Annotated in this window: 62 protein-coding genes and 1 tRNA gene (2 of these 63 running past the window's edge); 35 read left to right on the top strand and 28 right to left on the bottom strand. The window is 67.5% G+C overall.

The window, feature by feature from the left end; all coding sequences use genetic code 11:
- The 6 genes from MFF01_RS06185 to MFF01_RS06160 all read left to right on the top strand — a co-directional run.
- Positions 1–133, top strand: partial view of a glycoside hydrolase family 108 protein gene (locus MFF01_RS06185; protein WP_238223007.1) — the end only. 566 nt of this gene lie to the left of the window's left edge; 133 of the gene's 699 nt are visible here — the last part of the coding sequence; the start codon falls outside the window, past its left edge; it ends in the stop codon at positions 131–133.
- 4 nt (positions 134–137) lie between these two features.
- Complete coding sequence (locus MFF01_RS06180; RefSeq protein ID WP_238223005.1) at positions 138–650, top strand: 3TM-type holin; 513 nt, start codon at positions 138–140, stop codon at positions 648–650.
- A 47-nt stretch (positions 651–697) separates the two neighbouring features.
- Positions 698–1180 carry a hypothetical protein gene (locus tag MFF01_RS06175; protein WP_238223111.1) on the top strand — a complete coding sequence of 161 codons (483 nt, stop codon included), beginning with the start codon at positions 698–700 and terminating at the stop codon, positions 1178–1180.
- Positions 1180–1548: a hypothetical protein gene (locus MFF01_RS06170; RefSeq protein WP_238223003.1), complete on the top strand. Its 369-nt coding sequence runs from the start codon at positions 1180–1182 to the stop codon at positions 1546–1548. The genes MFF01_RS06175 and MFF01_RS06170 overlap by 1 nt, the downstream gene beginning before the upstream one ends.
- Positions 1549–1927: 379 nt before the next feature.
- A complete protein-coding gene (locus MFF01_RS06165) occupies positions 1928–2329 on the top strand; it encodes a type II toxin-antitoxin system RelE/ParE family toxin (protein WP_238223001.1) in 402 nt (133 codons plus the stop codon).
- A gap of 30 nt (positions 2330–2359) precedes the next feature.
- Positions 2360–2656: a helix-turn-helix domain-containing protein gene (locus MFF01_RS06160; protein ID WP_238222999.1), complete on the top strand. Its 297-nt coding sequence runs from the start codon at positions 2360–2362 to the stop codon at positions 2654–2656.
- Between the two features lie 476 nt (positions 2657–3132).
- Here the strand turns inward: MFF01_RS06160 and MFF01_RS06155 are convergent, their stop codons facing one another.
- The 4 genes from MFF01_RS06155 to MFF01_RS06140 all read right to left on the bottom strand — a co-directional run bounded on the left by MFF01_RS06155 (position 3133) and on the right by MFF01_RS06140 (position 4666).
- A complete protein-coding gene (locus MFF01_RS06155) occupies positions 3133–3309 on the bottom strand; it encodes a hypothetical protein (RefSeq protein ID WP_238222998.1) in 177 nt (58 codons plus the stop codon).
- Positions 3309–3683 carry a hypothetical protein gene (locus tag MFF01_RS06150; RefSeq protein WP_238222997.1) on the bottom strand — a complete coding sequence of 125 codons (375 nt, stop codon included), beginning with the start codon at positions 3681–3683 and terminating at the stop codon, positions 3309–3311. The genes MFF01_RS06155 and MFF01_RS06150 overlap by 1 nt, the downstream gene beginning before the upstream one ends.
- Positions 3684–3931: 248 nt before the next feature.
- Positions 3932–4222, bottom strand: a complete 291-nt coding sequence (locus tag MFF01_RS06145) for a hypothetical protein (RefSeq protein ID WP_238222996.1) — start codon at positions 4220–4222, stop codon at positions 3932–3934.
- Between the two features lie 189 nt (positions 4223–4411).
- Positions 4412–4666 (bottom strand): hypothetical protein, encoded by a 255-nt coding sequence (locus MFF01_RS06140; protein ID WP_238222995.1) that lies wholly within the window; start codon positions 4664–4666, stop codon positions 4412–4414.
- 129 nt (positions 4667–4795) lie between these two features.
- On the opposite strand from MFF01_RS06140, the gene MFF01_RS06135 reads away from it, so the two are divergent.
- The 3 genes from MFF01_RS06135 (at position 4796) to MFF01_RS06125 (ending at position 7338) form a co-directional block, all read left to right on the top strand.
- Entirely contained in the window at positions 4796–5251 is a 456-nt protein-coding gene (locus tag MFF01_RS06135; protein WP_238222994.1) for a LexA family protein, read from the top strand.
- On the top strand, positions 5248–6540 hold the full coding sequence (locus MFF01_RS06130; RefSeq protein WP_238222993.1) for a Y-family DNA polymerase: 1293 nt from the start codon (positions 5248–5250) through the stop codon (positions 6538–6540). The genes MFF01_RS06135 and MFF01_RS06130 overlap by 4 nt, the downstream gene beginning before the upstream one ends.
- 198 nt (positions 6541–6738) lie before the next feature.
- Positions 6739–7338, top strand: coding sequence for a cysteine hydrolase family protein (locus tag MFF01_RS06125; RefSeq protein ID WP_238222992.1), 600 nt, complete (start codon positions 6739–6741; stop codon positions 7336–7338).
- 129 nt (positions 7339–7467) lie between these two features.
- On the opposite strand, the gene MFF01_RS06120 is transcribed toward MFF01_RS06125, so the two are convergent.
- Complete coding sequence (locus tag MFF01_RS06120) at positions 7468–7695, bottom strand: hypothetical protein (RefSeq protein ID WP_238222991.1); 228 nt, start codon at positions 7693–7695, stop codon at positions 7468–7470.
- Positions 7696–7838: 143 nt separating this feature from the next.
- On the opposite strand from MFF01_RS06120, the gene MFF01_RS22225 reads away from it, so the two are divergent.
- Together MFF01_RS22225 and MFF01_RS06115 are read left to right on the top strand one after the other, a co-directional pair.
- Positions 7839–8021, top strand: coding sequence for a YdcA family protein (locus MFF01_RS22225; protein WP_494337861.1), 183 nt, complete (start codon positions 7839–7841; stop codon positions 8019–8021).
- A complete protein-coding gene (locus tag MFF01_RS06115) occupies positions 7952–8731 on the top strand; it encodes a thermonuclease family protein (RefSeq protein ID WP_238222988.1) in 780 nt (259 codons plus the stop codon). The genes MFF01_RS22225 and MFF01_RS06115 overlap by 70 nt, the downstream gene beginning before the upstream one ends.
- A gap of 55 nt (positions 8732–8786) precedes the next feature.
- Here the strand turns inward: MFF01_RS06115 and MFF01_RS06110 are convergent, their stop codons facing one another.
- Entirely contained in the window at positions 8787–9917 is a 1131-nt protein-coding gene (locus MFF01_RS06110; protein WP_238222986.1) for an FAD-binding domain-containing protein, read from the bottom strand.
- Between the two features lie 195 nt (positions 9918–10112).
- Positions 10113–10187, bottom strand: a tRNA-Gln gene (locus tag MFF01_RS06105).
- A 180-nt stretch (positions 10188–10367) separates the two neighbouring features.
- Between MFF01_RS06105 and MFF01_RS06100 the strand changes: the two genes are divergently transcribed.
- Positions 10368–11120, top strand: coding sequence for an SDR family oxidoreductase (locus MFF01_RS06100; RefSeq protein WP_238222984.1), 753 nt, complete (start codon positions 10368–10370; stop codon positions 11118–11120).
- 119 nt (positions 11121–11239) lie between these two features.
- Complete coding sequence (locus MFF01_RS06095; RefSeq protein ID WP_238222983.1) at positions 11240–12859, top strand: peptide chain release factor 3; 1620 nt, start codon at positions 11240–11242, stop codon at positions 12857–12859.
- Positions 12860–12901: 42 nt separating this feature from the next.
- On the opposite strand, the gene MFF01_RS06090 is transcribed toward MFF01_RS06095, so the two are convergent.
- The 11 genes from MFF01_RS06090 to MFF01_RS06040 form a co-directional block, all read right to left on the bottom strand.
- Positions 12902–13726, bottom strand: a complete 825-nt coding sequence (locus MFF01_RS06090; RefSeq protein WP_238222981.1) for an SGNH/GDSL hydrolase family protein — start codon at positions 13724–13726, stop codon at positions 12902–12904.
- Positions 13713–14021: a hypothetical protein gene (locus MFF01_RS06085; protein ID WP_238222979.1), complete on the bottom strand. Its 309-nt coding sequence runs from the start codon at positions 14019–14021 to the stop codon at positions 13713–13715. Before MFF01_RS06085 ends, MFF01_RS06090 begins: the two co-directional genes overlap by 14 nt.
- Before the next feature lie 244 nt (positions 14022–14265).
- The gene (locus MFF01_RS06080; RefSeq protein WP_238222977.1) at positions 14266–14961 is read right to left on the bottom strand and encodes a response regulator transcription factor; all 696 of its coding nucleotides are present in this window, start codon (positions 14959–14961) and stop codon (positions 14266–14268) included.
- Positions 14958–17705, bottom strand: a complete 2748-nt coding sequence (locus MFF01_RS06075; RefSeq protein ID WP_238222976.1) for a DUF4118 domain-containing protein — start codon at positions 17703–17705, stop codon at positions 14958–14960. The genes MFF01_RS06080 and MFF01_RS06075 overlap by 4 nt, the downstream gene beginning before the upstream one ends.
- A gap of 18 nt (positions 17706–17723) precedes the next feature.
- The gene (locus MFF01_RS06070) at positions 17724–18329 is read right to left on the bottom strand and encodes a K(+)-transporting ATPase subunit C (protein ID WP_238222974.1); all 606 of its coding nucleotides are present in this window, start codon (positions 18327–18329) and stop codon (positions 17724–17726) included.
- A 29-nt stretch (positions 18330–18358) separates the two neighbouring features.
- Positions 18359–20446, bottom strand: a complete 2088-nt coding sequence (gene kdpB, locus MFF01_RS06065) for a potassium-transporting ATPase subunit KdpB (RefSeq protein ID WP_238222970.1) — start codon at positions 20444–20446, stop codon at positions 18359–18361.
- A gap of 58 nt (positions 20447–20504) precedes the next feature.
- Entirely contained in the window at positions 20505–20714 is a 210-nt protein-coding gene (locus MFF01_RS06060; protein ID WP_238222962.1) for a hypothetical protein, read from the bottom strand.
- 1 nt (position 20715) lies between these two features.
- Positions 20716–22431, bottom strand: coding sequence for a potassium-transporting ATPase subunit KdpA (kdpA, locus tag MFF01_RS06055; RefSeq protein WP_238222960.1), 1716 nt, complete (start codon positions 22429–22431; stop codon positions 20716–20718).
- A gap of 22 nt (positions 22432–22453) precedes the next feature.
- On the bottom strand, positions 22454–22543 hold the full coding sequence (locus MFF01_RS06050; RefSeq protein WP_238222958.1) for a K(+)-transporting ATPase subunit F: 90 nt from the start codon (positions 22541–22543) through the stop codon (positions 22454–22456).
- Between the two features lie 10 nt (positions 22544–22553).
- The gene (locus tag MFF01_RS06045; RefSeq protein ID WP_238222956.1) at positions 22554–22691 is read right to left on the bottom strand and encodes a hypothetical protein; all 138 of its coding nucleotides are present in this window, start codon (positions 22689–22691) and stop codon (positions 22554–22556) included.
- Between the two features lie 391 nt (positions 22692–23082).
- Positions 23083–23553: a BLUF domain-containing protein gene (locus tag MFF01_RS06040; RefSeq protein WP_238222954.1), complete on the bottom strand. Its 471-nt coding sequence runs from the start codon at positions 23551–23553 to the stop codon at positions 23083–23085.
- Positions 23554–23683: 130 nt separating this feature from the next.
- On the opposite strand from MFF01_RS06040, the gene MFF01_RS06035 reads away from it, so the two are divergent.
- On the top strand, positions 23684–23986 hold the full coding sequence (locus tag MFF01_RS06035) for a porin (RefSeq protein WP_238222953.1): 303 nt from the start codon (positions 23684–23686) through the stop codon (positions 23984–23986).
- A gap of 79 nt (positions 23987–24065) precedes the next feature.
- Here MFF01_RS06035 and MFF01_RS06030 read toward each other — a convergent pair whose 3' ends face one another.
- The 3 genes from MFF01_RS06030 to MFF01_RS06020 all read right to left on the bottom strand — a co-directional run bounded on the left by MFF01_RS06030 (position 24066) and on the right by MFF01_RS06020 (position 26131).
- Positions 24066–24548, bottom strand: coding sequence for a hypothetical protein (locus tag MFF01_RS06030; protein ID WP_238222952.1), 483 nt, complete (start codon positions 24546–24548; stop codon positions 24066–24068).
- Positions 24532–24978 carry a rod-binding protein gene (locus tag MFF01_RS06025; RefSeq protein WP_238222951.1) on the bottom strand — a complete coding sequence of 149 codons (447 nt, stop codon included), beginning with the start codon at positions 24976–24978 and terminating at the stop codon, positions 24532–24534. Before MFF01_RS06025 ends, MFF01_RS06030 begins: the two co-directional genes overlap by 17 nt.
- 61 nt (positions 24979–25039) lie before the next feature.
- On the bottom strand, positions 25040–26131 hold the full coding sequence (locus tag MFF01_RS06020; RefSeq protein WP_238223110.1) for a flagellar basal body P-ring protein FlgI: 1092 nt from the start codon (positions 26129–26131) through the stop codon (positions 25040–25042).
- A gap of 468 nt (positions 26132–26599) precedes the next feature.
- On the opposite strand from MFF01_RS06020, the gene MFF01_RS06015 reads away from it, so the two are divergent.
- The 4 genes from MFF01_RS06015 to MFF01_RS06000 all read left to right on the top strand — a co-directional run bounded on the left by MFF01_RS06015 (position 26600) and on the right by MFF01_RS06000 (position 29678).
- The gene (locus tag MFF01_RS06015; protein ID WP_238222949.1) at positions 26600–27034 is read left to right on the top strand and encodes a flagellar assembly protein FliX; all 435 of its coding nucleotides are present in this window, start codon (positions 26600–26602) and stop codon (positions 27032–27034) included.
- A gap of 299 nt (positions 27035–27333) precedes the next feature.
- Positions 27334–28698, top strand: a complete 1365-nt coding sequence (locus MFF01_RS06010; RefSeq protein WP_238222947.1) for an MBOAT family O-acyltransferase — start codon at positions 27334–27336, stop codon at positions 28696–28698.
- A gap of 209 nt (positions 28699–28907) precedes the next feature.
- On the top strand, positions 28908–29327 hold the full coding sequence (gene dksA, locus MFF01_RS06005) for an RNA polymerase-binding protein DksA (protein WP_238222945.1): 420 nt from the start codon (positions 28908–28910) through the stop codon (positions 29325–29327).
- A 174-nt stretch (positions 29328–29501) separates the two neighbouring features.
- Entirely contained in the window at positions 29502–29678 is a 177-nt protein-coding gene (locus tag MFF01_RS06000) for a hypothetical protein (protein ID WP_238222943.1), read from the top strand.
- A gap of 283 nt (positions 29679–29961) precedes the next feature.
- On the opposite strand, the gene flgH is transcribed toward MFF01_RS06000, so the two are convergent.
- From flgH to flgF, 4 genes are read right to left on the bottom strand one after another with little or no spacing between them, the layout of a single operon-like run.
- Complete coding sequence (gene flgH, locus MFF01_RS05995) at positions 29962–30708, bottom strand: flagellar basal body L-ring protein FlgH (protein WP_238222942.1); 747 nt, start codon at positions 30706–30708, stop codon at positions 29962–29964.
- A 35-nt stretch (positions 30709–30743) separates the two neighbouring features.
- The gene (flgA, locus tag MFF01_RS05990) at positions 30744–31796 is read right to left on the bottom strand and encodes a flagellar basal body P-ring formation chaperone FlgA (protein WP_238222940.1); all 1053 of its coding nucleotides are present in this window, start codon (positions 31794–31796) and stop codon (positions 30744–30746) included.
- A 17-nt stretch (positions 31797–31813) separates the two neighbouring features.
- Positions 31814–32605, bottom strand: a complete 792-nt coding sequence (gene flgG / locus MFF01_RS05985; protein ID WP_238222939.1) for a flagellar basal-body rod protein FlgG — start codon at positions 32603–32605, stop codon at positions 31814–31816.
- A gap of 12 nt (positions 32606–32617) precedes the next feature.
- Positions 32618–33358 carry a flagellar basal-body rod protein FlgF gene (flgF, locus tag MFF01_RS05980; protein WP_238222937.1) on the bottom strand — a complete coding sequence of 247 codons (741 nt, stop codon included), beginning with the start codon at positions 33356–33358 and terminating at the stop codon, positions 32618–32620.
- A gap of 270 nt (positions 33359–33628) precedes the next feature.
- Between flgF and fliL the strand changes: the two genes are divergently transcribed.
- The 7 genes from fliL to MFF01_RS05945 all read left to right on the top strand — a co-directional run bounded on the left by fliL (position 33629) and on the right by MFF01_RS05945 (position 41551).
- Entirely contained in the window at positions 33629–34117 is a 489-nt protein-coding gene (gene fliL, locus MFF01_RS05975) for a flagellar basal body-associated protein FliL (protein ID WP_238222928.1), read from the top strand.
- A gap of 38 nt (positions 34118–34155) precedes the next feature.
- Positions 34156–35361 carry a flagellar motor switch protein FliM gene (fliM, locus tag MFF01_RS05970; protein ID WP_238222926.1) on the top strand — a complete coding sequence of 402 codons (1206 nt, stop codon included), beginning with the start codon at positions 34156–34158 and terminating at the stop codon, positions 35359–35361.
- A 7-nt stretch (positions 35362–35368) separates the two neighbouring features.
- Complete coding sequence (locus tag MFF01_RS05965; protein ID WP_238222924.1) at positions 35369–35884, top strand: DUF6468 domain-containing protein; 516 nt, start codon at positions 35369–35371, stop codon at positions 35882–35884.
- Entirely contained in the window at positions 35881–36732 is an 852-nt protein-coding gene (locus MFF01_RS05960; RefSeq protein WP_238222922.1) for a MotE family protein, read from the top strand. The genes MFF01_RS05965 and MFF01_RS05960 overlap by 4 nt, the downstream gene beginning before the upstream one ends.
- 153 nt (positions 36733–36885) lie before the next feature.
- The gene (locus MFF01_RS05955; protein ID WP_238222920.1) at positions 36886–37569 is read left to right on the top strand and encodes an invasion associated locus B family protein; all 684 of its coding nucleotides are present in this window, start codon (positions 36886–36888) and stop codon (positions 37567–37569) included.
- Between the two features lie 88 nt (positions 37570–37657).
- On the top strand, positions 37658–38068 hold the full coding sequence (locus tag MFF01_RS05950) for a hypothetical protein (protein ID WP_238222918.1): 411 nt from the start codon (positions 37658–37660) through the stop codon (positions 38066–38068).
- A gap of 120 nt (positions 38069–38188) precedes the next feature.
- A complete protein-coding gene (locus MFF01_RS05945) occupies positions 38189–41551 on the top strand; it encodes a tetratricopeptide repeat protein (protein WP_238222917.1) in 3363 nt (1120 codons plus the stop codon).
- A gap of 75 nt (positions 41552–41626) precedes the next feature.
- On the opposite strand, the gene fliP is transcribed toward MFF01_RS05945, so the two are convergent.
- Both fliP and MFF01_RS05935 read right to left on the bottom strand, forming a co-directional pair.
- Entirely contained in the window at positions 41627–42370 is a 744-nt protein-coding gene (gene fliP, locus MFF01_RS05940; protein WP_238222916.1) for a flagellar type III secretion system pore protein FliP, read from the bottom strand.
- A 125-nt stretch (positions 42371–42495) separates the two neighbouring features.
- Positions 42496–43863 carry a flagellar biosynthetic protein FliO gene (locus MFF01_RS05935; RefSeq protein ID WP_238222909.1) on the bottom strand — a complete coding sequence of 456 codons (1368 nt, stop codon included), beginning with the start codon at positions 43861–43863 and terminating at the stop codon, positions 42496–42498.
- 323 nt (positions 43864–44186) lie between these two features.
- Between MFF01_RS05935 and flgB the strand changes: the two genes are divergently transcribed.
- From flgB to MFF01_RS05885, 10 genes are all read left to right on the top strand, one after another.
- Positions 44187–44630, top strand: coding sequence for a flagellar basal body rod protein FlgB (gene flgB, locus MFF01_RS05930; protein WP_238222907.1), 444 nt, complete (start codon positions 44187–44189; stop codon positions 44628–44630).
- A 30-nt stretch (positions 44631–44660) separates the two neighbouring features.
- Positions 44661–45071, top strand: coding sequence for a flagellar basal body rod protein FlgC (gene flgC / locus MFF01_RS05925; RefSeq protein ID WP_238222906.1), 411 nt, complete (start codon positions 44661–44663; stop codon positions 45069–45071).
- Between the two features lie 56 nt (positions 45072–45127).
- Positions 45128–45448 (top strand): flagellar hook-basal body complex protein FliE, encoded by a 321-nt coding sequence (gene fliE, locus MFF01_RS05920; protein ID WP_238222904.1) that lies wholly within the window; start codon positions 45128–45130, stop codon positions 45446–45448.
- A gap of 183 nt (positions 45449–45631) precedes the next feature.
- Entirely contained in the window at positions 45632–45898 is a 267-nt protein-coding gene (fliQ, locus tag MFF01_RS05915; RefSeq protein WP_238222902.1) for a flagellar biosynthesis protein FliQ, read from the top strand.
- Positions 45899–45992: 94 nt separating this feature from the next.
- Entirely contained in the window at positions 45993–46757 is a 765-nt protein-coding gene (fliR, locus tag MFF01_RS05910; protein ID WP_238222901.1) for a flagellar biosynthetic protein FliR, read from the top strand.
- Between the two features lie 44 nt (positions 46758–46801).
- Positions 46802–47869 (top strand): flagellar biosynthesis protein FlhB, encoded by a 1068-nt coding sequence (gene flhB / locus MFF01_RS05905; RefSeq protein WP_238222899.1) that lies wholly within the window; start codon positions 46802–46804, stop codon positions 47867–47869.
- 202 nt (positions 47870–48071) lie between these two features.
- Complete coding sequence (gene cckA, locus MFF01_RS05900) at positions 48072–50726, top strand: cell cycle histidine kinase CckA (RefSeq protein WP_238222895.1); 2655 nt, start codon at positions 48072–48074, stop codon at positions 50724–50726.
- 140 nt (positions 50727–50866) lie between these two features.
- On the top strand, positions 50867–51958 hold the full coding sequence (gene recA, locus MFF01_RS05895; protein ID WP_238222894.1) for a recombinase RecA: 1092 nt from the start codon (positions 50867–50869) through the stop codon (positions 51956–51958).
- 428 nt (positions 51959–52386) lie between these two features.
- Positions 52387–52593 carry a hypothetical protein gene (locus tag MFF01_RS05890; protein WP_238222893.1) on the top strand — a complete coding sequence of 69 codons (207 nt, stop codon included), beginning with the start codon at positions 52387–52389 and terminating at the stop codon, positions 52591–52593.
- Complete coding sequence (locus MFF01_RS05885; RefSeq protein WP_238222892.1) at positions 52593–53000, top strand: hypothetical protein; 408 nt, start codon at positions 52593–52595, stop codon at positions 52998–53000. The genes MFF01_RS05890 and MFF01_RS05885 overlap by 1 nt, the downstream gene beginning before the upstream one ends.
- A 132-nt stretch (positions 53001–53132) precedes the next feature.
- Here MFF01_RS05885 and MFF01_RS05880 read toward each other — a convergent pair whose 3' ends face one another.
- On the bottom strand, positions 53133–54160 hold the 3' portion of the coding sequence (locus tag MFF01_RS05880) for a methyl-accepting chemotaxis protein (protein WP_238222890.1). Its footprint extends 643 nt past the window's final position; the window shows 1028 of its 1671 coding nt (coding positions 644–1671); the start codon falls outside the window, past its right edge; its stop codon occupies positions 53133–53135.

Genomic DNA, 54160 nt, shown 5'->3' with positions numbered 1-54160 from the left:
CACCCCTGCGCCCCGCAAGAGCGGCGTGCTGCCGCCGGCTCAGGTGCTCCCGCCGCCGACCGTCGTCGCCCAACCCAACTTGCTGGCCCGCATCCTTGGCCGGCTCCGCACCAAATACCCGTTCGAGGGCTGATCCCATGGCTGGCGGCATCTTAGGGGGCATCATCGGCGCCGTGCTCCCCGGCGTTCTTCCGTCCATCACGGACACAGCGAAGATCCTCGTGGATCGGCTGGTGCCGGACCCGGCGGCGCGCGCCCAGGCGCAGAAGGAGCTCGAGGAAGTGATCTCGGCCCGCGAAGCGGCCGTGATGCAGGCGATCTCCGAACAGAACGCGGCTCAGAACGCCGTGAACCTCGCGGAGGCGCAGGGCAACGACCGCTTCTCGTCGCGCTGGCGGCCGGCGGCGGCCTGGGTGTGCGTGGCCGGCTTCGCCTATCAGTTCGTGTTCGCCCCGATCATGACGTGGGCCGCTGCGATCATCGGCACGGCGGCGGGCATCGCCTTTCCCGTGCCGCCGACGCTCTCTACCGGCGACCTGATGCCAGTGTTGCTCGGCTTGCTCGGCCTCGGCGCCCAGCGGTCCTACGAGCGCGTCAACGGCGTGCCTGGGGCGATTCCTGGCGGGCCGCAGACGCCGGGGCGGCGCTGATGCCCTGGCGCTCGGATCCCTCCGTCGCCCGAAGGCCCTTGCTGCCCATGCACCCGGCCGGGCCGTACAGCACCTATCGACTGTTCGAGTGGTGCATGGCGACCATGATGGTGCTGATCGCCTTCACCCTCGCGCTGCCAGGCGACACGATGGAGCGGGCCGCCCTGAAGCCCATTGCCGAGATGGGCTTCAGCGAAGCCAACATGGCGATGGTGTTCGGATCGGTCGGCGCGATCCGCGTCTGTGCCCTCTTCATGAACGGCTTCATCAACAACGCCAGGGTGGGGCCGAAGGGCGCCTACGCCAGGGCTTTCGGCGCGGCGGTGGGCTGCCTCATCATGGGCCAGTTCTCCATGGCCCTGGTCTGGGACGCCTTCACCGTGGCCTACGCTCCGAGCTTCGTCATTCCGGTCTTTGGCACCCTGGCCGCGTTCGAATGCCTCTCCGTCTACATTGCCGTCCTTGACGGCGTCGCGCGCAAGACACGCCTCTCACAGGCCATCGCGCAGCTTGAGAAGGTCGCTGGCTGATGGGGTGGCTGGAATTTCTCAAGGACACAATCGCCCGCCAAGAGACGCTTCAGATCTTCGTCGGCGGGTGCACCATGCTCATCATCGGATGGATGGTGACGCGAGCCAAGGGGGATCGGGATCATCTGCCGGCGCCTGCGGCGGCGACCCTGGCCGACGTGCCCCCGCCCTTCATGCAGGGGCCGCGCGAAACCCTCGACCTGATGCGGGAGATGCGCGACATCGCTCGCCGCTCCGCAGAGGACGGCGCCCATGTCCGCGAGTACGTCTGGGGCATCCTCGAAGAGGCCCGCCGGCAGACGAAGCTCCTGAGCGATATCGAGCGGGAACAGGCCATCGAGAACCGCGCGCACGGGCGGGACGCATGACCTGCCCGCCGACCGAGCCGCAGGATCTCTGCACGGTATACGCGCTACTGCTCGGCCTTGTGTGCCTGATCATCGGAGGGGTGGTGCGGCGGTAGACCGGAACCGCCCGGCCGCTTGGCCGTTCACCCACCATATTCCCCCCGAGGAATCCACCTTCACCCGCCCGGAGCAATCCGAGCGGGTTTTTCGTTTGCTTGCCTAGCATCTTGCACAAAATCAGCCTGGGGATGGTGGCTTCTCCCAGCCCGCACCCGGGAAAGTAGGCCATTGGCCCACTAAGTCATTGACGAGGGTCGGTCATTGGCCTACCTATCACTAATCCCGGCGATTGCCCTGGCTCAAGTCGGGATTGGTGCAGTCCGACCGTGAGAATTTCCAGATGCCGCAAGCAGCCAAGGCCATCCTGTTTAAAGCAGAGGCCCACCCGATTCGGATACTCGCGGCACGCTCGTTCACGAGAGCAGCATCCGCAATATTCTCGCAAGAAGAATTAACCGGATTTGCCAATTTCATAGGCGCGAATCCAGCCTATGGAAAAGTGATCCCTGGAACCTCAGGGCTGCGCAAGGCACGTTGGAAAGCAAAGGGATCTGGCAAAAGAGGCGGAGCTCGGGTGATTTATTTCTTCCGGGATTTGAATATGCCGATCCTACTCTTGGCAGTCTATGCCAAGAACGAGAGAGCCAACCTCTGCAAGAAGCAACTCGACGAAATCGAGAGCAAGATTGAAGGAATAATTGAAGATTATCTCAGCGATCTTGCTCCAGACGACGTCGCCTAACAATAATAACAAGACCCCAGGAGAACCAACATGAGCAGCGGCCAGAAAATCATTGACGGACTAAACGACGTAATTGCCTGGAAACAAGGTGATGCTGCGGCTGCCTCCTTTCATGAATGGCAGGCGCCGACTAGTGTTGATGTTCGTTCTATCAGGAACAAGATGCAAATGACACAAAAGCAGTTCGCAGCGCGTTTTGGCTTCAAGCTCGAAACCTTGCGCAACTGGGAACAGGATAAGCGGGTGCCCGAAACTTCGGCGCGCGTGCTTTTGACCTTGATAGATAGAGACCCAGAGGCAGTTAAAAAGGCTCTAGCTATCGGCTGACGCCTGCATCCTTGCAAGCGTATGGCAAACCAGTCTGACGATACGAGAAAGCCCAGGCTGCAACCTGGGCTTCCCGTAGACCCGCGCACCGGTAGGATGCTGTGCGGGACGCGCTTTGCTTCGCCCGTCCAAGATCGGACAATTGCGAGGGCTCGTCAAGCAGCATCCCCTCACCGAAAAGAAGGGGCCGCTACGGCCAGATGGCACCATGTCAATGGAAATGATCTACTTTCTTATGTGCATTGCGATCATAGTTGGATCTATGTGCGCGTGCTTTTACTTCGCCAAAAAGGACGCTGCTGGGTACGCATTCTGCGCGTTCATCATAGCAGCGCTAACTTTCAGTTCGGCGATTAATATAATCAACTTACACAGAGCAGACCTAAGGGTCAGTCAACTCGACAGCCCTTCCAAATAGCTACTGATTCGCTTAACTCATGCCCGGCCGCCACACAGCGCGCCGGGCTTTTTGCGTCCTACACCCCCGCCGCCCGCATCAACCGTCGCCGCACCTCGGCGGCCTTTTCTTCGCCCGTCCGCACGACGCTATCCGTCCAGACCACCAAGACGATGAGGCGCAGGGCGATCTCGTCCACGCCCAGCCCGGCCGCGAACGGAAGCATGCGGCCCACAACGATGTCGATCTCGCCCATCACCGCCCGAACAGCCAGATCGGCACGGCGCCCGTCGGCCGGCCCGGCGTATCGCGGTAATGTGCCGTATCGCCGAACTCGATGCGGTTGGCCGTGAGCGCGGACAGCTTGTCGCCCGGTATGACGACCCCACCGCAGAAGTCGACGCGGATCAGCCCGACCTGCGGGTGAACGCCAAACAGCTGCAGCGTCGTCCAGCCCAGCGCTGCAGCCTCCTCCGCGTTCCGGTCGAGGAAGTCGATGCAAACCTCGTGGGTGGTGCCCCAGGTCGCCATAGTGAAGCCTGGGCACGGAACTACGCTCGGCCGAAGGTCGAGGAAGCCCTGGCGCCAGAGTTTCGGGTCGGCGGGAATGACGGCTGGTGCGGCTGGCATGGGATCCGGCGTGTGGTGGCCGGACGGGATAGGCGCGCACGGGGCAGGGGGCTAGGGCTCGGGTGTCACAGGTGCCGCGCTCCCTACCAGCGCTCCCGATAGGGATTGTCGCGGGCGGGGTGGTGAGGCGGTAGGCTGGCACGACCTATGCAAAGTCTATCGCTTCTCCCTATCCAAGCCTCTCCTGGACTTGGAACACTTTAACCCGCCCGGCTCCGGCCGTGGCGGGTTTTTCGTTTCAGTTTACCTCAACCTGCCGCGATATCGTCTGGCCCGTCGGGGAGCGGCATTCCGCGCCGCTGACGCTCGGCTATGATCTCGGATGCAAGACGCCCAAGAAATTGTCCAAGATCATCGAACGCGTCGGCGATTGCGATCGGAAGGTCTCCTTTCTGGATCATTTCATCTACCGCATCGCTAAGAGGCGACATCAATACATTCTTCCAATGCGGAACAAGTGGGGTCGCAATGCGGACCATTCCGGCGACAAAAATTTGCTGCGGCACAACTTCAGGTGCCTCGTCTTTTTCAAATTGCATGGCGCGTCTCCAAAAAATTTGCGCCATACAACTAATTATCAATTTCCATGCCATCACAAATAGATATCACCGATATTCACACACCATCAATCTTATATTTATCTAATTTTTAACTTGGGAGCGCCCCAACAATTGAGTTGTAGGCCACTCGGCACACAGCGCGGTGCGCGAACTCCACCAAGCGCCGACCTACCCACCTTGCAGGCTTTCCGCAAAATCTTCCGGCACCTCGCCGAACTGCCCCAAGATCGTCGCGGCCTCGAGCTCGCCCGTCTCGTCATCCGCAACGACCTTCAGCGCAGCCGTGCCCGGCATCCGGCCGGCCATGGCCTCGGCCTTCTTCAGCGCACCACTTTCGGTCGGCGACACCTCGCGATCGCCCGGCACCAGCCGCTTCCGCTTGATCACGAACGTCTGCACCAGAAACGTCGATTTCATCGCCATCGAACCACACTCCATGCACAGGCGCCGAAGGGCGCCGTCCCCGTTATCAACAAGCGGCATCTGCGAGCTTGACCGTGGAACCGAACGCGCGCTTGTTCTCTTTTCGTTCTAACACGAATGGAGCACGCGGTGGGCCTTTTTCGGGTCTCGGAATTGGTTCGGGAGGGCGACAACCTCGTCCGCATCCCCATCATGGGGCAGGCGCTCTGCGCCGGCTTCCCGTCGCCGGCCGACGACTTCCTCGAGGGCGCCCTGGAGCTGCCGCGGTGGCTTGCTCCGAACCCGCCCGCGACCTTCGCCTGGAACATCTCGGGCGATTCCATGCGGGCGGCCGGGATCTTCGACCGCGATCTCGCAGTGGTCGATCGCAGCCTGAAAGCCGGAAACGGCAGTGTGGTGGTGGCCGCGATCGACGGCGAGATGTCGGTGAAGCGCCTGCGCATCGAGGGCAGCGTCGCGCGCCTCGCTTTCGAGAACCCGGATCTTCCGACCTTCGCCGTTCAGGAGGCGGCCGAAGGCGAGATCTGGGGCGTGGTGCGGTTCTCGATCCGCTGGCACATCGCCCGCGCCGGCCTGGTCCGATGAGCCGAGCCATCGCCCTCATCGACGGCAACAGCTTCTATTGCTCGTGCGAGCGGGTGTTCGACCCGAAGCTCGCCCGCGTGCCGGTGATCGTGCTGAGCAATAACGATGGCTGCGCCATCGCCCGCACCGCCGAGGCCAAGGCCCTCGGGATCAAGATGGGTGACCCGTTCTTCAAGATCCGCGAGCAATGCCGGCGCGACGGCGTTCGGGTGTTTTCCTCGAACTATACCCTCTACGGCGACATGAGCTCGCGCGCGAACGCCGTCTACCGGGACTTCTCCCCACGGGTGGAGATCTACTCCATCGACGAATCATTTCTCGACCTGTCTGACGTCCACCCGGATCTGCGCATCGAGCTGGCCCGCGATCTGCGCGCCACGGTGCGGGCCTGGACCGGCATCCCGACCTGCGTCGGCATCGGCCCGACGAAGACGCTCGCCAAGCTCGCCAACCACATCGCCAAGACCCAACCGGCCTTGGACGGGGTGTGCGACCTGACCGACCCCGTGGCCTACGACCACTGGCTCTGCCGGATCACGGCGTCCGAGGTCTGGGGCATCGGGCGCGCCTCGGCGGCGAAGATCGAGGCCATGGGCGTCGACACGGTGGCGGACCTGCGCGACCTCGATCCCCGGCCGGTGCGCAAGGCCATGACGGTGGTGGGCGAGCGCATCATCCACGAACTGCGTGGGCTCTCGTGCCTGCCCCTCGAGCTGGTGCCGGCCCAGCGCAAGGGCTGCGCCGTCACCCGTTCGTTCTCCCGGCGGGTGGAGGACCGCGGCACGCTGGAGCAGGCCGTGGCAGCGCATGCGACGCGCCTGGGCGAGAAGCTCCGGCGCGAGGGGCTCGGCACCGACCAGCTCACGGTCTTCTACCATACCTCGACCCACGACCGCGGTGACCCGATGCGTTCGGTCTCCACCACGGTGACGCTGCCCGAGGCGACAAACGATTCGCTTGTGCTGATCCAGGCGGCGCAGCTCGGCGTTGCCCGGACCTGGCGCGAGGCGCCGGGGGACCGGCCGTGGCGGTACAGCAAGGCTGGGGTCATCACTACGGACCTGATGCCCCTCAATTACAGCCCGAGGGCCCTCATTGGTGGGCTCAACCGAGAGCGAAGCGGCCCGCTCATGGCGGCGATGGACGCGTGCAACAGCCGGTTCGGCCGGGGATCGGTGGTACCGGCGCGCGCAGGGCTCACCGAGAAGCGGACGTGGTCGACGAAGTTCGAGATGCGCTCGCCCCGATACACGACGCAGGTGACCGAGCTGCCGACGGCGCACGCTTGAGAAGTGGCTCTCGTCGACGGGTAGCCTGTTCACCATCTCCACGCCCCAGATGGATCGACACGGGAACGGGAGTTGAAGTGTGCCGAGGTGATGGCACTCCAACTTTCCGCCAAGGTGTCTTGCGGTCTATAAGTGCTAGGGTCCGCACCACGCTCGTATGACACCGCGAAATTCGAGCGGTGCGGGAGGAAAAACACGATGTCAGATCTTTCGACCCTGCGCGGCCTGTCCGGTCTCGACACGCAGCCTCCATCCTTCAAGGGCTCGGCCCTCGTGATGATCGACCTGCAGGAGACCTATCGCCAGGGTGTGATGCGACTCGAAGGTGTCGAGCCCGCCCTTCAGGAAGCTGCCGACCTGCTCGTGCGGGCGCGGGATGCGGGCATCCCAATTATCCACATCCGGCACGATGCCGGACCGGGCTCACCCTACGACGTCACGGCACCGATCGGTCAGATCAGCAGTGAGGTGGCCCCTCAGGGCAGCGAGCCAGTGATCACGAAGGCCTACCCGAATGCGTTCGTCGGAACCGACCTCCAGGCGCAGTTGGAGGCGACGGGGGTGAAGGACATCGTCCTGGCAGGCTTCATGACGCACATGTGCATCAACTCCACGGCGCGCGGCGCCTTCAGCCTTGGGTTCCGGCCGACCGTAGTTGCCTCTTCTACGGCGACTCGCGATCTGCCTGCGCTGGACGGTTCGATTGTCCCAGCCGCGCAGCTTCAAGCGGCGAGCCTAGCCGCGCTCAACGACCTTTTCGCCGTGGTCGTAGGCAAACAGACCGACATCCTTGATTGAGGTTCGAGCTGCATACGAACGCAGTGGCCTGATTCCAGAATTGCGTCGGCATGGCATCATCCGAGCCGACGATTCCTTCTCTTCTGGTGGCTCTCTGCATGGTCAAGCAGATTGGATTTTGACCCGAGATCAGGGATCTGGCCACCGATCCCCACCCTTCACGCCGATCTGATCGGCCCGTCCCTCGCGCCGGGCGATCTCGACCGCGACGCGGCTCCAGAAGCGGCACTCGGTGGAGTGGCCGCCGGCCCTTTCCATTCGGGCCTGCTCGCGGGCGACGCGGTAGGCTAGGCCGCCGTGGACGGAGAGAAGATCGGTGGCCTTGCCCGCGACCTCCCAGCGGAACCGTGTCGGCATGAGGCGGTCACGAAGCCATCGTGGCAGGACCATCGCCAAAGCCTCGATCCTCCATCCACATTCACCATCCAAGATCGCAAACAAACTGCTCGACAACCTTAGGACGAACAAGCCATCCTCCCCGCAAAAGGGGAGGATGCTCAATGATTCGTGCACTGACGCTGGCTCTGATCGGGATCGGCGCTCTGCTCATAGCCCTCGGCACGGCCGATGCTCGCAACACGCCGTGCTCGCAGGGCAAGGGCGGGATCAAGGCATGCCAGAACGGCAAGTTCCTTTGCCAAGATGGCAGCATCAGCGCTTCGAAGAAAAAGTGTTCCCGTTGAGGGCCGCATTCGGAGCAGTCGCCATTCTGCTGCTGTGCACGGCGGCGGAGGCGGAAACGGTTACGGGCCGAGCATCAGTCATCGACGGTGACACGCTCGACATTCGCGGGCAGCGATTCCGCCTTCAGGGTGTCGATACACCGGAGAGCTCGCAGATGTGCGGTGACGCTGCTGGCAGGGACTACCCTTGTGGGCGTAAGGCGGCCTTCGCGCTCGCGGACAAGATCGGCTCGGGAAACGTCGCGTGCGATGTCGTGGACAAGGATCGATATGGTCGCTCGGTCGCGATCTGCCATCTCGGCGCCGAAGATCTGAACGGCTGGCTCGTCGCCCAGGGCTGGGGCATGGCCTACCGCCAATACTCCAAGGCCTATGTCTCGCTGGAAGACGAGGCAAAGGCTGCGAAGCGGGGAATCTGGGCTGGCCCGTTCACGCCACCGTGGGATTGGCGCAAGGGCAAGCGGGAAGGCGATGCACCTGGGGCCGCCGCCATCACGCCGGCGCCTGCCTCTCCAACGACGAAGGCCCCGGCGGCTTCAGCGGCGGGCTGCCAGATCAAGGGCAACATCAACCGAAAGGGCGATCAGATCTATCACGTGCCCGGATCTCGAGACTACGACAAGACCGTGATCGACGTCGGCTCAGGCGAACGCATGTTCTGCTCCGAGGACGAAGCGAAGGCGGCTGGGTGGCGGGCTCCGAGAGGGTGAAGGCCTCTCCCGAGGGCCACGTGATCGCCGGGTGACAGCCCTGGTTTTACTGGGATCAGGCGCCGAGCAGGCTCGGGATCACAGAGCGCAGGCGGGAGTACCCGCGTGTCGCCCTCGGCCAAGCGGCCTCGTCCCACGCCCGTCGCACCCGCAGGCTACCCTGGGGCAGCGCAGCTGCCGATGGCCCGACGGGTGCCCAAGCCGTCACCACGGGAAGCCCCCCGCTCCAGTCGGTTCCAACATCGCCGGCCGGACACCCAAAATGCGCCTCGGCGCGGGCCAGGGCGTCAGCCATGGCGGCCATGTCCGCCGACCTGACGCGCCTGGACGCGCCGTCCGCATGGGCGATCAGGCCGCCGAGCCGAACCACCTTCGCATCCCCCAACGGCAGACTTTCCGGGTGAAGATCGTCGAGGTGGAGGAGCAACGCGATCTCGCCCCTCGGGGCGGCGTCGCCCCGTGGCAGCGGCACCTCGCGCGGCGGCATCGCCTCGTCCAGGGCGTCCGGATATTCGTCGAGCCCTACGGGATCGAAGCGTCCGTCCGTATAGCGCCGGATGTTCTCGGCGCGTGCGACGTAGTGCTTGCCGCGCGTGTGCAGGCCCGCGACCCAGCGCCAGGACAGGGTGTTGCTCGCCGGGTCGCCGTCGAGGAGATGACGCAGGAAGAAGTCGGCCCCGAGCGCCCAGGGGAGGCGCAGGGTGAAGATCCAGATGGAGGCGAACCACATCCTGGCGTGATTGTGGAGCCAGCCCGTGGCGACGAGTTCGCGAGCCCAGTCGTCGAAGCCGTCGATGCCTGTCCGTCCTTCGACCGCCGTTGCATAGGTCCGCCGCAGGCCGGGTTCGGCGGCGAGGCGGTCATGGCCCGCCGCGGCCAGCGTGCGATAATCCGCCCAGGCGGCGGGATGGGTCTCCAGGTGGCCCTTGAAGTAGGTTCGCCAGAACACCTCCGAGACGAACTTCTCCGCCCCGCCATCACCGAAGGCCCGGTCGGCGGTGGCGACCACCTCGGCCTCCGTGATCAGGCGCCGGCGGAGATAAGGCGAGAGGCCCGAGGTGGTCGCCTCGGCTTCCGGCCCCCGGTCGGTGTTGCGGTTGGCGGCATAGGCCGCGCCCGCGCCTGCGAGGAAATCGGAGAGGCTGTCGAGGCCGGCGGCGCGGGTCAGGGGGAAGCTGCGGTCCATGTGCCTGACCTAGGGTCGCCAGGGCGTAAGGCCGATGCGACTCAATCCACCGACGCGGTGGCGGCCGTCCTACCAGCAGGCAGGCGGGACGAGGCGTGAACAGAGTGTGCGGGCCTTTGTGCGGCCGAAAACACCGTCTGTTCTAATTTGTCCGATTTGTCTGCAGGGCTAAGTGCTGATTTCCCTAGGGAAATTTGGCTGGGGCGCCAGGATTCGAACCTGGGAATGGCGGTACCAAAAACCGCTGCCTTACCACTTGGCGACGCCCCATCGCTGCTGAGTGTCTCCCGCGAAACTCCCGCGGCGCCGCTATCTCCAGAACGGGATCCAGCAGCGATCGGGAGTTTGGTGAGGCACTCTCAGGCCGGCTGGTGTCTAGACGCAGCAGCCGATGCTGGCAACAGGGGGGCGGCGGCTTTATCAGCGGCGTGGAGTGCGGGGAGCAGGCGAATGGCGGATCGGATCGCGATGGTGACCGGGGCCGGGTCGGGGATCGGCCGGGCGGTGGCCCTCGGGTTGGCGGAGGCGGGCTACGCCGTGGTGCTGGCGGGGCGCCGGCTGGACCGGCTCGAGGGTGTGGCCGAGGCCGTGCGGGGCAGGGGTGGGGAGGCCCTTGCCGTCGTGACCGATGTCGCCGATCCGGAGGCCGTGGCGCACCTGTTCGACCGGACTCGGGACAGCTATGGTCGCCTCGACGTCCTGTTCAACAACGCCGGCGTGTTCACCCCCGGGGTCCCCGTCGACGAGGTCAGCCTCGCCGATTGGCGCACAAGCGTCGACGTGAACCTCACGGGCGCGTTCCTGTGCACGCAGGGCGCGTTCCGGCTGATGAAGGCGCAGGCCCCCCGGGGCGGGCGCATCATCAACAACGGCTCCATCGCGGCCCAGGTGCCGCGGCCGAACTCCGCGCCGTACACCGCGACGAAGCACGCCATGACCGGGCTCACCCGCGCCACCTCCCTGGACGGCCGGGCCCACGACATCGCCTGCGGCCAGATCGACGTCGGCAACGCCGCGACGGAGATGACGGAAGGCTTCGGCCACGGCGCCCGGCAGGCCGATGGCAGCATCCGGCTGGAGCCGGTGATGGATGCCGCCCACGTGGCGCAGGCCGTGGTCTACATGGCGGGGCTGCCGCTCTCGGCCAACGTCCAGTTCATGACCGTGATGGCGACGAAGATGCCGTATATCGGCCGGGGCTGAGGCCGCCCTGGCGGCTTTGCGCTCAGGGGCGGAAACGCCTACACAGCCTCACCCTGGCCCGCCGCTCCCGGCAAGGCCGTCCGCCTTTCCTCGCGGACACCGGAACGCCGTTGCCCGCCATGCTGATGCAGACAGACACCAAACCCACCGACGCGAAAAGCGACCCCGTCGCCCGGCGCCGCACCTTCGCGATCATCTCGCACCCGGATGCCGGCAAGACCACGCTGACGGAGAAGCTACTCTTGTTCGGCGGCGCCATCCAGCTCGCCGGCGAGGTCAAGGCCAAGCGCAACCGCGTCTCGACCCGTTCGGACTGGATGGGCATCGAGAAGGAGCGCGGCATCTCCGTCGTCACCTCGGTGATGACGTTCGAGTACGGCGACTGCGTCTTTAACCTCCTCGACACTCCCGGCCACGAGGACTTCTCGGAGGACACCTACCGCACGCTCACCGCCGTCGATTCGGCCGTGATGGTGATCGATGCGGCCAAAGGCATCGAGGCGCGCACGCGAAAGCTGTTCGAGGTCTGCCGCCTGCGCGACATTCCCATCGTCACCTTCGTGAACAAGCTCGACCGCGAGGCCCGCGACCCGTTCGAACTCTTGGACGAGATCGAGAAGGTCCTGGCGCTGGATGTGGCGCCCGTGACCTGGCCCATCGGCCGGGGCCGGAACTTCGCCGGCACCTACGACCTCGGCAACGGCCGGGTCCGCCGCCTCGATGCGGCGGACGATGCCGGCACCGTGCCGGTGACGGGGATCGACGATCCCTTGTTCGACACCCTGCTGACGGAGAACGGCGAGGCCGCCACCTGGCGCGAGGAGGCGGAACTCGCCGAGACCGGCCTCAAGCGCTTCGACCTGCAGGCGTTTCGCGAGGGGCATCTCACGCCGGTGTTCTTCGGCAGCGCCTTACGCAACTTCGGGGTGCGCGACCTCATCGACGGGCTGGCGCGGTTCGCGCCGCCGCCGCGCGGCCAGGACGCCGACAAGCGCCTCGTGGAGCCCACCGAGCCGAAGATGACCGGCTTCGTGTTCAAGATCCAGGCGAACATGGACCCCAACCACCGCGACCGCATCGCCTTCATGCGGGTGTGCTCGGGCCGGCTCAACCGGGGCATGAAGGCCAAGCTCGTGCGCACGGGCAAGCCGATGTCGCTTTCGGCGCCGCAATTCTTCTTCGCCCAGGACCGCGCCATCGCGGACGAGGCCTTCGCGGGCGATGTCGTCGGCATCCCCAACCACGGGACCCTGCGCATCGGCGACACCCTCACGGAGGGCGAGGAGATCGTGTTTCGCGGCGTGCCGAGTTTCGCACCCGAGATCCTGCGCCGGATCAAGCTGACCGACGCCATGAAGGCGAAGAAGCTGCGCGAGGCCCTGCAGCAGATGGGCGAGGAGGGCGTCGTGCAGGTGTTCCGCCCGCATGACGGCTCCCAGGCCATCGTGGGCGTGGTCGGGGCCTTGCAGCTCGACGTGCTGAAGGAGCGCCTCCAGGCGGAATACGGCCTGCCCATCGACTACGAGCCGACCCGATTCTCCATCTGCCGCTGGATCACGGCCGACAAGGAGACCGACCTCGACAAATTCATCGGCAGCCACGGCTCGGCCCTGGCGAGCGATCTCGACGGGGCTCCGGTGTTCATGGCCACCACCGCCTTCTCGCTCCGCTACGAGGAGGAGCGGGCCCCCGAAGTGCGCTTCTCCGACATCAAGGACTATCAGAAGCGGGCCGCCTGACGCGGTCCCCGAAGCCGGGCCGAGCGGTTCCGGCACGGATCGTCACGAACACAGAAGCCGATCGATCGCCCTGTAGGCCGCAGCGTAGTCGGTGAGGTGAAGGCCGTCCTCCGTCGCGCCCGGACGGGCGATGTCGAACGCGGCGCCGCGATAGCTTGCATACGGGTCCACCGTCGTACACCCGAGGCGCGCGCAGACGCGGGCCTGACGCCGCGTCAACGCGGCGATTCCCGCACGGTCGAGATACCGGTCGAGGGACGTGCTGGCGGGCGGAACGGCCGCGACGACGACCCGGTCGGCGAGACGGGACAGGCGTTCGACGACACCCGTGAGCTCCGCCTCGTAGCGATCCGCGACCTCGCGGCGCGTGAGCGTGACCTTGCGCTTGAGGTGGTTGGTGCCGAGGGTGACCACCGCCACGGCCGGGCGGCTCCTGAGCGTCAGCATGTCGAGGAACGCGCTGTAATCGCTGGCCTTCGCACCCGAGACGCCGGCATTGAGGATCCGGCGACCGCAGGACACGGGCTCGGGTCGCGCCAGTTCGACATGGGAATCGCCGGCCAGCAGAATGTAGCCGTCGGCGAGATTGCCCGAGATGTAGGCGACGACATGGGCCCGCCCCGCGCCGTAGCCACGCACCGTGCGACTTTGCAGGACCGAGGCGACGTCGAAAGCGACGAATCCCGTCGCGCCGACCAGCAGGATGGCACCCACGAGCAGGCAGGGGAGACGCGACAGGAGGCGTCGTCCGAAGCGCGAGGGTGCGGCGGGTGCATCGGGCGCAACCGACGGCGGGGCGAGCGTCCGTTGCCCGTGCGGGACGCGGCATCCCTTGCGACGGGACAACGCCGCCTCACCGTCTCCCATGGGAGATGTCCTGGGACAAACCGTCCCGACGGGCGGCATGGAATGTCTCGGACGATGCAGGTCCGCTCCAATCGGTATCCCGCCACGCGTCCGCGATCCCGTCATCGGTGAAGAGGATCGCCAGGATCCATAGGCCGGTCAGGACGAGGAACAGGATTTCACACAGGCCGAGGTCGGCCCCGCGCGTCTTGCGGACCCGCCGCGTTGCCCTGACCGGCAGCACGGGCGCCGCCGAACCGCGGACGAAACGCCCCCGTGAGCGGGTGGGCTGAAGAGGTTCCTGGAGCGAGGACATCGCGCATCCGTGACGATCTATGTGGGACTTATTCCCACGCTAGAACCACGCCGCCTCTCATTTGGCAAGATGATTCGGCTCGCCCCCTCGGGCGTTCGCGCATGCGGCTGCCTCACCGCCGGATCGCCGGCGGCGCGAGAGCCAGTCCCGTTCGTGAGGTCTCCGCCGACCGGCGACCCGCGCGAGCCGACAGGCGGGTCGTGGCGTTCGCCCCGTCGAGGAGGGCGGGCGAGGTCGCACCGGCTCACGCCGGGAGGCTGTCCTCCGGGGCGCGCAAGCGGTAGCCGACCCCCGTTTCGGTGAGGAGGATGCGGGGCCGCTCCGGGTCCTGTTCAAGCTTCTGGCGGAGCTGGCGCATGTAGACCCGCAGGTATTGCGGATCGGACGAGGTCGAGACCGCCTTCATGAGCTGGGCGTGGGTGAGGGGCTTGCCCGCGTGCTGCACCAGGACGCGCAGGAAATCGTACTCGCGGGGCGTGAGCTTCACCTCCTCGCCGCGCACCCGGACGAGGCGGCGGACGAGATCGACCCGCAGGCCGTCGACCTCGAACACCGCCCGCTCGCCCTGGACGGCGAGGCGGTGGCGCAGGGCCGCACGGATGCGGGCGAGGAGTTCGCCCATGCCGAAGGGCTTCGTGACGTAGTCGTCGGCGCCGAGATCGAGGGCCTCGACCTTGCCCGGCTCGTCGTCGCGGCTCGACAGGACGACGACGGGCAGATCGGGATGGCTCGCCCGGATGCGGGCGAGGAGATCGTGGCCGCGCATGTCCGGCAGGCCGAGATCGAGGAGGACGAGGTTCACGGGCGTCCCGCCCAGGAGGTCGAGGGCGGTGCGGGCGTCGGGGGCCTCGACGACATGGTGGTCCTGGGTGGCGAGCCCCATGCGCAGGAGCTTCCGGATCGGCGGCTCGTCGTCGACGACGAGGATGCGGGTGCTCATGATGCGGCTGCTCTCGTGGCCCTGTCCGGACGGCGCCCCTCCGGCGGCACCGGCAGGACGAGGGTGAAGACGGCGCCCAAACGGTCGGCGCGGTTGGCGGCCGTGAGGGTGCCGCCCATGGCCTCGACGAAGCCGCGGGCGATGGCAAGGCCGAGGCCCGTCCCCGCCCGGACACTGTCGCCCTTGGGCACGCGGTAGAACTTGTCGAACACCCGCTCGACATCGGCGGGCGGCAGGCCCTCGCCCTCGTCGGAGATCCGCAGGCGGACATGCGCCCCGTCCGCTTCGCCCGCCACGGTGAGCGTGGACTCCTCGGGGGCGTATTTCGCGGCGTTGTCGAGGAGGTTGACCAGCACCTGCTCGAACAGCACCGGGTCGAGGCGCAGGGCCGGCAGGCTCGCCGGCAGGTCGAGGACGACGCGGTGGTGGGCGAGGATCCTGTCCATCCGGCGCAGGGCCGTGTCGACGATCTCGGCAACATCCTGGGCCGTGAGGTTCGCCGCGACCGCCCCGGCTTCGAGGCGCGTCATGTCGAGGAGGTTCGCGATGAAGCGGTTGAGCCGCTCGGATTCGGCGATGATCGTGGCGAGGAGGTCCGCCTTCGCCTCGCGCGGCAGGGCCGCATCGAGGTCGCGCAGGGTGGTGGCCGCGCCCAGCACCGATGCCAGCGGCGTGCGCAGGTCGTGGGAGATGGAGGTGAGGAGCGCCTGGCGCAGGCGGCCGGTCTCGGCGGCGCGTTCGGCCCGGTCGAGGTCCTCCACGAGGCGCACCCGCTCGAGGGCGAGGGCCGCCATGTCGGCGAGGGCGTCGAACAGGCGCCGGGCTTCCGGGGTGAGGATCGGCCCCGCTTCGTCGGTGTCGAGGCCGACGACGCCGACGCGGCCGCGCCCCGTGCGCAGGGGCAGGAACAGCCGCCGGGCGCCCGGCAGGGTGTCGGCGCCCCGGCCCGCCGGCCGGGCGTTGTCGAAGGCCCATTGCGCCGCGCCGAGGTCGGCGGCGTCGAGGCGGTCCTCGGGCGGGAAGCCGGCCCGGACGGAGACGGGTGCCCTGGCGTCGTCCTCGGGCAGCAGCACCACCACGCGGGCCTTGAGCAGGGCGGCCATCTGCGCCGAGGTCGCCCAGAGCACGTCGTCGAGGGTGGCGCAGGCGGCGAGCGTGCGGCTGAAGCCGTAGAGCCGTTCCGTCGCCCGGGCGCGCGCCTGCGAGACCACGGCCTCCCGGCGCGACCGGGAGGCGAGGTTCGAGACCACCACCGCCACCCCGGTGAACAGCACGAAGGCGGCGATGTTGGTCGGGTCCGCGATGGTGAAGGTGTAGACCGGCGGCAGGAAGAAGAAGTTGTAGGCGAGCGACGCCGTCACCACGGCGAGGAGCGAGGGGCCGAGGCCGAAGCGCACCGCCACCGCCACGATGGCGGTGAGCAGGATGAGGTCGGCGCTCTCGACGCCGAGGACCGGCTCCAGCAGCACGGCGAGGCCGAGGCCCGCCGCCGTCGCCAGGACGCCGAGGGCGTAGGGCAGGGCCTCGAAGGGGGATGCCACCGGGGCCGTCGCCACGGTCTTTCGCGGCACGCGGTCCGCCTCGGCCGCGTCCCCGGCGATGACGTGGATGCTGATGGACCCCGAGCGCCGGATGAGGTCGTGCACCACCGAGCCGTTCAGGAGTTCGAACCACGCCGGCCGGTCGGCCTTGCCGAGGATGATGTGGTTGACGTTGGCCGCCCGCGCGTAGGCGAGGACGTCGTCGGCGATGCGTCGGCCGCCCGGCAGGGTCACGGCATCGCCGCCGAGGCGGTCGGCGAGGCGCAGGGTGTCGGCGATGCGGTCGCGCGCCGCTTCGTCGAGGGACAGGCTGCGGGCGCCCTCCACCGTGAGGGCGGTCCAGGGCGCGTGCAGGCGGTCGGCGAGGCGCTTGGCGTGGCGCACGAGGCCGGCGCAGCGCGGGTCCTCGTCGATGCAGACGAGGACCCGCTCCCCGGCGCCCCACGGCCCCGCGATGGCGTTGGCCCGCATGTGGCTCAGGAGTTCGTCGTCGACCCGGTCGGCCGTGCGCCGGAGCGCCAGTTCGCGCAAGGCCGTGAGATTGCCCCGCGAAAAGTAGTGCCGCAGGGCCCGCTCGGCATGGCCCGGCCCGTAGACCTTGCCGTCCTTCAGGCGCTGGATCAGATCGTCGGGGTGGAGATCGACCACCGCGATGTCGTCGGCCCGGTCGAGGATGCCGTCCGGCACCGTCTCGCGCACCCGCACGCGGGTGATCTGAGCCACCACGTCGTTCAGGCTCTCCACGTGCTGGATGTTGAGCGTGGTGTGGACGTCGATCCCGGCGTCGAGGAGTTCCTCCACGTCCTGATAGCGCTTCGGGTGGCGGGCACCGGGGGCGTTGGTGTGGGCGAGTTCGTCCACGAGGGCGAGGGCCGGCCGGCGGGCGAGGACGGCGTCGAGGTCCATCTCGCGCAGCATCGCCCCGTGATACGGCACGGCGGAGAGGGGAACGGCGGGGAGGCCCTCGACCAGGACCTCGGTCTCGGGGCGGCCATGGGTCTCGACGACGCCGATGACCACATCCGTCCCGGCCCTCAGCCGCGCGTGGCCGACGGTCAGCATCTCGCAGGTCTTGCCGACGCCGGGGGCGGCCCCGAGAAAGATCTTGAGGCGCCCGCGCCGGCCGTCCGCGCGTTTCGCAGCCGCCAGCAGCGCCTCGGGGGAGGGGCGGTACGGTTCGGCGGGCAGGCTCGACACGGGCATGAAACGCATCCGGCGCGGTTACCTTCGGTCGATCTCGTCGAGGGCGAGGTTGAGGGCGAGGACGTTGACGCGGGGCTCGCCGAGAACGCCCAGCAGCCGGCCCCGGACCCCGTCGTCGACGAGACGGCGGACCCGGTCCTCCGACAGATTACGCGCCTTCGCGACCCGGGGCACCTGGAACAGGGCGGCCTCAGGCGAGAGATCGGGATCGAGGCCCGAACCGCTCGCCGTGACGAGGTCGACGGGCACCGGCTCGCCGGGATTCTCGGCCCGGCGCGCGGCGAGGTCGGCCGCCACCCGCTCGGCCAGGGCGGCGCTCGTCGGGCCGAGGTTGGAGCCCGACGAGTTGGCGGCGTTGTAGGGCGACGCCACGGTCTTCGTCGCGTCCGCCGGGTCGGCGGCGGTCGTCGCCGAGGGGCGACCGTGGAAGTACGCGTCCGCCGTGAAGGACTGCCCGATGAGGCTCGAGCCGACGATCCGGCCGTCGCGCTCGATCAGGCTCCCGGCGGCCTTGGCCGGAAAGATCACCCCCGCCAGACCGGTGAGCGCGAGGGGATAGGCAAGGCCCGTGATCAGCGTCAGGGCGACGAGGAGGACGAGGGCGGGGCGAAGGGGATTCGGCATGGGAGGCTCCTGAGACCGGGGCGGACGGATCAGACGAGGTGCAGGGCGGTGACGGCGAGGTCGATGGCCTTGATGCCGACGAACGGCACGAGGAGGCCGCCGAACCCGTAGATCGCGAGGTTGCGCCGCAGCAGCGCGCCGGCGCCCACGGGCCGGTAGGACACCCCCCGGAGGGCCAGGGGGATCAGGGCGACGATCACGAGGGCGTTGAAGACGATGGCCGAGAGGATGGCGCTCTGGGGCGAGGCCAGTCGCATGACGTTGAGGGCCTGGAGCTGTGGATAGAGGCCGAGGAACATCGCCGGGATGATGGCGAAGTACTTCGCCACGTCGTTGGCGATGGAGAAGGTGGTCAGCGCCCCACGGGTCATGAGGAGCTGCTTGCCGATCTCGACGATCTCGATGAGCTTCGTCGGGTCGGAGTCGAGGTCGACCATGTTGCCGGCCTCGCGCGCCGCCACCGTGCCGGTGTTCATGGCGACGCCGACATCGGCCTGGGCGAGGGCCGGGGCGTCGTTGGTGCCGTCGCCGCACATGGCGACGAGCTTGCCCTGCGCCTGCTCCTTGCGGATCAGGGCCAGCTTGTCCTCCGGAGTGGCCTGGGCGAGGAAGTCGTCGACGCCGGCCTCGGCCGCGATGGCCGCCGCCGTCATCGGGTTGTCGCCGGTGATCATCACCGTGCGGATGCCCATCCGGCGCAACTCCGCGAACCGCTCGCGGATGCCGCCCTTCACGATGTCCTTCAGGTAGACGATCCCGAGGAGTTGCCCGTCGCGGACGACCGCCAGGGGGGTGCCGCCCGCCTTGGCGACGTCCTCGGCGATGGCCTGGATCTCGCGCACGGTCTCGCCGGCCATGCCGGGGCTGTACGCGAAGGCGGCGCCGGAGCCCCGCGTCGCCATTGGCTGGGGGCTCACCGAGGCGATGATGGAGTCCACCGCACCCTTGCGGATGGATGACCCGTCGAGGTCGACGCCGCTCATCCGGGTCTGGGCGGTGAACGGCACGAAGGTGGCGTTCAGGCTCGCCATGTCGCGGGCGCGCAGGCCGTACGCCTCCTTCGCCAGCACCACGATGGAACGGCCCTCGGGCGTCTCGTCGGCCAGCGACGCCAACTGAGCCGCGTCGGCCAGATCCCGCTCCGAGACGCCGCGCACGGGCCGGAACTCCGTGGCCTGGCGGTTGCCGAGGGTAATGGTGCCGGTCTTGTCGAGGAGGAGGGTGTCGACGTCGCCCGCTGCCTCGACGGCGCGGCCCGACATGGCGAGCACGTTGAACCGCACCAGCCGGTCCATGCCGGCGATGCCGATGGCCGAGAGCAGGGCGCCGATGGTGGTGGGGATGAGGGTCACGAACAGGGCGACGAGGACGATGACCGGGATCGCACCGCCGGCATAGGCGGCGAAGCTCGGGATCGAGGCGACGGCGAAGACGAAGATGAGTGTCAGGCCGGCGAGCAGGATGTTGAGGGCGATCTCGTTCGGGGTCTTGCGGCGCGCGGCGCCCTCGACGAGGGCGATCATCCGGTCGACGAAGGTGGAACCGGCGGCGGCCGTGATCCGCACGTCGATCTCGTCGGACAGCACCTGCGTGCCGCCGGTGACGGCCGAACGGTCGCCGCCGGATTCACGGATCACGGGGGCGGACTCCCCGGTGATGGCGGCCTCGTTGACGGAGGCGACGCCCCGGATCACCTCGCCGTCGGACGGGATGATCTCACCGGCCGCGACCCGCACCACGTCCCCGACCTTCAGGTCATGGCCCGGCACGACCTCTTCCGCGGCGCCGGCCAGGCGCCGGGCCGTGGTCTCGGTGCGGGTGCGGCGCAGGCTGTCGGCCTGGGCCTTGCCCCGCCCCTCGGCGACGGCCTCGGCGAAGTTGGCAAACAGAACGGTGAACCAGAGCCACAGGACGATCTGGCCGGAAAAGGCGAGGTCGGTGCCCCCCGCGAGGACGTCGCGGGCGAACAGGACCGTGGTGAGGACGGCCACCACCTCGACCACGAACATCACGGGATTGCGGATCATGCTGCGGGGGTCGAGCTTGGTGACGGCTCCCAGGAGCGCCGGCCCGAGGAGGGCGGCACTGAACGGGCGTGTGGAAGGCTGGCGGGCCATGGGCGTGTGTCCGGATCAGGAAAGCGGGGCGGCGGCGACGCGGGATCGCGCCGGCGGATCAGGCGGTGAGGCAGCGGCCGAGGAGGGCGAGCCCGGCCACGAGGCAGAGGCCGCCGAGCAGGGTCAGGCCGAGGAGGACGAGGACGATGTCCGAGCCCCGGAGATCGCCGGCGGGCCGCCCCCCGGACAGCCTCACCGGCGGACGTGACCGGGCGCGGTGGGTGACGGGGCGCCGGAAGCCCGGCGCGCGCGGGAGAGTGCGGGCCATCTCAGCCACCCGTCGCGAAGGTCTGGCCGAGGCCCCCGGCGAGGTGCTCGACGATGGGGCCGAGCGCCAGGGCGGGTAGGAACGTCAGGCCGCCGACGATGAGGATCACGCCGACGAGGAGCCCAACGAACAGGGCGCCGTGTGTCGGCAGGGTCCCGGCCGAGACCGGGACGGTCTTCTTCGCCGCGAGCGAACCCGCGATGGCCAGCGCCGGAACGATGACGAAGAACCGCCCGAACAGCATCCCGAGGCCGAGCGTGGTGTTGTAGAACGCCGTGTTCGCCGTGAGACCGCCGAAGGCCGAGCCGTTGTTCGCCGCCGCCGAGGTGAAGGCGTAGAGGATCTCGGTGAAACCGTGGGGGCCGGCATTGGCCGGTCCCGCGAGGCCGGCCGCCACCACGGTGGCCAGCGCCGTGAAACCGAGCATCAGCAGGGGCAGGCACAGGATGGCGAGCATCGCCATCTTCACCTCGCGGGCCTCGATCTTCTTGCCGAGGTATTCCGGTGTGCGCCCGACCATGAGCCCGGCGACGAAGATCGCCACGATGACGAAGACGAGCATGCCGTAGAGGCCGGCCCCGACGCCGCCGACGATGATCTCGCCGAGCTCCATGTTGATGAGCGGGATCATGCCGCCGAGTGCCGTGAAGCTGTCGTGCATGGCGTTGACGGCGCCGCAGGAGGCGGCGGTGGTGACGGCGGCGAACAGGGCGGAGGCGACGATGCCGAAGCGGACCTCCTTGCCTTCCATGTTGCCGCCGCCGAGGCCGAGGCCATCGAGGACCGGGCTGCCCGCAGCTTCGGCCCCGTACACGATGGTGGCGCCGGCGAGGAACAGCACGCCCATGGCGGCGAGGATCGCCCAGCCCTGGCGCTCGTCGCCGACCATGCGGCCGAAGACATTGGTCATCGCCGCGCCGATGGCGAAGATCGAGACCATCTGGATGAAGTTCGCCAGCGCCGTCGGGTTCTCGAACGGGTGGGCCGCGTTGGCGTTGAAGAACCCGCCCCCGTTGGTGCCGAGCATCTTGATGGCGACCTGGCTCGCCACCGGGCCGACGGCGATGGTCTGGGCCTGCCCCTCGAGGGTGGTCGCCGCGACGGCGCCGGAGAGCGTCTGGGGAACGCCCTGCCAGACGAGGAACAGGGCGTAGACGACGCAGAGCGGCAGCAGCACGTAGAGGGTGGCGCGGGTGAGATCGACCCAGAACGACCCGACGGTCTTCGCCGAGGCCCGGGCGAAGCCGCGCACGAGGGCCATGGCCAGCGCGATGCCGGTGGCGGCCGAGAGGAAGTTCTGCACCGTCAGCCCCAGCATCTGCGTGAGGTACGACATCGTCGTCTCGCCGCCGTAGGACTGCCAGTTGGTGTTGGTGAGAAAGCTCGCGGCAGTGTTGAACGCGAGGTCCGGCGCGACGGCGGCCTGCCCGTCCGGATTGAACGGCAGCAGCGCCTGGACCCGCAGGAGGCCGTACAGGGCGAGGAAGCCGAGGACGTGGAAGGCCAGCATGGCGAGGGCATAGGCGAGCCACGGCTGTTCGTGCCGGGCGTCGATGCCGGCGGCGCGGTAGAGCCCGCCCTCGACGGGGGCGAGGAGGGGAGAGAGGATCGTCCGCTCGCCCGCGAACACGCGGGTCATATAGCCGCCGAGGGGACGGGCGAGGGCGAGCACGACCGCGCAGAACAGCGCGATCTGGCTCCAGCCGTTGAGGGTCATGGAAGTGTTCCTGCAGGGGCCGTCAGAACCGCTCGGGGCGGACGAGGGCGTAGGCGAGGTAGGTGAGGAGCCCGAGAGTCACGAGGGCGCCGAGCGCGAGATCGAGGGTCATGTCGGTGGCCTCACAGGCGCTCGCACAGGGCGGCGTAGGCGGCGGTCAGGCCGAAGACGGCGAGCCCCCCGAGGGTGAAGGCGAGGTCGAGCATGGTGCGTGGGTCCCGCGTTCGGCGGACCGTGATCGGTCGCGCTCGTCCAGCCATGTGGCCGCGAACCGCGTGAGGATTCGAGAGAGCGACGGGGGCGATCCCATAAGGATCGCATGAGGATCCTTGGATCCCTGGATCAGCGGACGGGGCGACCCGGCGGCGGCCTACGGTGACGTCAGGGCCTCGGTGGAATCACGGTGATGCGCAGGCGCGCCACACGGCGCGAGGCTTGGTGGCGGGGCCCACGAAGAGGCGTGCCGGCGATCGGCACCTGCGGCAAAAAAGAAAGGGATTTCGAGCGCACCGGTCCCCGCCCAACGCAACATGGGCATTGGACCGTCGCCCAGGACAGGCTGGACGCCTCGCGCGGTGGCGCGCCTTCGGATCACGATACGAGACCGTTCACATCCGGTTCGAGGTCGAAGGGCAGGGGCGTCTCAGGACGTCAAACCAGCATGGGATCGCCGCCCTGTCTCGACAGGGATTCGGCCTGCAACTGCTGGGCGAGGGACAGGATGCCGGCGGCCTTCGGAGTGCCGCGTTGGAAAGTCGGCAGGAGGTTGGCCTTGGCGTACAACGCGTCGTTGACCGGGCCGCGCACGCTCAGGGCGAAGGATTGCCCGAAATCCCGCTTGGCGATCTCGCGCCACTCCACGATCTTCACGTCGCGGTGGCGGGGATCCACGTTGATCCGGTTGAAGGTTTCGATCAGGGCGTTCCGCTCGCCCTCGATCACCTGAACGGCAAAGTTCTGATCGACGAAGAGGAAGCTCGTGATGACGTGGAACTCGTTCTTCTTCTGACACTGACGAGCGAGATCATCCATCTGCTGGCTGCGCGCGGAAGGGTCGGCCGAGAGATTCAGGCGCGAGAAGTAGATGAGATGGAGTAGGCTCGTCCGCGGGGTGGGGCGCATCGCATAAACTCGTACTGCCGGCTCGCTAAACCTAGACGACAGGGACATAACGGAGCGTAAAGACAGGCGAGAGCGACGTCGCGGAGCGCAAGGAGAGGAATCGATGCGGGATAGTCGGGGGAGGGGGGCCGTGATCGCCCTCGCATTGGGCCTCGGCGTGGTTCCGGCCGCTGGCCGCGAGCGGGTTGCGGCACCCGCCGGGACGCTGCGGCCGTGCCCGTCCCGGGGCGCCGGCTTCATCGCGGTGCCGGGCAGCGACACCTGCCTGCGCGTGTCGGGGCGCGTCGCCGGCGAGGTGGCGGCGACGCGGCGCGGATCGTCCGCGCCCCTCGGGACACCCTCGGCCATCGGCCACCTGTCCATCGACACGCGCACCGCGACGGAGGCCGGCCCGGTCCGCGCCTTCGTGCGCATGGGCACGGGGCAGCGCTGAACCGGGCTCCGCCCACCCGGTTGTGGCTGACGCATCGTCCCGGACGGTCGCCCTGCGGCTTTCGAAACAAGACGATGGTCTAGAGGTTGCGCGACAGCACGAGGGGCAGGCTGCTCTCCATCCCGGGCCGGATATAGGGCGAGGGATTGCGCGACGGGCGACCGTAGACCGTCGCCGAGTGGGCGCGACTCATCTCCTGCGACAGGGCCTTCACCAGCCCTTCCGAGACCGAATGGGCCGTGGCCAGAACCGCCTGGTTTGACGTCACCGCCTCCGTGAAGCGCTGGTGGGCTTCCTTCAGGGCCGCGATGCCCTCCGGGGCGAACCGCATGAGGGCGGTGGCGTTGGCCTTGATCGTCTCGAGCCCTTGGAGATAGGCCGCCGACAAGCCGGTCTTGTCGCCGGTCTCGGCCAGCCCCTGATCGAGGCGCCCGACGCGGATGTGGTCGCTCTCCCGGGCGAGCACGCTCTCGAGGGCCCGGAGGGTCTCCATCACCTGGCCGACGAGGGCGCCGGCTCCGGCCTGATCGACGATCCGCAGCGATTCAGTTGGCGCTGACATTGCTGGCCTCCTGCATCTTCATCATCTCCCGATACACTTGGTCGCTGATGCCGACGCCGCCGCTCTTCACGATCTGACCGGCATATTCCTTGGTCAGCATCGAACGGTAGACGCCGCCGCCCGTGCCGTTGTCGCCGAGCGGCCCCTCGGTCCCGTCCGACTGGGTCAGCCGGTCGAGGGTCTGCTCGAGGAACATGCTCTCGAACTCCGTCGCGGCCTTGCGCGCCTTGGCCTCCGCCGGAGTGAGCGCCGTCGCCGACTTGGCGGAGGTGCCCTTGAGGGCGGCGGCCGTGGTCTTGGAGGCCCCATCAGCGGACTTGGAGGCCTCGTCGGCAGGCTTGGAAACGCCCGAGACCGTCTTGGCGATATCGCCCAGGATGGCTTTGCCGACGCCCATGGCGGCGTTCAGGGCGAGGGGAGCGAGCAACATGGTCAACCTCTTGGACTGGAAGGGGAGGCGGGGGAGGAGTCAGGGAACGAGGCGACGTTCGTCACATCACGTCGATGTCGGCCTGCAGGGCACCGGCGGCCTTGATCGCCTGGAGGATCGAGATGAGGTCGCGGGGGCCGACACCGAGGGCATTGAGGCCGTCGACGAGTTCGCGCAGGGTCACGCCTTCCTTGACGAGGGCGAGCTTGTTGCCGTCACCGGTGTCGACCTTCACACCCGTGCGCGGAACCACCGTGGTCTGGCCGTTGGAGAAGGGCGCGGGCTGGCTCACCTGCGGCGTCTCGGTGATGGTGACCGTGAGGTTGCCCTGCGCGATGGCGACGGTGGAGACCCGCACGTCGCGGCCCATGACGATGATGCCGGAACGCTCGTCGACCACCACCCGCGCCGTCTGGTCGGGCTCGACCTTGAGCTGTTCGATCTCGGTCACGAGGCGGATCATGTTGCCGTTGTACTTCGGCGGGATCTGCAGGGTGACGGTGGCGGGGTCCGTGGGCTCGGCGGTGTCGGATCCCATGAAGTCGTTGATGGCGGCGGCGATCCGCTTCGAGGTGGTGAAGTCGGGGTTGCGCAGGGACAGGCGCAGGGAGCGCATGTCGTTCATCTTGAACGCCATCTCGCGCTCGATCATCGCGCCGTTGGGCACGCGCCCGTTGGTGGGCACGCCGCGGGTGATCTTGGCGGCATCGCCCTCGGCCGAGAAGCCCGCGATGGCGACGGAGCCCTGCGCCAGGGCATAGACCTCGCCGTCGGCGCCAAGCAGCGGCGTCACCAGCAGGGTGCCGCCCTGGAGCGACTTGGCGTCGCCCAGCGACGACACCGTGATGTCCATGCGGTTGCCCTGCGTGGCGAAGGCCGGCAGGTTCGCCGTCACCATCACGGCGGCGAGGTTCTGGGTGCGCATGATGGCGCCGCGGGTGTTGACGCCGAGGCGCTCCAGCATGGCCTGGAGCGACTGCTTGGTGAACGGGATGTTGTTGAGGGTGTCGCCGGTGCCGTTGAGGCCGACCACGATGCCGTAGCCGACGAGCTGGTTCTGGCGCACGCCCTCGATGCTCGCCATGTCCTTGACGCGTGACATGGCGGAGGCCCCGTGCGGGGTGGCCAACAGGAATAGGCAGGCCAGGGCCATGAGGCGCCGGGCGAGGCTCCAGGGGGAGCGGCGGGAGGACCGAGCGGTCTGGCGTGACGTCTGGATTCGCATGGCGCGCTTCGATGGAGGGCGGAGCGTCCTCGGGCGGTTCGCCCGAAGCGCCGTGGTGCTCCCGAGGGAGCGGCGTCTTCGGGCCTATCGGCGAGGCACTCTTCGCACCTCGAATTGCCAGGAGCGTGCCAAGCGGCCGGTTTTTCTCAAGCCATTGTCAAGTATGGCTTTTCTTCGGAGCTCCGTCGATCGACGCCCGACCGGGATCGCCATTCGCCGCTTCGACCCGGCAGGTTCTGCCGGGGTGTTTACCCGCACTTAACCATACCGGACGGATTCTGCCGCCTCGCACCGCATCCGGCTCTCCGTGAGGGGAGCCGGGTCGGCCGCCCTCCGGTACCGCGCGGGTCCGGAGCGTGGGGAAGGGACCGCGCGGAGCTGGAACAGCGTCGCATCATGCGTATCGACACCCACTACTCCGCCTCTGCCCTGGGAGGAGCCGCGTCGCGCCGGCCCGAGGCGGGCGCGATCTTCGCCCTGGACCAGTCCGGGGCCGCGAATTCGAGCGCCGCCGCAACCCCGGCCGCATCGCTCGCCGGGCTCGATGCGATCCTCACCCTCCAGGCCCGGGCCGACACGCCCGAGGAGCGCCGCCGCCGGGCGACGCGACGCGGCCACGACCTCCTCGACGCCCTCGACCGTCTCAAGGCCTCCCTCCTCATGGGCCGTGTCTCGGCACGCGACCTTCAGGCCATCGCCAGCCGCCTCGCCCAGCGCGGCGCGAGCGGCGACCCCCGCCTCGATGCCCTCATCGCCGACATCGAGCTGCGCGCGGCGGTGGAGCTGGCCAAGCTTCAGGCCCGCGAGATCGAGGCCCGCGAGGCGGCCTGATCCCCCAGCCCGACACACGGGCGCGCCACCCTCTGCCACGGGGCTCTCCCACCACGCGCGCATCACTCGGGGCTCGCGAACAGCGCGGGAAACCGGCCCGCGATGCAACGGACGCGTGCTTCGGGCAGGCTTCCCGTTCCGAACGGGGAGGGGATGCCTGAAGCCTGTCGGCCACGGCCCGGGCGCGTGGTCACGCCTCCGGCATTGACGCCCCCGTCACGTTCCCCGACAAACCGAAGCGCTCACGACCCCGGACACGCGGACGGGTTGCGTTCCGTCGCACCCGTAACCCGGCGCGCATGCTGTTCAACTCGACGGTCTTCCTCCTGGGCTTCCTGCCCGTCGCCCTCGGACTCCACGGCCTCGTGCTCCGGTGGTTCCCACGCCTGCGGCGCGAGTGCCTCCTCGTCCTCTCCGTCGTGTTCTACGGCTGGTGGGACCTGCGGTTCGTGCCGCTCCTCGCCCTGTCCATCGGGGCGAACTGGCTCGTGTCCCGTCTCCATCTCGCCACCGGCGCGCGCGGACTGATCCCCTTCGCCATCGCGGGCAACCTCGCGGCACTCGGGCTGTTCAAGTACCTCGACTTCTTCGCCGAGCTCGTCGGCTGGATTTCCGGCTCCGCGATCGGCCCTGTCGGCCTCGCTCTGCCGCTCGGCATCTCGTTCTTCACCTTCCACCACTGCATGTATCTGGCCGACCTTCGGGCCGGGCGGGCCCCGGTCTTCGGCCTGCGGGACTACGCCCTCTACATCGCATTCTTCCCGCAGGTGCTGGCCGGCCCACTCGTGCGGTGGCGCGAAGTGATGCACCAGTTCGCCCGGACCGCGCCGGTGGCGCCTTCGGCCTTCGGCCAGGGCCTGATTCTGCTCTGCCTTGGCCTGACGAAGAAGGTCTTCTTCGGCGATCCCCTGGCGGCTCTCGTCAATCCGGTGTTCGCGATCGCGGCGGCCGGTGGGCCGGTGACGGTGATGCAGGCCTGGCAGGCGACCCTCGGTTTCACCTTCCAGATTTATTTCGATTTTTCCGGCTACACCGATATGGCGCTCGGCCTCGGCCTCATGTTCGGCATCGTCCTGCCGCCGAATTTCGACGCTCCCTATCGGGCGACGTCCCTTCAAGACTTCTGGCGCCGCTGGCACATGACCCTGTCGCGCTTCCTGCGCGACTACCTCTACGTACCCCTGGGCGGCAACCGCCACGGCACGGCCCGGCAGCTCCTGGCACTCTTGGCCACCATGACGCTCGGCGGCCTCTGGCACGGCGCCGGTCTCACTTTCGTCGTTTGGGGGTTCGCCCACGGTTTCGGCCTCGGCCTCGGCCTTCTGTGGCGCAGAGTCGGCCTGGCCATGCCGGCGGCCTTGGGCTGGCTTCTCACTTTCCTTTTCGTCACCACGACCTGGGTTCTGTTCCGGGCGCCCGATCTTTCGACCGCCCTGCGCATCCTCGAGAGCCTGGCGGGTCACGCGCCCCTCGGTACGAGCCTGTCCTGGCGTACCCTGGCGCCGGCCGCCGCCATCGCCTGCCTCGGGCCCACCGCCCTCGCGATCGTCGGGCGGGTGCGCCCGGGCCGGCCGGCCGCCATCGGCCTCGGCCTGCTCATGGTCGTGATCCTCCTGCGCCTCGGCGAGGACGCGAACTACGCGTTCATCTATTTTCAGTTCTGACACGCGAAGGCCGGGCCCGGCTCCGGCGGCATCGATCCGGGTGCGCGACCGCCGGCCTGCATCCGTTGCGTGTTTGCCGCATCGCACCGCCCATCGCTTACGATCGCGCCGCGTTGTGGTATCCGCGCGTTGTCGTGGAACGATCCCTGCCTTATAGGGGCGCAAAATATCGCCGCAAACTGGCCGCGACAGACTTGCGAGGGGCGCGAATGGCGAAAGTCACACTTGAGGACGGCTACGTACCTAGTGAGAACGAGCCGTTCATGAACGATCGGCAGCGTGAATATTTCCGGCGCAAGCTTCTGGGCTGGAAATCCGATATTTTGCGCGAGGCCCAGGATACCCTCGTGGCCCTTCAGAGCGAGAACGAGAACCATCCGGACCTCGCCGACCGGGCCTCGTCCGAGACCGACCGCTCCATCGAGCTGCGAGCCCGCGACCGCCAACGCAAACTCACGGGCAAGATCGACGCGGCCCTGACGCGTCTCGAGGAGGGGACCTACGGGTATTGCGAGGAGACGGGGGAGCCGATCTCCCTCAAGCGTCTCGACGCCCGGCCCATCGCCACCCTGTCCCTCGAAGCCCAGGAGCGCCACGAGCGGCGCGAGCGGGTCTATCGCGACGATTAGACCGTCGACGGGGAGCGTTCCGGGGCGGACCGGAAGTGGGCGGCGCCGCTTAAGCACTTTCCGGCCGGTTCGAGCTTGGCCGGAAACTTAACGAAGCATTCATGTCGGACTGCGGAACCTTGAGACGCCAGCCCGGCTTCCTGACGATACGTCTCTCGTCAGGATATCATCAGTATGAATAACGAAGTTCTTATCCTCATTCTCGCCATCACGACCCTCGGGATCGTCATCGGCGTGGCCCTTTGGCAGCGGGCCCGCGTCGCGAGCAAGAAGAACGACCCGGAACGCTCGGCCTTCACCAAGGACCATGGCGAAGCTCCGCGGCAGAACCGGCCCGGCACCGAGCATTGAGTCTCTCTCACGAAACTCCCGAAGCACCGTCGGCGTCCCGGCGAGCACCGCACGCACCCGGGCGTTTCGTGAGGCCCTCGCTCGCCTGACCGTCGCGTGACGCGTGGTCGACCCTTCCGATCGGTCCCGGACCCGCCGGAGCGGCGCCCGATCCGGGAACAACGATCACACGCTCATCCGTTCGAATCCACGCCACCGGACCCGTCCGGGGCGCGGGTCGTCTGCTTGCCAGGACCATCAGCCCGGCGCCGTGCCGTGCCGCGCCTGATCGATCGTCGACGCATCAGAACGGCAGGAGGACGTCGATCACCTGCTGGCCGTAGCGGGGCTGCTGCACGTCCGTGATCTGGCCGCGTCCGCCATAGGCGATGCGGGCCTGGGCGATCTTCGACGAGTCGATGGTGTTGTCGGACTCGATATCCTCGGGCCGGACCACGCCCGCGACGATGAGTTCGCGCACCTCGAAATTGATGCGGATCTCCTGCTTGCCCTCCACCACGAGGTTGCCGTTGGGCAGCACCTGCGTGACGATGGCGGCGATGTTGGTGGTGACGGTCTCGTTGCGCTGGACCGAACCGGCGCCGTCGCTCGACGAGGTCGAGGTGGCGTTGAGGAGCTTGTCGGCGGCGAGGCCGGCGGCGGCAACGGCGGTGTTGTTCTCGAGGCCGAAGGCGTTGGGAAGGCCGAACCCTTCGGCGTTGCTCCGCGAGCGCTTCGTCTCGTTGTTCAGGTTGGCCTTGTCGGTCACGTTGACCTTCACGGTCACGAGATCGCCGATTCGGGCGGCACGCTGGTCCTTGAAGAACGCCCGCGAGCCCGTACGCCACAGGGAGTTCGGGGCGTAGGAGACCGGCTGGACCTCGGGCATCGGCAGCCGCACGGGCTTGTAGCCGGGCTGGGCCGTCGGGTCCTCGATGGCCGCGAGAGTCGGCTGCGCGCCGATCTGCGACAGCCGGTCGGCGGTGTTGCAGGCGCCGAGACCCGTGCACAGGAGCGCGACGGCGAGGGTGGGGCGAACGCGTTGGGTCATCGGGACCGTGCCTGGGACGATTCGGGACATCGGGATCAACGGGCTCCGTCGAGGGCGGCACTGGCCTGACGCATTACCGGTGCACCGGCAGGGGCGACGGACACCCGGCCGGGACCGACGATGGTTGCGGCGAGCACCTTCTTGGAGACCGGGTTGATGACGGTGATCATGGCGCCGAGGCGTCCGCCTTCGTTGGCCTGGCCGCGCAGGGACAAAGCGAGGCCCGGCGAATCGAACACCACGGTCACGGTCTCGCCGCGGGTGACGAGATCGGGCGGGGCGAGGTCGCCGGACCGCAGAACCGAACCGACGCTCAGGCCGCGCTGCGCCACCTGACCAAGCATGTCGGTGGCCCCGGAGCGGGCGTCGGCGGGCACCGCCTCCTTCGGCCGACGCTCGACGGTGAAGTCGGCCGCCGTCACGGTCTCGCCGCGATTGAGCGCCCGGCCGATGACGACGACATCGCGGACTTCGTGGGCCTGACCGGTAACCCGCAGGGAGGCCTGACGGTCGCCGAGGGTCACGAGAGCGGCCAGCCGCCGGGTCCGCGGATCGTAGGTGAGATCGACGGCGGTGGCCTGTCCGTCGAGATCGACGGGGGCGAGCAGCACCGGGGCATCGCCGTCGAGGCGAATCGCGAGATTGCGACCGTCAAGGCCGTGGGTCGTCTCAAGGGCCCGCTTCAGCGCGGCCTCGATCTCGGGCTGGCCGACGCGCCGGGCCGCGCGCTGAACCGTGACCTGCGCCCGACCGCCCGTCTCGATCTCACCGAGGCCGAGGGCCGTTACGGCCTCAGCGATGCGCCGGGCCTGGATCGTCCCACTGGTGCCGAGGGACGGCGCACGAAACAGCGGACGCGCCGAGAGATTGGCGCTGCTCCCCTCGACGAGATCGCCGAGCGTCAGCACATCGCCGCGCGCCGTGACGTCGCCGCGCAGGCGCAGACGCTGCGGCGCTCCCTCCGCCATGACCGGCAGCGTCAGCAGTCCAAACGCCACGGCGGTCAGGAATGCCCGCGCAACCATCGCTGAGTCCACGGTCGAGATGCGCGCCCGAACGGCCAGGGGAACGTATTTAATGGCATACATGATACGATCGCTCCCAATCAGCTGCGGAACATCTGCGACGTAGTGGACATCATCTGGTCGGCGGCAGTGACGACCTTGGAGTTCATCTCGTAAGCACGTTGGGCTGCGATCAGGGACGAGATCTCGGTGACCGCGTTCACATTTGCTTCTTCGAGGTAGCTCTGCTGCAGATTGCCGAACCCTTCCGACCCCGGCGTCGCGGCGATCGCCGGCCCGGACGCGGCCGTCTCGAGGAACAAGTTGTCGCCGATGGACTCGAGGCCGACCTTGTTGACGAATCGGGCGAGCTGGAATTGCCCGAGCGCCTGCGGGGCGGTCTGCCCCGGCACGATCGCCTGCACAGCTCCCTGCGCACTGATCGTGAACGACGTGGCATTGTTCGGCACTGTGATGCTGGGATCGACGAGATAGCCGTCGCGGGTCACAAGCTGCCCCTGCGCCGACAGATCGAACGAACCATCGCGGGTATAGGCCGTCCGTCCGTCGGGCATGATCACGCGGAACATGCCCTCACCGCGAATGGCGACGTCATAATCCTTTTCCGTCGACGTCAGAGTTCCCTGCGACATCACACGCGCCGTCGACGTGGTCTTCACACCCGAACCGATGGCAAGTCCTGCGGGCAGCTGCGTGTTCTGATCCGAAGTCGAAGAGCCGGCACGGCGCAGGTTCTGATAGAGTAGATCCTGAAAGTGCGGCTGCTGGCGCTTGTAACCGGTGGTCCGAAGGTTGGCGATGTTGTTGGAGATGACCTGAACGTTGAGTTCCTGGGCCGCCATTCCAGTGGCAGCAGCATAGAGTGCGCGCATGAGTGCTGTTCCTTAAGCGATTTCGGAAAGGCGGCGGATCGCGGTGCCGCGAAGTTCATCGAGGCGCGAGATCACGCCGGAAACCATGGTGTAGGTACGATTCACATCCATCAGCCGGGTCATCTCGACGACAGGCTTGACGTTCGAGCGCTCCAAGGCCCCCGATTCGAGACGTCCGGCGAGACCTGCGGGAGTCGGGGCGGTGGTGGACGCATAGAGGTTGGCGCCATCGTTGGTCAGCGCCTGCGGATTGGCGAAAGTGACAAGTCGGATTCGGCCGCGGATGCCGAGGTTGGTCGAGACCGTTCCGTCGGGACCGATGCTGAGCCCAGTCTCCTGCTGGCCGATCTGAATCGGACCGCCTTCACCCTGGACGGCATAGCCGTCACTGGTGACGAGGGTCCCCTGATTGTTGGTCTCGAACGCACCGTTTCGGGTGTAGCGATCTCCCGAAGGCGTCCGCACGACGAGAAAAGCTTCGCCTCGGACCGCGACATGGAGAGGATTGCCGGTCTGCTCGATCGGTCCCTGGCCGAGATCGAGGGCTGTCCCCTGGTCGATCACATAGGACACGCGTCGATCCGACTTCTGGAACGAGTCGGCACTCGCGACCGGCATCAGGTATTCCTGGAACCGCGAATTACGGGTCTTGAAACCGTTGGTGGAGACGTTGGCCATGTTGTTGGCGACCACCTCCAGCTCGCGCTGGAGCGCGACCTGGCTGGAGACCCCGACTAACATTGCGTTCTGCATGACACGATCCAACTGCGGCGAGCGGTGATGAGACAGAAGGTCCGCACGGGTCGTGCCATTTCAGGAAAATAAGTTTTCTTCTTCGAAATCAATTACTTGAACCGCATGGCCCGCTCGGCAAACTCCGGCAGGGCGGCGTAGGGGGGGCAAATCCGACCCGGCAGATTTTGCCGCTTTAACGACGCGTTAACCTTAACAATCGATAGCTCTATCTCACGAGCCGGGCGTGAACATGTGGCTCCGGACAGCATCGTAGGCGGGGCGAAACCGATGGCGAAAAAGCCCAAGAAGGCAGCTGCAGAAGGCGCAGAGGACGAAGCCCCGGCTGGCTCGAAGAAGAAGCTCATCATCATCGCTGCCGTAGCCTTGCTGGCGCTCGGCGGCGGAGGGGTCTTCTTCATGAAGAAGAGCGCCGCCCACGGGGCGGCCTCAGCGGAGGTCAAGGCCCCTATCGTATTTCTCGAAGTGCGAGAAATGCTGATCAACCTCTCCAATGAGGCCGGTCAGGACAAGGCTCGCTTTGCCAAGATAAAACTCTCGCTCGAGCTGAAGGATGCCAAGGTCGAGCAGGAGGTAAAACCACTCATGCCGCGAATCGAGGATACCTTCCAGGTCTACCTGCGCGAACTGCGCGCCAGCGATCTGGCCGGTTCGGCCGGCCTCTACCGCCTCCGCGAAGAGCTCCTGCGGCGGGTCAACATCGCGATCTTCCCGGCACGAGCCGAGGCGGTCCTCTTCAAAGACGTCGTCGTCCAGTAACTCCGGCTTCCTTTCCACCCCAGGCATTCGAGATTCCCATGGCCGACGCCGACGAGGACGATTGGGCTGCAGCGCTCATCGAGCAGAACGAAGGCGGGGGCGATGCCTCCCTCGCCGACGAATGGGGTGCGGCCCTTGCCGAGCAGGGGACCACCATCAATGCAGGCGACGTCGCCGCCGAATGGGCGACGATGATCGAGGACGGGGAAACGGACAATCTTCCGGAACTCGCCGGCAATGACCGCATCCTGAACCAGGATGAGATCGACGGCGTTCTCGGATTCTCACTGCGGGAGCTGTCGGCTTCGGGTGCCGGCGGTGTACGGGCCATCGTCGACTCCGGTGTCGTTCAATACGAACGCCTGCCGATGCTGGAAATCGTCTTCGACCGGATGATCCGGTTGCTGTCGACGAGCCTGCGCAACTTCTTTCAGGACAACGTCGAAGTGACGTTGGACAACATCACCTCGGTTCGGTTCGGCGACTACCTGAACGCGATCCCGCTTCCGACGCTGCTCGGCGTGTTTCGCGCGGACGCCTGGGAGAATTCGGGCCTCGTCACCGTCGAATCGAATCTCGCCTACTCGACGATGGATCTCCTCCTCGGCGGCAAACGCGGCGGCACGTCAACGCGGCTCGATGGGCGGCCTTTCACCGCCATCGAGATGCAGCTTGTCCGTCGCCTTGTGGAGATCATTCTCTCCGACCTCGAACTGTCCTTTCAGCCGCTCTCGCCCGTACGCTTCGCCATCGATCGGATCGAGACCAATCCGCGCTTTGCCACCATCACGCGTCCGGCCAATGCCGCCATCCTGATCAGCCTCAAGCTCGACATGGACGGGCGTGGCGGCATGCTGCAGATCCTCTTCCCGTATGCGACCATCGAACCGATCCGTGAATTGCTCATGCAGAGCTTCATGGGCGAGAAGCTCGGCCGTGATCACGTCTGGGAAAGCCATCTGGCCACGGAGATCTGGCAGGCCGACGCCACCATGGAGGCGGTCCTGCACGAGACGATGCTCCCGCTGAAGAAAGTGCTGGCCCTCAAGGTCGGCGACACCTTGATGTTCGACACCAAACCCTCTGATCTCATCTCGGTACGATGCGGCGATTGGGCCCTCACGCAAGGCCGGATCGGCCGCGTGGATGACAGCATCGCCGTACAGCTGACCCGGCCACTGCGTCGGTCGCGGACCACACTTCAGGCCTTCGAGGCCTCCATGAACAATCGTAACGACGGGTGACTTCGCCATGAGCTTTCCGATCACCCTCACGGCCGATATCCTGGTGGCTGTTCTCCTCATCGGAACTATCGTGTCGTCTATGCAACTAAGTCGTCGCATCTCCCGCATGAAAGCCGATGAGGCCGGCATGCGCCAAACCATCAGCGACCTCGTGGTCGCGAGCGCCACGGCGGAGCGGGCCGTCGCTGGGCTGCGTGCGACCCTCGACGAGTGCGACCGAACGCTGGCCGATCGTCTCGCCACTGCGGAACGTTACGCAACGGACCTGTCGCTTCAGGTTGCGGCCGGCGAAACGGTGATCGGACAAATTTCCGCCATCGTCGCGCACGCCTCAGGAGGCGCGAAACCTGCGCAGTCGATCGAAGTGATACCAGTTCGTATCGACACGGAAGTGGCGCCGCAGACGCGTGCCCCCGGCGAGATCCCGTCGACACCGAACCATGAACGCCTCGGCGCTGCAGCGGCAGCCGCCCTCGCCATGTCGGAGCGGGCACTCGGTCGTCTACGGAGTAAAGCCGCATGACCCAGTCCACTTCGCCCCCAACTCCGGGTTCCTTCAAGACTCCGACAGCCCTTCAGAAGACGGGCTTACGGGTCCGGTTCCCTCAGACGCGCCCGCTCAAGCTTCGCCTGATCGACGCCGTCACTCTTGCAGCAACCGGCCTCCTGGTTTTGAAGCTAGCGTCCATCGCGTTCGAAGATTCGAAGCCCGTGCCCGGGGCAGCGTTGCCGGAATTCGCCCGCGTGCTTGCCAAGGCCCGGACCGGGTACGAGCCATCCGATCCCGCCACCACCGGCTCCGTCACACCGAAGGAAGCGGAGAAGGCAGCGCCGGAGCCTGAGAAGGCGCCGCCCCGTCCCCCGTCGCCGCAGGAGGCGATGTCCGCAACCGAACGCGCCATTCTCGAACGTTTGGCAAGTCGGCGCGACACCCTTAAGCAGCGCAGCGACGCCCTTGATATGCGAGAACAACTCATCGGCACAGCCGAGCGCAAGCTGGAGACCGGCGTCGATGCCTTGAAACAGGAGGAAGGCAAGGTCGAGAGTGGCAATACCGAGCGGGCCGAGTCCGAGAAGGCCGCCATCAAGAACATCGTTACCATGTACGAGACGATGAAACCGAAGGATGCGGCGCGGGTGTTCGATCGCCTTACGCTCGATGTGCTGGTCCCCATCGTTCTGATCATGAATCCGCGCAAGATGGCGGAAGTCCTGGCCCTGATGCAATCGGAACCAGCGGAAAAGCTCACGATCGCCCTCGCGAACCGTGCTCAAAACAAGACGTCGCCTTCGCAGCTCCCGTCGATTGCCGGACTCGGCCCCAACGAACTTCCTGCCATCGAGATGCTGAAGCCGGGTCCCAAGCGCTGAGAACCATCCTCAGGAAAGTCTTATGGTTGCACCCGGGAGGTGGCGAGGTTAGGCGGCGGGCTACGAAATCCTCACGTGGTGTTTGTTCGCTACGAGCGAACAAACACCACGTGACCGGGTTCGACGCTCCTTAGACGCCCCTGGAGGCTCCTCTTGCCGCTGAACCGTCCGTTCGATCCGTGTGCCGCCGTGATCGGCCTGTTTCTCTCTTTCGCGCTCTTATCCGTCACGACCCATCCGACCCACGCCCAGGATACGGAAGGTGCGGAGGCGCCAGCCGATGCCGCGCCGAAGCCAAGGGTGAAGCCGAAGCCGGCGCCCGCCTCCAAGCCTGCCGCACCAGCCAAGTCCGCCCCTATCGCCGCCCAGGCCCCCACGACGCCCTGGCCCGCCGGAGCCAGTTCCGTGAGCGAGGTCTATGGGGATTGGACCGTGGTATGTGCCCGCGAGGGAACCGTCCCGGCGACCTGCACTTTGATGCAGGCACAAGGGTCCAAGACCGATGGCCGTCGCTCGTTCGCCATCGAGCTCCGCACACCGACCGAGGGCCGCGCGGCGGGCTTAATCCTCATGCCTCTCGGCTTGAACATCGAGGGTGGTGTCCAGTTCAAGCTTGACGACGCGGTTCTCGGACAGGGAGCGCCTTTCCTGAGCTGCAGCCAAGAGGGTTGCATTGTCCCTGTCAGCTTTCCGACGATGGCCACCGACGCCATGAAGTCCGCCAAGGCTCTCAGCGTGACGGCGACGAGACCCGATGCCAAGGAGCCTTTGGTGGTGACCGTGCCGCTCGGTGGCTTCGGACCGGCGATGGCGCGCGCTGTGGCCCTGGCCGGATAAGAGCGACGCGGGAAACGGATCGGTACGTGTCCCCAAAAATCTTCCAGCAACGAAGACGCCGTGCAAGAACAGCCACGAGGAAACGCCCATGAAGATTTTTTCGGCAGCCTGCCTGATTGCAACACTTGCTGCGACATCCGCTCTGGCCCAGACCACACCGCAAGGCTCGCCACCCGGCGCAACTGCGCCCGGAAGCCCGGAACCCGAAACGAAGGCCGAGCGGCAGCGAAACAGCGCCGCAAAGCTCGCCGGGCTGCTGTACTTCGTTCAGAACGCATGTCCGGACCTTCAGCCCGACTACACTCGGTTCAAGGATGTCGTGGCCGGCCTCGGCGTATCCCTCGATGACCTTTCCGCAGGCGATCTGCTGTTGCGTTCACGGACCTACACGGAGGTCTACACCAAGGACACGCCAGCAAACTGTGCGCGGGCCGACACCAATTTCGGTCCGACGGGAACGACCATTCCCGGATTGGTCGTCAAGCGCACGACCCCGTGAGGTGACGGAGGGTTTTAAGCGCCCGTTAGCCCAAATCTGAAAGAGTGCTCGAACTGTGTGGCGCAAGGCGCTCCGTTCGCCCAGCGAACAGGGCGTCCCTCGAGTTTGGTGTATCCCGCAATGGATTTGGGCCTCGACATCACCCCACGGCGCCGCCGCCCCCGGGCCGGCCTCGCCGTGGCGTCGATCTTGGCTGGGCTGGTCGTCTGCGGCCCAGTCGAAGCCGCACGCCTGACGAGCGTGGCCGGGACGCAGGCCGACCGTTACGGCCGCATCGTCCTCAATTTCGATGGTGTCGTAACGGTCAAGGCCCGTGTCTCTGATACGGTTCTGGTGATCGGATTCTCGGAACGCAGCCAGGCCTTCGCCGAGCGTCTGGCGACCCAGATGCCGGACTACATCTCCCTGGTCCGACGCGACCCTGACGGCACGGGCCTTCGCGTCGCCCTGCAACGCCCTTACCGCGTGAATGTGCAGACTGTCGGCGAGAAGACCTACGTCGACCTTCTGCCGGTCGATTGGGCGGGGCTGCCTCCGCCCCTGCCCCCAGAGGTCGTAGCTGAATTATTCGCACGGACGCAGGCCGCCGAGGCGGCCCTCCGGGCTGCTCGTCCGAAGCCGCCCGAACCCGTGCGGCTGCCCCTCGAACTCGCCCTCCGTCCAAATCTCGCTCGCTTGAGCCTGCGCCTGCCCGAGTCCGCCACCGCGCGTTTCGAGCGCGACGGCGCAGCCACTCGTCTTGAATTGCCTGGGTCCTGGCGGATCGACGAGACCGGGACTCGCGGACGCCTCAAGCCTTTCATCGCATCATTGTCCGTCGAGGGAGATGTGGATGGTAGCCGCCTCTTGGTCACCCCGGCGGAAGGGTATGAGATCCAACAGGCGCGGGACGCGGATGGCATCACCCTCGACGTATCGCCCAAGTCCGTCGGCGCGAAATCGCTCCCCGGGCGCGGCGCCGAGCCGCTAACCGACGTAAAGACTATCGCCACGGATACGAAGGCTCCCCCTGGCCAGGTACAGAACGGGCAGCCGGAAACGAAACCGGCCTCGGCGGAGGCCCCCGCGGCCAAGCCACGCCCGGCTCTAACCCGCCCCGCGGGCCCGGGACTCATGTTTCCCTTCACGCGGATCCCGGCCGCCGCCTTGTTCGAGCGGGCAGGCGTCGCCACGCTCGTGTTCGAGACACCCGATACCGTCACCGTTCCCACGGGTGATCCGGTCCTCACGCCGCTCGGTCCGCCCGTTCGTACGGGCAACTTCGTGTCCCTGCGCTTTCCGATGCCGCGGGACCGCCTCTTCGACCTCATTCCGTCGGGTCCTGTCGATGCTCCGACGGGCTGGGAACTCGTGGCCAGTGGCGATGTCGCCTCGAGCACCCCCCTGTCAGCGATCAGAACGATTGCGGCGAATGGGCAACCGGTTGTCAGCGTAAAGCTTCCGAACCCCGGTGGTGCGGCGTGGCTCGACCTTGACGGCGAGCGCATCGCCATCGTCACGGGCTATGGGCCGGAGCCGGCAGATATCTCGAAACGCCAGACCTTTGTCGACTTCGAACTGCTCGCGAGCCGGCAGGGCGTCGCCGTCCTGGCACAAGCCGATGATCTGGTGGTTCGACCAGACCTCGATGGCATCACCATCGAACGCGATGGCGGGATGGCGATCTCAGGCGTTCCGCGTTCCACCGCCGCACCCCTCGCGGTGGTCCCGGATCTCGTCATCGATCGTCTCCAATGGGAGGCAGCGCGCACCGGCGAGGTTCGCGATGTCGTGCGTCAAAGACTCAACGAGATCACGGAAGCCAGCCGCTCGGCCCGGGGTCCCCTGCGCGTCGCCCTAGCGAAGAGCCTTCTCGCCAACAATCTGACGAGCGAAGCGATGGGTGTCCTCAAGGTCGCGGCCATCGAAGACCCCGTCTCTGCCGGCCACCGCGACATCGCCCTTCTCATGGGTGTGTCCGCGGCCCGTATGGGGCATACGACCGATGCCCGACGTATCCTGGGCGGTGATGGACTACGATCCGATCCCGAAGCGCGCCTGTGGCTAGGCTACCTGAGTGCCCTGGCCGGGCAATGGGATAAGGCCAAGACCGCCTACAAGGAGACCGCCGGCGTCCTCGAGCGCTACCCCGACGATGTCCAAGTCCTCCTGCGGAGCGCCGCCGCGGACGCTGCCATCGAGGCGGGTGACGACGATTCGGCGAGCCGTCAGATCACCCTGGCGGGTGCCCGTTCTCCCGAGGATCCCATGCGCGATCATCTCGCGTTGCTGCGTGCGCGCGTCGACGAGATGACGGGGCGGGGCCTATCCGCGCTCGAAACCTACAAGCGCCTGGCCGAGCAAGGAAACGGCCCCGTGGGCGCGGAGGCTTCCCTGCGGGCGGCGATCCTGGGTCATGCGTCCGGCAAACTTCCGCTCGCGGACGCCATCGACCGAATCGATACGCTGTCCCTCACCTGGCACGGTGACGAGATCGAGATGCGGACTTTGTCCGCCTTGGCCCATCTACAGAAGGAGGCCGGGCATTGGCGGGAAGCCTTCACCGCCGTTCGTCGCGCCGTTACCCTGCAGAGTGAATCTCCTATCGTTCGGAACCTTCAGGAATGGGCCCTGAATGTGTTCGACGAGCTTTATCTGGGCGAGGGGGGAGCCAAACTGTCCGGTGTCGAAGCCTTGGCTCTCTATTTCGACTTCAAGGATTTCGCCCCCATCGGACGACGTGGCGACGAGATCGTCCGGCGCCTATCGGATCGTCTCGTCGAGTTCGATCTCCTCGATCCGGCGGGCGATCTGCTTCAGCATCAGGTGGATCATCGCCTGACCGGACCGGCCCAGTCGGAAGTGGCCGCCCGCCTAGCGACCATTCGGCTCATGGATGACAAGCCACTGGCCGCGCTCCAGGTTCTGGATGCGACCTACATCCCCGAACTTCCCGAGGAGTTGCGTCGCGCGCGGGCACTCCTGCGGGCACGGGCCCTGTCTGACCTGTCGCGGACAGAGCTCGCCTTGGAGACCGTCGAGGGCGAGACGGGCGTCGACGCGACACGGTTGCGGGCCGATATCCTCTGGTCCGCGCGGCGCTGGCGGGAGACCGGTGAGGCACACGAGTTCCTGGTCGGTGATGCTTGGAACCAGCGGACGCCCCTCGACGACAAAGCGCGCGCCGACGTCATCCGGGCCGCGATCGCCTATGGCTTGGCGGGGGAAGTGCTGAGCATGGATCGCCTCAGGACGAAATTCGCCAATGCCATGGCGGAGAGCGTGGATGCGCGCACCTTCGCCTTGCTGACGCAGCCCAATGCCGTCCGCACGGCGGGGTTTCGTGAGATCGCCCAGAAAGCCGGGAGATCCGAAACCCTCCAGGCGTTCCTCGTTGAATACCGCAAGCGTTATCCGCAGGCGGCCATGCCGGAACGCGGCACACGCGAGGGGGAGACCCGCGCCGATGCGCAGGGCGAGGCTCCGGCGACGCCGCCGGGTTGATCGATGGGACCGGGCCTCGGCCTGTTGGCGGGTTGAGCTTTCGGACGAGTCATTGATGACTCGTCCGCGCTCCCGTCAGGTTCCGTAACTCTGCACCAGGGAGCCGGCCACCAAGGTCCAGCCATCGACCAGCACGAAGAAGATGAGCTTGAACGGGAGGGCGACGGTGGCGGGCGGCACCATCATCATGCCAACCGCCATGAGGATCGAGGCCACCACCAAGTCGATGATTAGAAATGGGATGAAGAGCAGGAAGCCGATCTCGAAGGCTCTACGAAGCTCCGAGATCATGAAAGCCGGCGTTACGATCTCAAGGCCGATGGCTTCGGGACCTGACGGGACAGGAACCTTTGCCATATCGAGGAAAAGCTTGAGATCCTTCTCTCGGACATTCTTCAGCATGAATGCTTTAAACGGAATCGACGCCCGTTCGAACGCGACGCTCTGAGTGATCTGCCCAGCCAGCAGCGGCTCGACTCCGGTTCGATAGGCTTCCCGACCGACAGGTGCCATCACGAAAGCCGTGAGGAAGAGGGCGAGGCTCGTGACCACGGTGTTGGGCGGTGCGCTCTGAGTACCGAGGGCCGAGCGCAGGATCGAGAAGACCACGACGATGCGGGTAAACGAGGTCGCCATCACGAGGACCGACGGCGCCAGCGCCAGAACCGTAATGAGGGCAACGAGTTGCAGCGCGCGCTCGGTCGTGCCGCCCGTACCGAGATCGAGGGATAGGTTCTGTGCCATGGCTTCGCCCGCAACCAGCGTCAGGCCGAAGGTCGCCGCGACGCGGGCGACGGCACGGGCTTTGAATCGAATCATCGTTTATCCGCAATAGCATAGCAGGATGGCCGAAGCGGCTACCGATCTGGCCCGTGCCGTCCTCGACCCCAAACCTGTCGGTGTCATGACCGAAGCGCGGGCGACGGCCGAATCCGCTGGCGCGTTCAGCCCTTCTTGTCGAGGGACCGGCCGAGCAGCCGGGCGAACTCGGCTTCGATCTCCTCGACGGAGAACGGGTTGGCTGCCGCCACCCCCGGGGTCGCTGCGGGCTTTGCAATATCGGCCGGGGGGGGCGCACGTTCGGCCGCGGGTTTGACGGGGGCTGCCGCAGGCACGGGCGGCTCGGGTTCGGTCGGAACTGAGCTTGAAGCGGTCGGCGATTCCGGCGCGACGGGAAGCGGCGCCGTCCCATCGGAGGACGGGGTGGGACGGCCCATGGCCGGGTTGGGACGGTCCATGACGGGCGTGGGACGCTCCGGCTCTGGGGCGGGGTCGAACAACGCGTCGTCCCGCTCCGGTGCTTCGGCCGTTGCCGCCATGGCGGCAGCCATGGGGTCGATGGCGTCCGCCGCGACGGGGGGGGCGTGGGCCGCCACGGGCGCGGTGACCACCGGATCGACGGAAGTCCCGGGCCTCTCGGGGACGACGTGCGCCGCCGCAGGTTGGTCCGTCTTTTCGGTGGCGGATTCGGGTAGCACAGGACGAGCCGGGGTCGCCGAAGCTTGCGGACGGCGCACGGCCTGCTCGAGCTGACGGGCCATATCCGAGAGGATGTCGGGATCGACGGGGCTGGACGCCCCCTGAGGCGGCCCTTCGGCGTCGGCGGGCGCCGGGGCCGCGTCGTCCGATCGGCCGCGCTTGGCCAGACCGGGCATGAGACTGGCCGCGCCGGGCACGAGATTGGTGAGGGAGGGCGGCATGCGGCGGGCCGGGCGCGAGGCCGGGACCGCGACGGGCGGCGCCGGCGGTTCAGCCGGTGTCTCGAAGGCCGGCCGCGGATCGGGCGGACGCACCGTCGTCGGCCCGGTCTCGTCCGGAACGAACAGATCGGGGGCGGGCAAGTCGAGGGGCCGCCCGACGGTGTCCGGCCGCGGCGCGGCATCGGGCAGGGGCGGGGGAACCGCCACCGGCATCGCCAAGGCGGCCTCGAAGGCCGGCTGGAACCGGGCCGCATCGAGGACGGCGGGCTCCGCCTCGGGTCGAACCGCCTCGTCCTCGCCCAGACGAGCGCCGGCCCCGCGCGTGATGTTGCGTTCGACGACGACGTCGTTGGGGCCGCCCACGAGGAGCAGGTGCTCGACATTGTCCCGCCGCAGCAGGATGAGCTGGCGTTGCCGGTCGAGTTCGTAGATGTCGACGATGCCCAAGCGCGGCTGCCGTCCGCGTCCGCCGCCCTTCGCGGAGAGGGGCTGGCCCCGCCCGGGTAAGCGACGGATGACGAACACCGTGATCGCCAGAACCGCGAAAATGACGAGGAAGATGATCGCGAACTGGATCGTCGTGGAGCCGTCTGAACTGAAGGACGAAAACAAGGTCCGGTCTCTCGCTTCTGGGGGCCGCCGGCCCGACGCAACGCTTCGGCCCAGCACTATCACGCCCGTGCCGGGCGCGGGCAACACTGTTAAGATCTCGTTAACAGCTCCTTGACGCAGCGACGCCAAGCGTCGTCCGGCCAAGCCCTCGACGAAGCCCTCGGCGCGTGTGACGGATTTGCCCGGCGCGCTGACCTTTCCCGAGGCGGGACAACGCATCTGAACTTTTGTGAAGAAGCCTTAACTCGCCATTAACCATGTCGGCGGCAAATCTTACCCATCGCCCGGCACTTCCCGACCGGCGCGGGGGCATCAGCCAAGTCATGTCCGTCACCGACCTTCCGATTCTCGGTCTTCTTCGCACCCGGATGCAATGGCATCAGACGCGTCAGAAGCTGCTGTCCGAGAACGTCGCCAACGCCGATCTGCCGGGCTTCAAGCCCCGCGATCTTGCCAACCCGGAGCTCGGCCGCGCGAAGAGCCGCGGCGCGGGTTTCGGCACCGTCGCCCTGGCCCAGCCCGAGGGCGCGTCCGGCGCCGGCCTCGCCGTCACGAGCCCGGCCCATATCACCATCGCTCAGGCGGGGGAGGGGCCTGGAGCCGACGCCCGTCGGATCAAGGGATTCGAGGTTCGCCCCAGCGGCAATGGCGTGAACCTCGAGGAAGAGATGATGAAATCCGGCGACAACCAAGCCGACTACCAGCTCGCGACCTCGCTCTACCAGAAGAGTCTCGAAACTCTAAAGATCGCCATCGGCAAGCGCTGAACCGCCTAGTCTCGAACGACTGAGAGCAAAATGGACTTTCTGAAATCCCTCACCACAGCGGCATCGGGCCTCAAGGCTCAGTCGAGCCGCATGCGGGTCATCGCCGAGAATATCGCCAACGCCGATTCGGCGCCGACCAAGGCCGGCGGCGAACCCTATCGCCGCAAGATCCCGACCTTCACCGCACAGATCGACCGCGAAACCGGTGCCAGCCTCGTCGAGACCGGCAAGGTCCGCCGCGACACAACGCCGTTCCGCACCAAGCACGACCCCGGCAATCCCGCCGCCAACGCCCAGGGCGACGTGAGCCTCCCCAACGTCAATGGGCTCATCGAGAACATGGACATGCGCGAGGCCCAGCGCGCCTACGAAGCCAACCTGAACATGGTCACCGCCACGCGCCGGATGGTGTCCAGAACCCTCGACATTCTCAAGGCGTAGATTTCCCTCGGGCCGGAACCCCGCCCCAACCTCTTTCTGACAAAAGGTCTTTCGCCATGGCTACCAACGCCTTTGCAGCCGGCACCTATGCCGCGATCCAGAACATCGGAACCAAGGGTGGCCTGGCCGAGACCCCCCCTCTGGGTACCCCGCAACAGGGCGGCACCTTCGGTTCGCTCCTCTCCAGCACCCTCGACTCCGTCAGCGAGGCCGGGCGCCGCACCGACAGCCAGGCCATGGCCGTGGTCGGCGGCAAGGCCAACGTCGTCGACGTGGTCACGGCCGTGGCCGAGAGCGAGACCGCCCTGCAGACCCTCGTCGCCGTCCGTGACCGCGTGATCTCCGCCTACGAGGAGATCATGCGCATGCAGATTTAACATTCCCTTTCGGCCACCGAACCCGTGGCCGGACGATGCCGACGGGGGACGAGACGGGGCCTGCTCGCATCACGGGCCGCCCCCGCCCTCGCGCCCCCGCGACGGATCCGCCATCCCTCGGCCAAGCTTGAGCCGGACGGATGCCGGTTCCCCTAAGCCCCGACTATCGTGAAGAGTGATCCCATGACCGGCCTCGCCATCATCGACGTCGCCCGCGACGGGATCTTCGTGTTCCTTAAGGTCGCGGGCCCCGTGATGCTCGTCGCCCTCGTGGTAGGTCTCGCGATCTCGCTACTTCAGGCGCTGACCCAGATCCAGGAACAGACCCTCATCTACGTGCCCAAGATCGTGGCCGTGTTCGCCACCCTGCTGTTCATGCTGCCGTTCATGGGCGATGCCCTCGGCAGCTACATGACCCGTATCGCCGCCCGCATCGTCTCCGGCGGGTAACGACCGATCGGCCCGGCGTCACCGACGGGGCGTCGGCACGCTCCCTTCCGCGCGCTCCCCCTCCCCAACCCCCGGGAGCCTGCTATGACGGGCCATGAACCTGCTTCTGCCCAGCATCGCGGCGGCCTTCCTCCTCACCTTCGCGCGGGTCGGCACCCTGGTGATGCTCATGCCGGGGGTCGGCGACCAGCTCGTGTCGCCGCGCCTGCGGCTCGCCTTCGCGGTCCTTCTCACCCTGGTGCTGTTTCCCACCGTGAAACCGCTGCTGCCGATGCAGGGCGGGGCCATCGCCGGACCGGCGCTCATCGGGCTGCTCTTCGGAGAGATTCTCGTCGGCCTCATGCTGGGCTTGAGCGTCCGGATGGTCCTGGCCGCTCTGCAGACGGCCGGCATGGTGATCTCGCAGCAGCTCGGCCTTTCCTACGCGATGACGGTGGATCCGATGCAGGGCGGCCAGCAGGCGGCTCTGGGCAATTTCCTGTCGCTCATGGGCATCACCCTGATCCTGGCGACGGACCTGCACCACGTCTCCATCCTGGCCATCGGTCGCAGCTACGCGCTGCTGCCGCCCGACGGTGTGTTGGGCATGGGAGAGGCCGCGCGCCTCGCGCTCAAGGCCGTCGCGCGGGGCTTCTCCCTCGGGCTGCAGATCGCCGCCCCGTTCATCGCCTTCGGCATCCTGTTCAACGTCGGGCTCGGGGTACTGGCACGCCTGATGCCGCAGATGCAGGTGTTCTTCGTCGCCGTTCCGGCCTCCGTGCTCATCGGCATGATCGTTCTGCTGGGCAGCCTCGGCGTGATGATGGGCGTCTTCCTGGACGACATCGGCCGCTATCTCGCCGATCTGGCCGGGCGATGAGGCGGGTCGTGCCCGCAGCGACCGCGCGCGAAAGGTCCTGAACCATGTCCGAGGGCGCAGAACAGGAAGACAAGACCGAAGACCCGACCGCGCGGCGCATCGAGAAGGCCATCGAGCAGGGCAACGTCCCCAACAGCGTCGAAATCAACACCTTCTTTATCCTGGGGGCCTTCACCCTCGCCATGGCGATGGCGTCCGGGACCATCGCGCGCGACCTCGTGGCGGGACTGCGCGGCTACCTCATGAACGCCTATCAGGTGCCGTCGGACCCGCACGTCTACGGGGCGCTGGGCCTGCGGATGTTCGTGATCTACGCCCAGGCCCTCGCCGTCCCCATCGGTCTCGTGGTGGTGGCCGGCCTGGCGGCCGGCTTCCTCCAGCACCCCCTCGTCTTCTCCACCGAGACCCTGGGCTTCAAATGGGACCGGGTGTCGCCGAAGGCCGGCGCCAAGCGCATCTTCGGCGTCGAGGCCCTGTTCCAGTTCGTGAAGGGGCTGGCCAAGCTCATGATGGTCGGCGTGGTCGGCGGCACAATCCTGTGGAACGAGCGCGACCGCCTCGACGTGTTCGCCCGTCTCGATCCCGCCTCGACCCTCGAGGGGGTCCTGTCCCTGTCCCTCAAACTCATGGCCGGCATGCTGGCGGTGTTCGTCGCCATCGCGCTCGGCGACGCCGTGTATCAGCGCTATCGCTGGCGCCAGAAGCTGCGCATGTCCAAGGAGGAGATGAAGCAGGAGCACAAGGAGAGCGAGGGCAGCCCCGAGGTGAAGGGCCGCATGAAGCAGATCCGGGCCGCCCGGGTGAAGAAGCGCATGATGGCCGCGGTGCCGAAAGCCACCGTGGTGATCACGAACCCGACCCACTACGCCGTGGCCCTGCGCTACGAGCCCGGCATGCAGGCGCCGGTCTGCGTCGCCAAGGGCGTCGACTCCCTGGCCCTGCGCATCCGGGCGCTCGCCAAGGAACACAACGTACCGGTGCTGGAGAACCCGCCGCTCGCCCGCGCCCTCCACGCCACCGTGAGCATCGACGACGAGATCCCGACGGAGCATTACCGCGCCGTGGCCGAGGTGATCGGCTTCGTCCTGCGCCTACGCCGCCGTGCGGCGTGACCCCGTGCCGGCATCGCCGGACGGCGTGACCCCGGCGGCGGGCACGCGACCCGGTGACGCCGGGAGCGGAGGCGTGGCGCCGGCGCCACGGTTTGTGCACCTTTTGGCCTGTATCGTGCCCGCAGCCGTGGCGGGATAACCCTTGCCGCACGCGCGGGCCGGGCGTTTCTCCCGGCGCCGAGGATAGGTGGATCGACCCCGGATGGCTGAGTTCAGCGGACCAAACAAGGCCGCGCCGAACGCGATCGACCGGTCCGAGCGGCCCGGCCGCGTCGGCCTGCTCCTCGTCCTGGCGGGGCTGCTCGTGGGTGCGGCCGTCGGCTTGTCCTTCGTCGCCAACGAGCAGGCCCAGCCCCTCATCCTCGGCCTCCTGGCGCTGCTCGCCATGGCGGGGGTCTTCTGCCTGTTCGCCCTGGCCATCGGGGCGATCCAGCTCGCGGGCCAGACCGGGCGCGACGACATCACCAAGGCCATCGTGGACGCCGCACCGGAAGGCACCATCGTGGTCGAGGAGGGCGGGCGGCTCATCTACGCCAACGAGGCGTACCTGCGCATCGTCGGTGGCGAGACCTTCGCGAACCTGCGCGCCGTGGAGCGGGTGTTCGTCGGCTCCCCGGAGGTGTCGGAGGCGGTCTACCGCCTCGCCCAGGCCGCCCGCGAGGGCCTGAGCCACGGCGAGGAGATCCGCATGGCGCCGCCCCCCGACGGGGCCGGCGACCGGGCCTTCGCCTGGTACCGCATCGCCGTGCGCCCCATCGACCGGCCGCGCCGGGCGGCTGCCCTGTGGAGCGTCTCCGACATCACCCACGAGCGCGAGCGCCAGGAAAACGTCTTCCAGGAACTCCAGCACGCCATCGACTACCTCGACCACGCGCCCGCCGGCTTCCTCTCCATCGATCCGGGCGGGTCCGTCGTCTACATGAACGCGACGCTGGCCGCCTGGCTCGGCTACGACCTCGCCACCGTGGGCTCGGGCGGCCTACGCCTGCCCGAGATCGCGCCGGGGGCCGACGTGCTCACGGCCTCCGGCGGCCTGCCGGGCGAAGTCCGCACCGACCGGTTCGACCTCGACCTGCGGCGGCGCAACGGCCACCCGCTGCCGACCCGCCTCTACCACCGCGTCGCTTTCGGGCAGGACGGCAAGCCCGGCCCCTCGCGCACCATCGTGCTCAACCGCTCAGCCGGCGCCGAGACCGACGAGCCCCAGCGCGCGGCGGAGGTGCGCCTCGCCCGCTTCCTCAACAACAGTCCCATCGCCATCGCCACCGTGGATCGCGGCGGCCACATCGCCCGCGCCAACGCCTCGTTCGCCCGCCTGTTCGGCGGCACCGCCCGCCAGGCGATGCCGGAAGGGCAGGGGAGCCTCGACGCCGAGCCCGTGGTCGGGGACGCCCTGGTCGAGCGCGACCGTCCCGCCCTCGAGGCGGCCCTGGCCAAGGCCTCCGGCGGGCTCGCGGTGATCGAACCCATCGAGGTGATGCTGACGGGACCGGGCAACCGTTCGGCCCGTGTCTGGCTGAGCCCGGCCGGCGTCGAGGGCAACGGCCCGACGGGCGGCGCCGGGGACGAGCCGGGCGACCGCGAGGGCGTCATCCTCTACGCCCTCGACACCACCGCCCAGCGCCAGCTCGAACAGCAGGTGGCCCAGGCCCAGAAGATGGACACGGTCGGCCAGCTCGCCGGCGGCATCGCCCACGACTTCAACAACGTGCTGCAGGCGATCATCGGCTACTCGGACCTGCTGCTGGCGAGCCACCGGCCGACGGACCCGGCGTTCCAGGACATCATGCAGATCAAGCAGAACGCCAACCGGGCGGCCAGCCTGGTGCGTCAGCTGCTGGCCTTCTCCCGCCGCCAGACCCTGCGGCCCGAGGTGATGAGCGTCGGCGAGGCGCTCTCCGACCTCACCCTCCTGCTCAAGCGCCTGCTCGGCGAACGGGTCGACCTCGACCTCAAGCACGGCCGCGAAATCTGGCCGATCAAGGCCGACGTGAACCAGTTCGAGCAGGTGATCGTGAACCTCGCGGTCAACGCCCGCGACGCCATGCCGGAAGGCGGGCGCCTCCTCATCCGCACGGCCAACGTCCTGCACGACTCCGCACCGGCGGAGGCCCGCCTCGGCATGCCGGACGGCGACCACGTCCTCATCGAGGTCATCGACACCGGCCAGGGCATCCCGCCCGACGTCATGGAGAAGATCTTCGAGCCGTTCTTCACCACGAAGGAGATCGGCAAGGGCACCGGCCTCGGCCTCTCGACGGTGTTCGGCATCGTGAAGCAGAGCGGCGGCACCATCGACGTGCGCTCGACGGTGGGGGAGGGCACTACCTTCCGGATCTACTTCCCCCGCCATGTCCCGGCGGCCGAGCCCGAGCCCGTGCTGCCGCCCGCCACCGGCAGCAACACCGGCGAGATCGCCGCCCATCGCCTCAAGGGCACTCCGGAACTGGCCGCCCCGTCCCCGCGAAAACCCGCCCCGGACCATACCGGTCAGGGGGTCATCCTGCTGGTCGAGGACGAGGATCCCGTCCGCGCCGTCAACAGCCGCGCCCTCTCGGCCCGGGGCTACACCGTGCTGGAGGCGGCCTCGGGCCTCGACGCCCTGAAGATCATCGAGGACACGGACCAGCCCATCGACCTCGTGGTCTCCGACGTGGTGATGCCCGAGATGGACGGGCCGACCCTGCTGCGGGAGCTGCGCAAGCACCACCCCGACCTCAAGGTGATCTTCGTTTCGGGCTACGCCGAGGACGCGTTCCGCAAGAACCTCCCCGACGGCGAGGATTTCAACTTCCTGCCGAAACCCTTCAGTCTGAAGCAGCTCGTCGAGACGGTGAAGGAGACCATCGCGCGCTGACGTTTCGACGCCGTTCTCCCCGGCGTTCACGGACGATCCGTGGACGCCGGCCTTGCACAATGAGAACAAAACAGGTACATACAGCGTCATCCGGGGCGCATTGAGCCTTGCTCCCACCCCATGCATAAGGATGCCGACGAATGGCCCAGCCCGCGCTGAAAGTTGTGGAAGCCCCGATGGTGGACAAGGACAAGGCGAAGGCGATCGACGCCGCGCTGTCGCAGATCGAACGGGCCTTCGGAAAGGGCTCGATCATGCGCCTGGGCAAGAATGCCCAGGTGGCGGAGGTGGAGGTGGTCTCCACGGGGTCGCTCGGCCTCGACATTGCGCTCGGCGTCGGCGGCCTGCCGCGCGGCCGCGTCATCGAGGTCTATGGCCCGGAATCGTCGGGCAAGACCACGCTCGCCCTCCACACCATCGCCGAGGCCCAGAAGAAGGGCGGCGTCTGCGCCTTCGTCGACGCCGAGCACGCCCTCGACCCGATCTACGCCCGCAAGCTCGGGGTGCAGCTCGACGATCTCCTCATCTCGCAGCCCGATACCGGCGAGCAGGCGCTCGAGATCACCGACACCCTCGTGCGCTCGGGCGCCATCGACGTCCTGGTGGTCGACTCCGTGGCGGCGCTCACGCCGCGCGCCGAGATCGAGGGCGAGATGGGCGACAGCCAGCCCGGCCTCCAGGCCCGGCTCATGAGCCAAGCCCTGCGCAAGCTCACGGGCTCGATCTCTCGCTCGAAGTGCATGGTGATCTTCATCAACCAGATCCGGATGAAGATCGGCGTCATGTACGGCAGCCCGGAGACCACCACGGGCGGCAACGCCCTGAAGTTCTACGCCTCCGTGCGCCTCGACATCCGCCGCGTCTCGACCCTCAAGGATCGGGACGAGGCCATCGGCAACCAGGTCCGCGTCAAGGTGGTGAAGAACAAGGTCGCGCCGCCGTTCAAGCAGGTCGAGTTCGACATCATGTTCGGCGAGGGCGTGTCGAAGGTCGGCGAGCTCATCGACCTCGGGGTGAAGGCCGGCATCGTCGAGAAGTCGGGCGCCTGGTTCTCGTACAACAGCCAGCGCCTCGGCCAGGGCCGCGAGAACTCGAAGGGGTTCCTGCGCGACAATCCCGACATCGCCGCCAAGATCGAGGCGGCGATCCGCCAGAATTCCGGCATCCTCGCCGACAAGATCCTCGACACGGCCAAGCCGACGGAAGAGGACCTCGACGAGGGCGAGGCCTGAGACCGCCTCCGTCGATCCAGGCGATGGCCGTGCCCCCCGGGCGCCGCCATCGCCGAGGACGCGACGAGGCATTGGGATGAGACCGGACCGCCCGCGCGGCGTCCGAAACATTGAAAGAGCCGCCGGGCATCGCGCCCGGCGGCTCTTTTCGTTGGTTCTCGCCAGGCGAAGACGATGCGCTCCGATCCTCGCGCATCGACGGCCGGGCGATGACGGCGGGAACGCGACCGCGCGGATCGCTGGCGATACGGTCCTCACCCCGATGAACCGATCCATCCCGGAACACGGTCCCTTGACGATGCGATCGTCGACGTGGTTCCTGGCGGTCGAACGTCCCGCAATACCTTGCGCCCGCGAACTAGTCTTATGATTTATTTATCTTAAGACTGCCCCGACAGTTGCGCAATTGATCCATTGGTCCGTGCCAGATGAGTGAACACCACAAGGATGCCTCCGTGGCGGTCGCGCAGGTTCTGCTCGACGGCCTCGCGCCGGCGGAACGGGCGCAGGTCCAGGCGGAAGCCGAGGCGAAGGGTGTCGACGCCGTGGAAATCGTGCGCCGGTCCCTCGACATCCTCATCGCCGAAGCCCCGTCCTCCGCCCGGAGCGGGACCGGCGGCCCATCGCGCGCCTGATGCCCCGTCGTGCGCCTGGGCGCAGCGCGCTCTGGTCCGGCGCCTGCACAGCCCTGCTTCTGCTCGTCTCCGTCGGGGCGCAGGCGCAGGTCGTCGAGGACGGATCCGATGCGCAGATCGGGAAAGCGGATGCCCGCCTGGTGCTCGACCTCGTGGCCGAGCGCTTCAAGGCCCTCGATCCCAAGGTGACGTCCCTGCGCGCAGTGGACGGCGGGTGGATCTGCGGAGCCGTCAACGTGAAGAACCGCGACGGCCTCTATCTCGGCGAGCGTGGCTTCGTCGTCGATCCGGCGACCCGATTCTTCGGTCGTGTCCCGGATGGGCCGGAACTGCTCAACCCCCGCGCCGAGGGCTTCGCGGCCCTGGAACGGATTCGGCAGATCTTCTTCGCCCGTTGCCTGGACTGACGCTGCGCTGAGGCGTTCCCGGATGCGGATTCCCGAAGGGATTGTTCCTTCGGGGCGGGCGGAGCCCGGCGATGTCACCGGTCCCCGCCCTTGATTCCCGAGAGAACTGCCCGTCGCGGCGCGGCGATCCGGTCAGGCAGCGCGCACGGTCGTGAGAAAGCGGCCGACCTCCGTGCGCAGATGCTCGGATTGGCGTGACAGCTCGGAGGCGGCGCCGAGCACCTGGCTCGCCGCGGCACCGGTTTCGCCGGCTGCCTCGGCGACGCCCGCGATGTTGCTCGTTACCGCACCCGTACCCGCTGCCGCCTCGGAGACGTTGCGGACGATCTCCTGGGTCGCCGCCCCTTGCTGCTCCACCGCCGCCGCGATGGAGGTGGCGACACCGTCGATCTCGCGGATGCGGCTGGTGATGTCGGCGATGGCCGACACGGCCTGGCCTGTCGCCGTCTGGATCTGGGCGACCTGGCCCGAGATGTCCTGTGTCGCCTTCGCGGTCTGATTGGCGAGTTCCTTCACTTCGGCCGCGACGACGGCGAAGCCTCGACCGGCCTCGCCGGCCCGCGCCGCCTCGATGGTGGCGTTGAGCGCAAGAAGGTTGGTCTGGCCCGCGATGGTGGCGATGAGGCCGACGACGTCGCCGACGCGGGCGGCCGCCTGGGACAGGGTCTCGACGAGAGCGGCGGTCTGGTCGGCCTGCACCACGGCACCCTGAGCGAGGGTGGCGGAGCCCACGACCTGACGGCCGATCTCGAGGACGGAGGCGCTGAGCTGCTCGGCGGCGGCGGCCACTGTGTTGACGTTCATGGCGGCCTCTTCGGCGGTGGAGGCGACGCTGGCGGATTGCGAGGCGGTCTGGGCCGCCGTCGCCGTCATGGTCTGAGCCGTGGCCTGAAGCTCGGTGGCGGAGGAGCCCACCATCCCGACGATGCCGCCGACCGCGCCCTCGAAGGCGTCGGCCATCTCCCGCATCGCCGCCCTGCGCCGCGTCTCGACGGCGGCCTCGCCCGCCTTCTGCTCCGCCCGGAGCCCCTCGGCCTCGACGAGGCCGTCGCGGAAGGTTGCGAGGGAGGCGGCCATGGAGCCGATCTCGTTGTGGCTGTCGGCATGGGGGATCGGCGTCATGAGATCGCCACCCGAAATGGCCTGCATGGTCCGGGTGA

This window comes from Methylobacterium adhaesivum (assembly GCF_022179065.1).
GTDB lineage: Bacteria > Pseudomonadota > Alphaproteobacteria > Rhizobiales > Beijerinckiaceae > Methylobacterium > Methylobacterium adhaesivum.
The sequence above is the reverse complement of the archived record's forward strand: the minus strand, read 5'-3'. Positions and strand labels throughout refer to the sequence as shown.

Bases quoted from the DNA above. Each gene is read 5' to 3' on its own strand.
- MFF01_RS06180 (WP_238223005.1), top strand. From the start codon at position 138: ATGGCTGGCGGCATCTTAGGGGGCATCATCGGCGCCGTGCTCCCCGGC.
- MFF01_RS06175 (WP_238223111.1), top strand. From the start codon at position 698: ATGCACCCGGCCGGGCCGTACAGCACCTATCGACTGTTCGAGTGGTGC.
- MFF01_RS06170 (WP_238223003.1), top strand. From the start codon at position 1,180: ATGGGGTGGCTGGAATTTCTCAAGGACACAATCGCCCGCCAAGAGACG.
- MFF01_RS06165 (WP_238223001.1), top strand. From the start codon at position 1,928: ATGCCGCAAGCAGCCAAGGCCATCCTGTTTAAAGCAGAGGCCCACCCG.
- MFF01_RS06160 (WP_238222999.1), top strand. From the start codon at position 2,360: ATGAGCAGCGGCCAGAAAATCATTGACGGACTAAACGACGTAATTGCC.
- MFF01_RS06155 (WP_238222998.1), bottom strand. From the start codon at position 3,309: ATGGGCGAGATCGACATCGTTGTGGGCCGCATGCTTCCGTTCGCGGCC.
- MFF01_RS06150 (WP_238222997.1), bottom strand. From the start codon at position 3,683: ATGCCAGCCGCACCAGCCGTCATTCCCGCCGACCCGAAACTCTGGCGC.
- MFF01_RS06145 (WP_238222996.1), bottom strand. From the start codon at position 4,222: ATGCAATTTGAAAAAGACGAGGCACCTGAAGTTGTGCCGCAGCAAATT.
- MFF01_RS06140 (WP_238222995.1), bottom strand. From the start codon at position 4,666: ATGGCGATGAAATCGACGTTTCTGGTGCAGACGTTCGTGATCAAGCGG.
- MFF01_RS06130 (WP_238222993.1), top strand. From the start codon at position 5,248: ATGAGCCGAGCCATCGCCCTCATCGACGGCAACAGCTTCTATTGCTCG.
- MFF01_RS06125 (WP_238222992.1), top strand. From the start codon at position 6,739: ATGTCAGATCTTTCGACCCTGCGCGGCCTGTCCGGTCTCGACACGCAG.
- MFF01_RS06120 (WP_238222991.1), bottom strand. From the start codon at position 7,695: ATGCCGACACGGTTCCGCTGGGAGGTCGCGGGCAAGGCCACCGATCTT.
- MFF01_RS22225 (WP_494337861.1), top strand. From the start codon at position 7,839: ATGATTCGTGCACTGACGCTGGCTCTGATCGGGATCGGCGCTCTGCTC.
- MFF01_RS06115 (WP_238222988.1), top strand. From the start codon at position 7,952: ATGCCAGAACGGCAAGTTCCTTTGCCAAGATGGCAGCATCAGCGCTTC.
- MFF01_RS06110 (WP_238222986.1), bottom strand. From the start codon at position 9,917: ATGGACCGCAGCTTCCCCCTGACCCGCGCCGCCGGCCTCGACAGCCTC.
- MFF01_RS06100 (WP_238222984.1), top strand. From the start codon at position 10,368: ATGGCGGATCGGATCGCGATGGTGACCGGGGCCGGGTCGGGGATCGGC.
- MFF01_RS06095 (WP_238222983.1), top strand. From the start codon at position 11,240: ATGCTGATGCAGACAGACACCAAACCCACCGACGCGAAAAGCGACCCC.
- MFF01_RS06090 (WP_238222981.1), bottom strand. From the start codon at position 13,726: ATGGGAGACGGTGAGGCGGCGTTGTCCCGTCGCAAGGGATGCCGCGTC.
- MFF01_RS06085 (WP_238222979.1), bottom strand. From the start codon at position 14,021: ATGTCCTCGCTCCAGGAACCTCTTCAGCCCACCCGCTCACGGGGGCGT.
- MFF01_RS06080 (WP_238222977.1), bottom strand. From the start codon at position 14,961: ATGAGCACCCGCATCCTCGTCGTCGACGACGAGCCGCCGATCCGGAAG.
- MFF01_RS06075 (WP_238222976.1), bottom strand. From the start codon at position 17,705: ATGCCCGTGTCGAGCCTGCCCGCCGAACCGTACCGCCCCTCCCCCGAG.
- MFF01_RS06070 (WP_238222974.1), bottom strand. From the start codon at position 18,329: ATGCCGAATCCCCTTCGCCCCGCCCTCGTCCTCCTCGTCGCCCTGACG.
- kdpB (WP_238222970.1), bottom strand. From the start codon at position 20,446: ATGGCCCGCCAGCCTTCCACACGCCCGTTCAGTGCCGCCCTCCTCGGG.
- MFF01_RS06060 (WP_238222962.1), bottom strand. From the start codon at position 20,714: ATGGCCCGCACTCTCCCGCGCGCGCCGGGCTTCCGGCGCCCCGTCACC.
- kdpA (WP_238222960.1), bottom strand. From the start codon at position 22,431: ATGACCCTCAACGGCTGGAGCCAGATCGCGCTGTTCTGCGCGGTCGTG.
- MFF01_RS06050 (WP_238222958.1), bottom strand. From the start codon at position 22,543: ATGACCCTCGATCTCGCGCTCGGCGCCCTCGTGACTCTCGGGCTCCTC.
- MFF01_RS06045 (WP_238222956.1), bottom strand. From the start codon at position 22,691: ATGGCTGGACGAGCGCGACCGATCACGGTCCGCCGAACGCGGGACCCA.
- MFF01_RS06040 (WP_238222954.1), bottom strand. From the start codon at position 23,553: ATGCGCCCCACCCCGCGGACGAGCCTACTCCATCTCATCTACTTCTCG.
- MFF01_RS06030 (WP_238222952.1), bottom strand. From the start codon at position 24,548: ATGTCAGCGCCAACTGAATCGCTGCGGATCGTCGATCAGGCCGGAGCC.
- MFF01_RS06025 (WP_238222951.1), bottom strand. From the start codon at position 24,978: ATGTTGCTCGCTCCCCTCGCCCTGAACGCCGCCATGGGCGTCGGCAAA.
- MFF01_RS06020 (WP_238223110.1), bottom strand. From the start codon at position 26,131: ATGGCCCTGGCCTGCCTATTCCTGTTGGCCACCCCGCACGGGGCCTCC.
- MFF01_RS06015 (WP_238222949.1), top strand. From the start codon at position 26,600: ATGCGTATCGACACCCACTACTCCGCCTCTGCCCTGGGAGGAGCCGCG.
- MFF01_RS06010 (WP_238222947.1), top strand. From the start codon at position 27,334: ATGCTGTTCAACTCGACGGTCTTCCTCCTGGGCTTCCTGCCCGTCGCC.
- dksA (WP_238222945.1), top strand. From the start codon at position 28,908: ATGGCGAAAGTCACACTTGAGGACGGCTACGTACCTAGTGAGAACGAG.
- MFF01_RS06000 (WP_238222943.1), top strand. From the start codon at position 29,502: ATGAATAACGAAGTTCTTATCCTCATTCTCGCCATCACGACCCTCGGG.
- flgH (WP_238222942.1), bottom strand. From the start codon at position 30,708: ATGACCCAACGCGTTCGCCCCACCCTCGCCGTCGCGCTCCTGTGCACG.
- flgA (WP_238222940.1), bottom strand. From the start codon at position 31,796: ATGTATGCCATTAAATACGTTCCCCTGGCCGTTCGGGCGCGCATCTCG.
- flgG (WP_238222939.1), bottom strand. From the start codon at position 32,605: ATGCGCGCACTCTATGCTGCTGCCACTGGAATGGCGGCCCAGGAACTC.
- flgF (WP_238222937.1), bottom strand. From the start codon at position 33,358: ATGCAGAACGCAATGTTAGTCGGGGTCTCCAGCCAGGTCGCGCTCCAG.
- fliL (WP_238222928.1), top strand. From the start codon at position 33,629: ATGGCGAAAAAGCCCAAGAAGGCAGCTGCAGAAGGCGCAGAGGACGAA.
- fliM (WP_238222926.1), top strand. From the start codon at position 34,156: ATGGCCGACGCCGACGAGGACGATTGGGCTGCAGCGCTCATCGAGCAG.
- MFF01_RS05965 (WP_238222924.1), top strand. From the start codon at position 35,369: ATGAGCTTTCCGATCACCCTCACGGCCGATATCCTGGTGGCTGTTCTC.
- MFF01_RS05960 (WP_238222922.1), top strand. From the start codon at position 35,881: ATGACCCAGTCCACTTCGCCCCCAACTCCGGGTTCCTTCAAGACTCCG.
- MFF01_RS05950 (WP_238222918.1), top strand. From the start codon at position 37,658: ATGAAGATTTTTTCGGCAGCCTGCCTGATTGCAACACTTGCTGCGACA.
- MFF01_RS05945 (WP_238222917.1), top strand. From the start codon at position 38,189: ATGGATTTGGGCCTCGACATCACCCCACGGCGCCGCCGCCCCCGGGCC.
- fliP (WP_238222916.1), bottom strand. From the start codon at position 42,370: ATGATTCGATTCAAAGCCCGTGCCGTCGCCCGCGTCGCGGCGACCTTC.
- flgB (WP_238222907.1), top strand. From the start codon at position 44,187: ATGTCCGTCACCGACCTTCCGATTCTCGGTCTTCTTCGCACCCGGATG.
- flgC (WP_238222906.1), top strand. From the start codon at position 44,661: ATGGACTTTCTGAAATCCCTCACCACAGCGGCATCGGGCCTCAAGGCT.
- fliE (WP_238222904.1), top strand. From the start codon at position 45,128: ATGGCTACCAACGCCTTTGCAGCCGGCACCTATGCCGCGATCCAGAAC.
- fliQ (WP_238222902.1), top strand. From the start codon at position 45,632: ATGACCGGCCTCGCCATCATCGACGTCGCCCGCGACGGGATCTTCGTG.
- fliR (WP_238222901.1), top strand. From the start codon at position 45,993: ATGAACCTGCTTCTGCCCAGCATCGCGGCGGCCTTCCTCCTCACCTTC.
- flhB (WP_238222899.1), top strand. From the start codon at position 46,802: ATGTCCGAGGGCGCAGAACAGGAAGACAAGACCGAAGACCCGACCGCG.
- cckA (WP_238222895.1), top strand. From the start codon at position 48,072: ATGGCTGAGTTCAGCGGACCAAACAAGGCCGCGCCGAACGCGATCGAC.
- recA (WP_238222894.1), top strand. From the start codon at position 50,867: ATGGCCCAGCCCGCGCTGAAAGTTGTGGAAGCCCCGATGGTGGACAAG.
- MFF01_RS05890 (WP_238222893.1), top strand. From the start codon at position 52,387: ATGAGTGAACACCACAAGGATGCCTCCGTGGCGGTCGCGCAGGTTCTG.
- MFF01_RS05885 (WP_238222892.1), top strand. From the start codon at position 52,593: ATGCCCCGTCGTGCGCCTGGGCGCAGCGCGCTCTGGTCCGGCGCCTGC.